Below are 57,671 nucleotides of genomic sequence, written 5' to 3'. Positions count from 1 at the left end.
ATATTTTCATTCTTTGTACTGAAGGTTTTATTCCATTTTTCTTTAAATAGTCGCCAACGTTTTCTATATGCATATTCCCTCCTAAATTATTTATATCATTTTTTATTTAATTAATTATATTTACCTTTCCTTTGTATCCATTATAATTTTATACTCTTTTCTATATTTTGTCAATACATTTATTTATTTTTATTCTCAAAGTTATTTTTTACAGTATTTCAAGATACTTAAAACTTTTTTATAATTAAAATAAAATAACAATAATTTTAAAAATCTCAGTTACTGCAAGTCATTTAGTGGAATTAAAAATGTGAATACGGTTTTAATATTAGGCACACTTTTTACAAAAATTTCAATATTATGCCGTAAAGCTATTTCTTTTGCAATTGCAAGTCCCAATCCCATTCCATTTTTATTTTCCTCAGTATTTGACTTATGATAACGGTTAAAAATTTCTCCAATATTTTCAGGATCAATACCTCTTCCACTGTCACATATTTTAAGCTCGTACTTTTTATTCTCTTTTTTTAACAAAATATCAACTTTCTGATTTTCATTAGAAAATTTTATTGCGTTATCCAGAACAATTATTATCATTTGCCGAATCCGCTGATAATCCCCAACAAAAAGATACCTGTCTTCTTCAATTGCATTTTCAGCAGAAAAATTTATTTTCACACCTTTTTTAGTTGAAATCTGTTTCATGCTTCTCACAGCGTCATTTATAATTTCAAATAAATTTATTGTACTTTTATCAATGGAAAAATCTGTATTTTGAAGTTTCGTCAAATCTATCAAATCATTAACCAGCCTTTGCAGATGAATACTATCTGATAAAATTTGTTCATTATAATCCTTTAGCTGCTCAGGATTACTTATAACTCCATCGCAAATGGCTTCTATTGAACCACGAATCACTGTAATCGGCGTTCGCAGTTCGTGAGAAATATTTGCAATAAAATTTTGCCGCATTTTTTGAAAACGTTCACTTTCTTTTGAGCTTTTATCTAGTTGAAGTGCCAGTTTATCAATACTTTTTGCAAGTTCCCCAATTTCATCGCTCTGTTTTATCTGTGTTGTTACTTCATAATTTCCCTTTGCCAATTCTGTTGTTGTATCACGAATTTTATTAAGTGGCTTTGTAAAGCTTATGGAAAGCCAGACTGCACTGATACTTGCAAGGATTAGAGCCGCCAAGATACTGAAAATAAGAGTATAAATACCGCTTTTTAATGCTGAAGACATATATTTTACTGGAGAATGAAGGAGCACGACTCCTTCAATTGTTTCACCGTTTTTTATTGGAACTGCTACTGTTATTGAATTTTCATTTAAGTAATCATTAAAATTTTCTGTCGTAGTTGTTTCTCCAGAAATAGCTTTTTTAATAGTTTCTTCTGCATTTGGAGGTAATTTCAGATATGAAAACGGTTGTCCCTTCTCATTTCTTCCCTGCACAATATTTCCTGTTTTTGCATCCACTATCCAGACTTCTCCCATCGCAATGTCCTCAATCATTCGCATACTTCTAAATATTTTGACATTATTGTCCTTCTCATCCACGATTCTATGTCTATGAAAATGTCTTTCATCTAATAATTTTTTAGAATTTTTTTCTTCTGGCCTTTTTTCAGTTTCATTTTTCCGTATATTTTCAATAACATTGTTTTCAAATGCTTTTCCATTTATATTTCCTACAATTTTAGGTTTTTCTCTCCTAACTGGCTTTTCAGAAGAAGTGTCCTTTGATGGGGGTTTCCTGTCTTTATTCTCAAGATTCTCATTTCCGTCTTCAAACCACATTTTTGAAAGAGTTGTTGAAATCTTATAAGCTCTTTCAACCAAATCTTTCTTATGTAAACTAACAGTATTTTGAATATAAATATATCCAAAAATGCTCCCAATCACAATAGAAAATAGCAAAAGCGACAATCCAAAATATGAAAGTAATTTTATAAATATTTTATTTTTAAATTTTATGCCTTTTATTTTCACACTATCTTCCTTCTGCTACAACCTTATCTATCCAGCTAAACAACTCATCTAAATCATAATCTCCAGAATGTGGAGTTGCCCAAGGTGATGCGAAATCAACCTTTTTCCCAAGATTTTGAAGTTTTATAGCAAGTATTGCAGGTATTGCAAGCGAGGTATCCTTATCAATTGCACCGTGTCTTATTCTCCAGTATTTTACTTTCGAATTTGCAATGTAGTTCATTGGATTCATCATTTTTATGATTTTTTTATCAGCCATAGTTCCATTTACTGTCGAGTGTTCCAACATGTATTCCGTAAAATGCTTATTGTTCGTAGTTTCGTCTCCAAACTCATTGTTTTCTCCAGTTGATAAATCCACATTGTCAAACGCTCCAGGTGTTTTTTGTCTACCCATATAAGCCACATATTTATCATAATCTAAATCTACAACTTTCCCATTTTTTATTGTCAAAAATTCAAATTCCGATAAATCAGTCCCTTTCTTCAAAGCGACATTTGCAGAATCAATGTAATATTGCTTAATCTGCTCCTTAAAACTTCCATTTCCATTTTCATCCAATGTTAAAAGTTTCCCATTTTTACCTTTTAATTTTAGACTGTTTAAATAGGTAGGAAACATTTTCTTCAAATCATTTGAACGTAAAATTTCATCATCAGTCAACGTACCCTCAGTATATGTTCTTTCCACATTGTAGTCTAACATTGAAATCTCTATCTTTTTATATGTTTTTACATCGTTAAACATCCATTCGTAAGCTGTATTCGCATTATCCAAGTTAGTTATTGGACAATAAGCTGACACAGCGTAAATATCATCTCTTACATTCAATGCACCAATTTCCTTTAGATACGGTTCATAATCTCTACTATTCCCAGCTGCACCAAGTAAAGCCGAAACAGCTCCTCCAGCACTTGTCCCATTGGAAATAATTCTATCAGCTCTTCCTGGCATTCTAGTATCATTATATCGCAAATATCTTACAGCCGCTTTCAAATCTACAATTACAGCAGGTGCCTTTCCAGTATACTTCCCATCTTTTTCCAAAGTTCTACCTCTAGCTCCAGGACTTGCCACAACATACCCATTTGACAGTGCAACTAATGAAGCATCAGGATTTCCGTCTTTCCCGTTTCCAGGCACTCCAGCCGCTCCAGGCATATATCCTCCAACGGTATTTGGGAAAAATATTGGTGCAGTTTTTGCATTATATTTTCCAACTGATTTATTTTTAAAATATTCTTCTGGAATATAGATATTTATAGTCTGATACGCAATATCAACTGGTTTTGCAACATAAACTATATTTTCATAAGCCCGATAAGTTATCGCCTTGCCATTAACAGTAACTGTTTTTGTTGTATAATTTTTATTTACATCAAAATTCAAGTCATATCCATCAGTTATTTTGTTAGTTATCATATCTTCTGTTATTACTGGTTTTTTCATAGGTGCTCCCATTTGTAGCTTTCTATTTTCATTTTTTTCTATATTTTTTTGAGTTTTACTAAAATCTAAACTTTTTATATTACATATCTCAGTAGCCATAACTGCTACTGAAATTAGTAAACCCATTACAATCAATTTTTTCTTCATAATTTATCCTTTTCTTTTTGTAAAATATTAATACTAATAAGGTTTTATAGATTCAATTAATCCAGTATTTTAGATTTTTTCTATATTTTTTAAAAAGGGAGCAAAAATTTTTTTTTATTAAACAAATAAGATTTTATTTACTTTCTAAATAAGGATTAATATAAATAAAAAAGGACATAAGTATAAAACCTATGCCTTTTAACTATTATAATCATTATACTAATTCAATAATTGCCAATTCAGCTGAATCTCCACGTCTAACAGCAGTTTTGATGATTCTTGTATAACCACCATTTCTTTCAGCATATTTAGGTGCAATTTCATTAAAAATTTTTGCAACTGCTCCTTCATTTCTTAAAAACGCAAAAGCTTGTCTTCTCAAATGTACTCTTCTTGCTGTATCAGTCGAATTATTATATTTTTTCCCTAAAGTAATTGCTTTTTCAGCAAACTTTCTTAATTCTTTAGCACGAGTTACTGTTGTTTCAAGTTGCTCATGCTCTACTAAAGAAATTGTCATATTTTTAAGCATAGCTAATCTATGGTCAGTTCTTCTACCTAGTTTTCTATATGATTTATTATGATTCATTTTCCCTCCTCGTTTAAGATTTTATTCTAAATTCTAGTTTAATTTATATGATTACTCATCATTACTTTGATTATCACCTAAATCATAACCAAGTTCTTTCATTTTATCGATAATTTCATTTAGTGATTTTTTCCCTAAATTCTTAATTTTCAATAATTCATTATATGTCATTGAAGTTAAGTCTGAAATTGTATTTACTCCTGCTTTCTTCAAGCAGTTATAAGAACGTACCGTAAAGTCAAGCTCTTCAATTTTCATATCTTCAATATTATTTTCATTTTCAGCATCAGCTTCTGCCAATTCATCTTCACTATCTCTATATTTGCTCATACTGTTTCCAATATTTGTAAACGGCTCCAAATGCCAAGTTAGTAACTCTACTGCATAAGATAAAGCGTCTTTAATTTCGATACTTCCATCTGTAGCAATTTCCAAAATTAACTTGTCATAATTTGTAACACGTCCAACCATCGTATCTTCAACACTATAATTTACTCTCTTAATAGGTGTATAAATCGCATCAACTGCCAAATATCCTATTGGCCATCCATCAGTATTAATTTCATCAGAAACTACAAATCCTTCTCCAGAATCAACAAGAAATTCTATGTCAATTTGTCTATCAGTTGTAACAGTCATAATAACTTGTTCAGGATTTATAATTCTTAATCCAGGTTCTACATGGATATCTGCTGCTGTAATTACAGCTGGTCCTTTTACTGAAAGTGTCATTTTCTTTTCACCAGGCTCATCAGCTTCAACCACTATTTCTTTCACATTTAAAATAATATCTGTAACTGCTTCTTTTACACCTTCTATTGTAGAAAATTCATTTAACACACCTTCAATTTTAATTCCTTTTATTGCAGTTCCTGGAATTGAGGATAACAATATTCTTCTAAGTGCATTTCCAATAGTATTTCCATACCCTCTGTATAAAGGCTCTAGTGTGTACTTTGCTGTATAATTATCTTCTTTTTCTTCAGTTAATCTTACATTTTTAGCTATTTTTTCAATATTTAACAAGCTAATTCATCTCCTCCGATTAAAATATTATTATCTAGAGTAGAACTCGATAATCATCGCTTCGTCAACTTCAAAGTCAACTGCATCTCTTCCTGGATTTTCTAACACTTTAGCTGTCAAAGCTCCTTCTTCAAGTGATAACCATCCTGGAACTGTTTTTTGTCCAACAGACTCTTTAATTAAAGCTAATTCTTTAGAATCTTCTTTAACAGTAATTACATCACCTTGTTTTACTCTATATGATGCAATATTTACTCTTTTTCCATTAATTAAAATATGTCCGTGACTTACGACTTGTCTTGCTTGTCTTCTTGTAGCACCAAATCCTAATCTGTAAATTACATTATCTAATCTTCTTTCAAGATATTGAAGTAAAAGTTCCCCTGTTACTCCTTCTTTTCTTGTTGCTTCTTCATATAATTTATAAAATTGTTTTTCCATTACTCCATAAACAAATTTTACTTTTTGTTTTTCTCTTTGTTGTGTTCCGTATTCAGTTAATTTTCTATTTGCATTTGGTCTAATATTTCTATTTGATTTTTTGTTTACCCCTAAAACAATAGGATCTAAACCAAGATTTCTACATCTTTTTAACACAGGCTGTCTATCTCTTGCCATTTATCTTTTTCCTCCTTAGTTTATAAAATTACGGTCTTCTCTTTTTAGGTGGTCTTGCACCATTATGAGGTACTGGAGTTATATCAACTATTCTTGTTACTTCTAATCCAGTAGCCTGTATTGATCTTATAGAAGCTTCTCTTCCAGATCCAGGTCCTTTTATTTTAATTTCGATTTGTTTCATTCCATTTTCAATTGCAACTTGAGCTGCTTGTTCAGCTGCTATTTGAGCTGCAAATGGAGTTCCTTTTTTAGTTCCCTTGAACCCTGAAGTTCCTCCTGATTTCCAAATTACTACTTTACCTTCTGAATCTGTTATAGTAACAACAGTATTATTAAAAGTAGAATGTATATATGCGATTCCATTAGGAATATTTTTTAATTTTTTCTTTTTTGAAGTTGCTGGTCTTTTTGCCACTTATGGTTTCCTCCTTTAACTTAATAGTTTATTATTTTTTCTTAGCAATTGCCATTCTAACTGGCCCTTTTCTAGTTCTTGCATTTGTTTTAGTTTTTTGTCCTCTTACAGGTAATCCATTTCTATGTCTTAATCCTCTGTAACTCTTAATATCAAGCAGACGTTTGATGTTAAGTCTAATTTCTTTTCTTAACTCACCTTCAATTTTGTACTCTTCTACAGCGTTTCTCAATTGTGCTACTTGTTCTTCTGTCAAATCTTTTACTTTTGTATCTCTGTCGATACCAGTTGCTCCTAAAATTTTGTTTGAAGTGCTTCTACCAATTCCAAAAATGTAAGTCAAAGAAACTTCTACTCTTTTATTTCTTGGAATATCTACTCCTGCTATTCTAGCCAAATTTTTTCCTCCTCGTTTTGATATTTTTAATCTTCTTCAATATGCCCTCACATACACAATATAAGGAATAAGCTCTACAGCTAAACATACCTTTACAATCTTTATTTCAATATCCATAGTATCTTGTATCTTAAATTTCATCTATATATATTTTAATAAAAATGTTTTTAGGTTTATTAATCTGTTCTTTGTTATCCTTGTATTTGTTTATGTTTAGGGTTTTCGCATATTACTCTTACTTTTCCGTGACGTTTAACAATTTTACATTTGTCACAAATAGGTTTTACTGAAGCTTTTACTTTCACTAAAAACCCTCCTTCCAACTGTTATTTTTTTCTATATACAATTCTGCCTCTTGACAAGTCATACGGAGAAACTTCCACCGTCACCTTATCTCCTGGCAAAATTTTTATATAGTTCATTCTCATTTTCCCTGAGATATGTCCTAAAACTTCGTGTCCATTTTCAAGCCTTACTTGAAACATCGCATTTGGTAATGCTTCGATTATTTCACCTTCCAGCTCAAGAACATCCTGTTTTGCCATAAATAATCACCTCGGATCCTTTCTATTATAACAAAAAAATAAATAAATGTCCAGTTTTTTTCCATTTATTTTTCAATATTTAATTTACATAAAATCAAAAAACAACCAACACTTTTTTATTTACCCTATCATAATACAGTATTTGCCTCATTTTGTCAATTATTTTTATTTTACAACTTTTATTATGCCTTTTTTCCAAAATTTATCATTCTATACTTCCAAACTAATACTATTTCCTATTTAAGTAAATTTTTAATAAATTTTGAACTACATACTATTCAACAAAAATTAAAACCTCTTCTCCTAGTAATATAGTTTCTATTTTCTAAAATGTGATTTAGTATCAGATTATTTTATTAATAGCAGTTTTTATTATTTTTTTCTTTATTTATTTTCTAACACTTCTAAAAATTCTATATCCCGCATTAATTTCCAGCGTTTCACAATTTCCAAAAACTTCTTCCAGTTTTTTTTGCGTACTTTTTGCCCCGTGCTTTGTCTGAATCACACAGTAAAATTCTCCATTTTCATTCAAATGCTCAAAACTTTTTTCATAAATCTGAAAAATAGTCTGCTTTCCAGCTCGAATAGGCGGATTGGACAAAATCACATCAAACTTTTCAGAAATATTATCAAATGCAAACGACTTTCTCACTTCAAAATCATCATTTTCCAACTCATTATCTTTAGCTTTTACAACTTCATTTTTTAAAAGATTTTCCCTTGTAAGTTCCAAAGCCCGCTCATTTACATCTGATGAAACGGTTTTAATTTTTTGAAAAAACGACTTCATTACAACCGATACAACCCCATATCCACAGCCAATATCCAGCACATCAAACTTCTGATTTTTTCTATCTACATTTTCCCGCAAAAACACCTTCAGCATAACATCTGTCCCAAAATCCACCTTTGTCTTTGAAAACACCCCATTATCCGTCACAAATTCAAACTTTTTATTTTCTATTTCATATTTTATTATTTTTCTATCTGACTTTACTTCCTGTTTTTCCGAAAAGTAATGATTCATTTTATTTCACCTCTTAAATTTTCTATTTTTCACATTATTATATCATATTTTCTTATTCACATTATACATTTATTTTATTCATTGCATATACAAAAATGTATAGATGTCAAACATTTGTTACAAAAATATATTAAAAAAAATATTTCTTTCCTAATGTATCTTTAACCTACTGATTTTCCTTGTACTCTTTTAATACTTCATTTGTACTCTTAAAGCCTAGTACTTTTCTTGATATGTTGTTGTATCTTGTATTGTATTTCTTTATTGACCTTAACAGTTCTTCCTTGCTTTTAAATTTCTTGTCTCCATAGTACTTGCTGTCAAGCCTGTGGCTTCTTTCCACTTTTCCATTCTCCCATGGCGAATATGGACGGGTTGTCCCATACTCTATCGCCTTCTCCTCCAGTTTCACCTCAAACAGTGTTTTCTTATCACTTTCAGAATTTGTGAACTCTTTCCCGTTGTCTGTCTGAACTTTCTTTATCTCCTTTTCCAAGTTCTCTAGAAACTTTGCGGTCTGATAGGTGCTTTTTTCATCCGCTATTCTTAACACTCTTTTTCTTGTATATTCATCTAATGCCGTTATTTGATAATACTTCTGGTCACGTGTACCAAATTGTATGCATTCTTCCGGAACATATTTTATGTCTATCTGTACTCTTTCCCCAGGGTACTTAGCCTGTTCAACCTTCTTTTTTCTTTTATGCGGCTTTTTAGGCTTTTCTTTGGCATTGCCCTTCATTTTCCTTATTATCCTGCACATTGAATCGTATGTACGGCTGTAGCCTTCCTTTCTTGCTTTGACATAAACTTCTGCCAGCCCTTCATAGCCAAATTTCCTGTATTTTTTCATAACCAGTTCTATTTCTTCTTGCGTGTGCTGGTTTGGATGGCTTTTAGGTCTTCTGCTTTTTGGTAGAAGAGATTGGACTGTGCCGTCGTATCTGTCTCTCCAACGTTTTATCTGCTGACGCGATGTCTTATACTTCACTGCTGCCTTTGAATTATTATTATGTTTTATTGCATACTCAATTGCCCGTTGACGGACACGGTATATTTCTGATATACTACTCATATGAAAGGTTTCTCCTTAATGTAGTTTTGGTAGGCTTACATTATATCAGAAACCTTTCTTTTTTTTGTATATTCTTGTCACATATGTATTATCTCACAACATATTTTATTCATTGCATATACAAAAATACTTGCATTCTCTCTAATTTTTTTATATAATAAATTTGACACAAATATTGTGCCTTAATAAAAATAAAATTTTATGGAGGTTTTTAAAATGATTAAAAAACTTGTTGAAATAGAAGGACTGCACTGTGAAAACTGTGCCAAAAAAGTAGAAGACGCTTTATACGGACTGCCAGAAGTGGAAAATGTGGAAGTAAACCTTTCTGATAAAAATGCAAAAGTTACTTTAAACGAAGAAGTTGACGATTTGCTGATAGCGGATGTAATTAATAGTGCCGGGCATTATAAAGTGAAAGATGTCACAGAAATTTCTTAATCTTTTTATTAACTATTTGTTTATAAAAAATTAAAAAAATTATTTTAAATTGAGTTGATTTTTTTATTATAAAATGTTATAATAACGATGTAAAAGAATAAAAATTCTCATTGTAGTGTTACAAATCAAAAGAGAGCCAACCCCCAAAGTAAGCTCTCTTTTTTAGTTATTTCCAAAATTCTTGAATTAAAATTATTACTATCTGTAATAAAATTACAACTAAGATTTTTATTAATAACGTTCTCATTTAGTGTTACCTCCTTTCTCAAGGATTGCTAAAATTATATCATTTTTTGGTATATTTGTATATCTATTTTTTAAATTTTTTAATAAATTTTAAATTTTTATAAAATAAAAAAGATGATATTAAACAATTTTATTGCTTTTTATCATCTCTTTTAAAAATAACTTTTTATTATAAATACCTTAACATTTAATCTATATTTTTTAACTTAATTTATTGTACTCTGTATGCTGGATAATCTCTCATTGCAATTTGTTTAGCTTCTTGAGAATTTTTTGCTTCAATCCAAACAACTTTTTTCTCATTAGTTTGTCTATCTCTTAGTGTAACTTGAAATCTAGCCATAATTTATTTTCTCCCCCTTTCCATATTGTTAATAATAATATACTTAATAATTGTAAAAATGTAAAACCAAACAAAATTAATATTTCAAAAACTTCTAATTAAGGTATAATTATAATAAAATATTTATTAATTTTATTTTACTAAAATTTTACAATTATTTGTTACATCCAAAATTTTGATTACTTGTTCAGTATAACAAAGAATATTATAATTCAACCTTAAAATTTTCCTTATTTAGTCTTTTTTTTTTGAATTAAAGTTAATATTTATTGCGATATAGTCTCTATTTAAAACAAAAAAAGCCCAATAGATTTCTCTCTATCAGACTTTTTTTCATAACTTCATATTAACTTTCTTACTATTCCCTTATTTGCCCTTCTCCCCTAATCACATACTTCGTCGTAGTCAGCTCTCTTATTCCCATAGGCCCACGAGCGTGCAGTTTTTGTGTGGAAATTCCAATTTCTCCACCAAAGCCGAATTCTCCTCCGTCGGAAAATCTTGTTGAGGCATTTAAATAAACGTTGGCTGAATCTACTTCGTTTAGAAATTTTTCAGCATTTTCGATGGATTTTGTCAGGATTGAATCAGAATGGTGTGTTCCGTGATTGTTTATATATTCAATTGCTTCATCTACGTTTTTTACCAGTTTTAATGACATAATCAAATCAAGGTATTCTGCTCCAAAATCTTCTTCTGTTACTAATTTTACATCACTTCTGTTTCCAACAATTTCCAATGCTTCTTTGCTGTATCTTAACTCTACACCATCTTTTAAAAGCATTTCTGTTAATTCTGGCAAGATTGCTTTTGCAATATTTTCGTGGATAAGTGTTGTTTCGATTGCGTTACATACGCTTGGACGTTGGACTTTGGCATTTTCTATGATTGGTAATGCCTGTTTTATGTCAGCTGTTTCGTCCACAAAGATGTGACAGATTCCTGCACCTGTTTCTATCATTGGAATTGTTGCGTTTTCTATGATAAATCTTTTTAACCCTTTTCCCCCTCTTGGGATAATTACATCAATATACTTGTCTGTACGGATTAAGTCCTTCACAAGTTCCCTTTCTGGCTTTTCTACAAGCTGAACTGTATTTTTTGGCAATCCGTGGGCATCTGCAACTCTATTTAATAAATTATTCAAATAAATATTCGAATTCAGGGCATCTTCTGACCCACGTAAAATTATTGCATTTGAAGATTTTATTGCAAGTCCTGCCGCATCTACTGTAACGTTTGGGCGGGATTCATAAATCATTCCGATTACTCCAAGCGGAACTCTCTTTTTAGCAATATTCATTCCATTTTTATGATTCCATCCTGTAATAACTTCTCCAATTGGATCTGGAAACATAGCCATTTCACGTAAACTTTGAGCCATCCCTTCTATTCTGCTGTCTGTAAGTTCCATTCTATCCAGCAAGGAAAATGCCATTCCATTTTTCTTACCATTTTCCATATCTATTTTATTCGCAGCCTTTATTTCTTCTTTTTTATTTACCAATTCATCTGCAATTGCAAACAATACATCATTTTTTGTTTTTGTTCCAATTTTCAAAAGTTCCCTTGAAGCAGCTTTTGCTTTTTTCCCAAGTTCTTCTATATAATTCATACTTCCCTCATTTCTTAATTTATCTAATTTCTAAAAAAGATCTCCAGCTTTTCTATTCCTATCCTTCATCTTTTTTATTTTTCTCGTTCTAAATATAGCTATTATAAACATAACCATAGAAATAGTTAAAAAAATCCAGTAAATTATTAAATATCGCCTAGCCCAGTCAATATTAAAAATATTTGTCATAACTTCCATTAAAATATCAAAAAATTTTGTATCTGGATATTGCTTTTTAAAAATTAATGTTAAGTTTAACACTTCTGACAAATATATTGCCAAATATGAAAAAATATATATAATAACTACACTAAAAATAGTTATTTCTAATTCATCATACAGATTGTTAAATTTACTCTTTTTCACTTTTCCAATTTTTTCTGATTCATTCCAGCTATTAATTTCTCTAATTTTTTCTTTCTTTTTCTTTCCAAAAAAATTTCCAAATATAACTCCAATATCTATAATTCCCACACCTAAAAACATAACTATAATATGTCTTATATTATTTTGAGCCGCAAAAAAATAAAGTACAGTTGCAATTATAAAGCCTAAAAATCCACCAAGAAATGTGTATAATTTATTTTCATTTTTATTAAAAATATTTTCACTCTTCACTTACTTCTCCCTTTCATTTTTTCACTCATTCGCTCCGAAAGTATTAATTATTGTTTCTAATAAATTTGTATTATGAATCAACGCTTTGTCTGACAAATGCAATATTTTATTTCCAGCTTTATCTGTTATATTTATTCTTCCAGCGATTGTGCTTATATTGTAGTCATTCCAATTATAAACTTCGTTATCCAAAGTCAAGGCTTCTCTTGTAACCTTTATTTTCAATGCTTGTTCCAATTTTTTAGCTATATACTTTTTAGGAACCAACGCCATTACAGATTTTTTTGGATTGTTAAATAAAAATTCAACTGGTTCACCATTTTCAATTTTTCTCATAGCTTTTGGATAGTTAATTTTCACAAAATCTTGCTGAAACAAGTCAAAGGCATTAGATGGATAACCTGCCGCCGCTATATTTTTCCAAGTTCCATTATTATCTTTATACCATATTCCCAAAAATGTATTTGGTCTCATTACATTCGGAATAAAAAAATATTCCAAATTTTCATAAAGAATTTTTTCATTTTTTCCAATAGCAAAACCATCTTCATAAAAAGATATTTTTTCATATTTCCTTATTATAAAATACGGCAAAACATAAGCAAATATTATTAAAAATAAACCTATTAATGTTATTGCTATTATAGCACCTAGAAGTTTCCCTCTTTCAGCAGCATCAGACAAATTTTTCACAAAAAGTTTTATAAATATTATCAAAAAAAAGTTAAACAGTAAAAAATTTGCCAATGTAAGCATTTTAAGATAAAGTTTCATTCCTACTATTTTTTTAGGTTGTTCGTAATTCATAAAATCTCTCTCTTTCTATAATTTTATTATTTTTTAATAACCACATTATCAATATGAATCACAGCGTCATCATATTTGTAGCCCAGCATTTCTTCTATATTTTCACTTTTTATGCCTTTTATAAGGTTTATTTCCTCTGATGAATAATTTGAAATTCCAGTTGCGATAACTTTTCCTTCTAAATCTTCTATTTCGATAACTGTCCCCTTGTCAAAATTCCCCTCAACAGACTTTATCCCAACAGACAATAAACTATTTCCATTCTTTAATGCTACTTTTGCACCATTGTCAATTGTTAACGAACCTTCCTTATTAGGTCCGTATGCCAGCCAGTATTTTCTTAGACTAATTTTTTTATTTTTTTTCACAAAAAGTGTTCCTATATTTTCTTTTTCAACTATTCTAGTTATATTTTTAGGATCATCTCCACTAGCAATTACAAGGCTTGTTCCAATTTTTGTTACCATTTCCGCAGCGATGATTTTTGTTATCATTCCTCCAGTTCCAAATTTTGAACCTTCTGCACCTGCCATCTGCTTTATGTCTTCATTAATATCTCCAACCATATGAATCAGGTTCGCATCCTCATATTTTCTAGGATTTTTATTATAAAGCCCGTCAATATCCGACAAAATTATAAGTAAATCAGCATCAATTAATCCCGAAACAAGCGCTGACATTGTATCATTGTCCCCAACCTTTATTTTCAATGCATTAGACACAATTGCATCATTTTCATTTATAATTGGTATAATTTTCCTTTTCAAAAAAGCATTACAAACATTTCTCATATTCAAGTATCTTTTTCTATTGGAAAATTCCTCTTTTGTCAACAATAATTGTCCGATTATCTTATTATGCTCTTTAAAAAGAGTTTGATAAATTTGCATAAGTGAAACTTGCCCAACTGCTGACAGCATCTGCTTTTCTGCCAAAGTTTTAGGCTTTTCGCTTATATTAAGAAGTCCCATTCCAGCCCCAACTGCACCAGAAGTTACAAGTATTACATCATATCCTTTATCCTGTAAATTACTTAGTTCTAGTACAATTTTCTTTATCTTTTCAATATCTAGATGACCATCCTCTGTTGTAAGTGTAGAAGTTCCAACCTTCACAACTATCCTCTGTATATTGTCTAAAATTCCTTCTCTTGTATTACTATTTCTCATTTTTTCTTATTCTCCTGTTTAAACATTTCTATGTAGCTCATTTTTTAACGTAAGGGCATTAACCATGCCCTTACAACCTAAATTATTTTTTCAATTTATTACAAAGATTTGTATTCAAGCAAGTATATCCTCCAGCAACTGCTCCTGCTCCCAATGCTACTGCTGTACAAGAACTCAAACTCATCATTAACGCAATTATTGCTCCTATAATTTTAATTTTTCTCATTTTCTTTACCTCTCAATCTGGTTTTATTTAAATTAACCTAAAAAGATTTAATATATTTTAACTTTTTAAATTTATTTATTTCTTTGACAATAATAAATAATTTTAGTATTTTAGTCTTAACTTTTCTGTATCCAAACAGAAATTTTTTCACTTTCAACTTTAAAGTTAGCATTTCCTTCCTCATCTATTACAATGTCTTCATATCCACTACCTGTAACTTCCTGCCAAACTTGTCCAGCTCGCTCTTTTCCAAGCTCAATTTGTATTTCTTCTTCCTCTTCAGAATTTGAAAGTACGGCTACACATCCAGTCCATTCATCTCTTCCTGTTCTTTGAATTGCAATTACATTTGGATTATCCAGATGATTTATTTGTTCTCCATAAGCATTTATTCTCCGTACTTCCAGAAGTTTGTCAATTATCCATTGGTGCGGACTTTTTTCTCCTCCCACTCCGTAGTAATCGCCATAAAACAGGCATGGATAGCCATCTTTTGATAATAATATTATAGCATACGAATGAGGAATAAACCAGCTGTCAACTTGTGATTCTAAAGCACTTCCCTTTTGTGAATCATGATTATCTACAAATGTTACAGCTGCCATCGGATTTGTTGCCACTATCGTATGTTCAAAAATTTCTCTTAAATCATAATCCTTTTTCTTTTTAGATGCATCATACATATTAAAATGAAGCCCAACATCGAATAAATCAGTTTTATAACCAACATTATCCAGATATTCCTTCAACTTTTCCAAATCATTTCGCCAGTATTCTCCAACAGAATAAAATTCTTCGCCATAAGCTGCTCTTACTTGTGTCAAAAATTCAGCTATAAACTCATCTTTTATATGTTTTACGGCATCCATTCTAAATCCATCAATTTTTAACTCATTTACAACCCATTTACCCCATCGGATTACTTCCTCACGTACTTCAGGATGTGAAAAGTCAATATCGGCATTCATCAAATAGTCATAATTTCCAAGTTCAGAGTCAACTCCCTCATCCCAGTCCTTATTTTCACCAATAATTTTATAAATTGCTGTTTTACCAGTTTTGTTATCAAAATCCACACCATCAAAAAGATTGTAATTCCACTTGAATGCAGAGTATTTATCATTTCTTCCAGGAAAAGTAAACTTTGTCCAGCCTTCTATTTCAAAAGGCTCGGTTATTTCCACAGTTCTGTCTTCAGGGTCAACTTCTATCGCCAAAAAATTCTCTGTTTCATCAGCTCCTCCCTTATGATTTAAAACAGCGTCCAAATATACATTTATATTGTATTTATGAAGTTCTTCTATTGCTTCAATCAGTTCCTGCTTTGTCCCGTATTTCGTTCTGACAGTTCCTTTTTGGTCAAATTCCCCTAAGTCCCACAAATCATAGGCACCATATCCCACATCAAATTGTGAAGTTCCTTTATATGCTGGCGGAATCCACACTCCACTTACACCAATTTCACTTAGATGTTTTGCATCATCCTTTAATCTTTGCCAATGTTTCCCATCATTCGGCAAATTCCACTCAAAGTACTGTATCATTACTCCGTTTTCCATAATTTCCTCCTTTTTACAATATTTTATTTATTTTAATGTTATTCCATTTTCAGTTATAAATTTAACAGCTTCTTTCAAATCCTCTTGCGTATCCACTCCTATTACCTGCGACTTAGTTTCTAAAACTTTTATTTTATATCCATTTTCAATAAATCTAAGCTGTTCAAGCGATTCTATTTTTTCCAAAACACCTTCTTTTAAATTTTTCAGTTCATTTAAAAATTTCGCTGTATATCCATAAATTCCAACATGTTTAAAATATTTAATATTTTGGCTATTATTCTTATCACGTTCATAAGGAATTACTGAACGGCTAAAATAAATGGCGTTATCATTAAAGTCTGTAATAACTTTTACATGATTTGGATTTTCAATTTCATTTTGAGATTTCATTTCCTGCTTTAATGTAACAATTTCTGATTTTTCATTTCTGTAATTATTTGCTAAAATATTTATTGACTCAATGTCAATTAACGGCTCATCTCCCTGAATATTTATAATAAAATCATAATTTTTATACTCACTTTTGTTTATAACTTCTATTATTCTGGAAGTTCCATTCTGATGATTTTCTGATGTCATAACAACATTTCCTCCAAACTTTTCTACAGCCTTAAAAATTCTCTCATCATCTGTAGCCACAACAATCTCGTCAATATCCGCATTTTTTGCCCTTTTGTAAACCCATTCAATCATAGCGTGTCCACAAATATCCTTAAGCGGTTTCCCCTCAAACCTGCTGGACGCATATCTTGCTGGTATCACTCCCAATATTTTCATAAATATATTTCTCCTTTTTTCAATAATTTTATAAAATCGTAGTAATACTCTTTTAAAACTAAACTTAAAACTATACTTTTTTAGTATTAAATTTATTCAATTTTTATTAGTTCAATTTTAAATAAGTTTAAATATATTTTACCATATTTTTATTTAAATTACATTATATTTATCAGATAAACAAAAAATGAGCCATTTAATTTTCTAAACAGCTCAACTTTTATTTTTAAAATTTTTATGCTAATCCAAAAGTTATAAATCTCAATATTTTTCCAAATAATGATAATTGTTTATAATCATTTTGTGCTACAATATCAACTGTTCCCACAACTTTATCATCATTTGATAACACTTCAAGCTTCCCAATTACATCGCCTTTGACAATTCCTTCTTTTTCAGCGGTAACTTCTAAATCTTTTATTTTAAATTTATAATTTGTATTATCAAGTTGATACACATTACTCGATAAAATACCTTTTATTTCTTTTTTTTCTGCATTTTTAATTTTAAATTTGTTTCCGATTTCTTGTCCTTCTTTGTAAACTGGTATCATACGTTCTTCTAGCTTTGTAAATTCTTGCTTTTGATCTTCGGTTCTTGCATCATCAGTTTTGTTTCCAAGTGTAACTGATATAATTTCCAAATTACCAATTTTACTCGAAACAATCATATTATACCCAGCTTGTGCATGAAATCCTGTTTTCAATCCATAAATTCCAAATTTATCAAGTAAATGATTTCTATTGTTATAGACTACATCTTCTCCTTCTGAATTTTGCAATACAAGTTCAGATTCTTTCATCCATGCTCTTAATCTTTCATCTCTTACAGCTCTTCTTCCAAGCAAATACATGTCATAAGCTGTTGAAATATCCATATTTTTATTAGTCATCGAAGTCGGCAATCCTGCTGGAGTATAATAACGTGTATCATTCATTCCAAGCTCTCTTGCTTTATCATTCATTAATTTTACGAAATTATCAAGATTCCCTTTTGAAATATGATGTGCCACCAAATATGCAGCATTATTTGCTGAATAGATAATTTCTGCACGAAGCAAGTCTTTTAATGTATAACAATCTCCAGCTTTAGCATTTAACCAGCTTCCTCCCATATTTACTATTTGTGGTGTAAAACATACTTTATCATCTAATTTTGCGTTACCTCTATCAACTTGATCAAGTGCTACAAGAATATTCATAACTTTTGTAAGTGACGCAATGGGATGTTTTTGTCGTGACATTTTTTCCTTCAAAACATTTCCATCTGTTGTTGCAATAAATTTTATAACTTCACCATAATAGTGCGAAACTCCTTCATGCTCATGTTCTATTGCCTGCACAAGTTTTTTCTTTGGTACTGTTTTATCATTTTTTTTAGCTGTCTTATTTTTATCATTTTCTTTTTCTTTATTATTTTTTGAACCTGTTTGATTCTCAAAATTTTCACCAATTTCTTCAGACTGTAATGTATGGTTTTTCTTTTTACTATGTCTAGAATGCTTTTCATTTCCCCGTTTTGTTGCCTGCTCAATTTCATTAGATCCTGTATTTTCTTTTGCAGTTGAGCTTGTTGAACTTTTAGACTTTTCTTCTCTAACAGTAACATTACTTTCTTTTGGAGACACTATACCTGTTTCTTGCTCTCCTTCCGCATAAACTAAAGCTGCAAATAACGCTAATACTCCCAAAACCAAAACTCTTTTTACTTTCTTATACATTCTTTTCCTTTCTATCTATATTTCTTTTTAAAAATTATTCAATTATCTAACAATCTAAAAATTTTTTCTATGATTAATTTCTTAATTACCAACTTTGCTATTTTTCAAATTATCTAAATTATATTTACAATAATCTCGAATTTCACATATATCACACTTAGGTCTTCTAGCAACGCATTTATCCCGTCCATGTAAAATCATATAATGTGAATATACAAACCAATGCTTTTTAGGAAGTAGCTTCATTAATTCCCGCTCAATAATTTCAGGATTGTCACTTTTTACAAATCCTATGAGATTTGACAATCTTTTAACATGAGTATCTACAACAATTCCTTCTCGAATATTCCACAGTTCCCCTAAAACTACATTTGCTGTTTTTCTCCCTACACCTGGTAACTCTATTAATTTTTCCAGTTCTTTTGGAATCACATCGTTATATTTTTCCAACATCATTTCAGCATTTAATTTTATATTTTTTGCCTTATTTTTATAAAATCCAGTCGATTTTATATATTTTTCCAGCGTTCCCAAATTCATTTCTCTTATGTCTTTTGGATCTCTTACAACTTTAAATAGTTCCTTTGTAACAATGTTTACTCGTGCATCAGTACACTGAGCTGACAAAATTACTGCAACCATTAGTTGATAAGGAGTTTCAAATTCCAAAGCAGCTTTTGGAACACCAAATTTTTTTTCTAATATTGGGAATACTTTTTTCAATCTTTCCTTTTTTGTCATTTTACCTCTCCAAAAACTTATAAAATTATTTTTTCTAAAAAAACTTTATTATCCCTAAAATAAAAAAATGTATTGGATAAAACAAATAAAAAAAGTATTTTATGTTTCTTCCTTTTTCCCCATTATACAAAAAAATAAAAATTAATGAAATTAATGAAAAAATCTGTGTATGAACAATTTGAAAAACATTTGGAAAAACCAGATTAAAAATATTTAAAGTGAGAAAACTGATTAATATTTTAAGATTATTATTCCTAAAAATATTAAAAATCATTATTAATAGAATTCCATACGCACCATAATCAAGATTAATTTTCTGAGAAAAATACAATATAAATATGATTAAAATAGCTTTTATAATTTTCATAAATGGTTCTTTTATCCAGCTCTTTTTTAAATTTAAAATACAAATTGTAAAAAGTCCCAAAAATAATGTAAAAAATATATTTATATCCCTACCATCTGCACATAAAATAAAAAGACCCTGAATAACTACCGCAAAGCAAAATAATCGCAGCAAATACTTTTTCAAATTCCGAGTATGTACATACCCTTCATTCAACGTAAAAGCAAATATCGGAAAGGAAAGCCTTCCAATAACTCTCAGAATCTCACTTCCACCAATCATAACCTGATAATGATCTATAAACATCGTGATTAATCCAATTATTTTTAATATAAATAAACTCAAATCATCTCCTAAATCCAATTATTTACATTTTAAAAATTTTTATTCTTTAACTTTTAAAAGCAATAAATTTAATTTTATTTTAAAAAACTATGCTTTTATTATTTCTGAAAGCCTTTATTTTAACAAATTTTATAAAATTCATTATATTTAATCATATCATTTTTTCAATCTAATTTCAAGAATTTTTTTGTCAAAAAAAAGAGACTGTTTCATAAAATTAGTATTATGAGACAGCCACTTTTTATACAAGTTTAATTTTTTCTCCCAAATTTTTAGATAAATCAAGTTTCTTTATTTTGTTTTTATATTTTGTATAATTATGCGTTAGTAACAAGCGTTATTAATTCTTCAATAGTTTTTGCACCAACTGATTTTTGCTCTCCATTTATAAATACAACTGGTACCGCCTGAATATCTTTTTCTTTTGCTTCTTCAAAAAATACTGCACTGTCTACCATTGTTGTTGTAATATTTTTATTATTTGTTGAAATTAGATTTAATGCTTGAACTACATCTGGACAATGTGTACATGATAATGAAATAAATGTTTCAATGTTTACAGGCTTATTAACTGATTCAACTTTTGAAAGCTGCTCTCCTTCCAGTTTTTTTCCAAGTCCTGCAAGTCCCAAAACTGCTAGAATAAAGCTGTTAAATTCATGTCCTCCAGGAATACCTGAAAAATTAATTCCAGTATTTTCCCCATCTTTTAAAATTGTAAAAGATGTTGGACGAGTAAGGTTTGCTTTTTCTAAGTCAGCCTTATCATTGTCAAATGATTTTTTTACATAGTTTACTTTTCCAGAAATTGCATCAACTTCTTGTAAGAAGCTATCTAATTCAGCTGATTTTTCACTATCATTCAAAAATGCAACTAATTCAATGTTTCCATTAATTTTATCAAAATAACCTTTTAACTGTTCTACAATATTACTATCTAATAAAGCCATTTTACCTCCTTTTAATTTATTAAGTTTAAAATTATTAAATTTTACCTACTAAATCTAATCCTGGTTTTAAAGTAGCTTCTCCTTCTTTCCATTTTGCCGGACAAACTAATCCTGGGTTATCGGCTACGAATTTTGCAGCTTTTGCTCTTCTTACTAATTCTGATGCATCTCTTCCAATTCCTTCATCGTTTACTTCGTAAGCAACAATTTTTCCTTCAGGATTTACGATAAATGTTCCTCTGAATGCAAGTCCACTTTCTTCGTTTAATACTTCAAATTCTCTTGAAATAGCTTTTGTAGGATCTCCGATCATTGCATATTTAACTTTTCTGATTGCTTCTGAGTGATCGTGCCATGCTTTGTGAGTAAAGTGAGTATCAGTACTTACTGAATAAACATTAAATCCTAATTTTTCCAATTCTTCTCTATGGTCTTCTAAATCTTCCAATTCAGTTGGACACACAAATGTAAAGTCAGCTGGGTAAAATACGAAAACATTCCATTTTCCTAACATATCCTTTTCAAAGCTCACTTCTTTAAATTCTTCGTTTTGATAAGCTTGAGCTGTAAAATTTTCAATTTTTTTTCCTATTAACGACATAACTTCCTCCTAATTTAATAATATTATTGTTTTTAATTTGAAATGATTACAAATATTTCTTGATTACATTATACCATAAAAAATTATTTTGTCAAATAAAATTTAATGTTTGTATTTCAAAGAAATTATGATAAAATTTTATAAGAATAAAAATAAAAAGTGAGGATAAATATGTATAAAGTATTAATCGCAGACGATAATAAACAAATTGTTTCTATACTGTCAGAATACTGTAAAAAAAATAATTTTACTGTAAATACTGTTTTTGATGGGGAAACGGCATTAAAGGAAATTGAAGAAAATGAGTTTGATATAATACTTTTGGATGTAATGATGCCTAAAAAGGATGGTTTTGATGTATGCAGAGAGGTGCGTACTTTTTCAAATGTTCCGATTATAATGATTACAGCACGTGGGGAAGATTATGAGAAAATAATGGGACTGGAAATAGGGGCAGATGATTATATAGTAAAACCTTTCTCGCCAGGAGAAATAATTGCAAGAATAAATGCAATTTTACGGAGAATAACACCTAAAAATGATGAAAGTTCAAAAATTTTCATATATGACAATCTTGAGATTGATTTGAATAATTTTACGGTAAAGATAAATGATGAAATAATTTCATTAACTAAGAAAGAAATAGAGATTTTATGGACTTTGGCAACAAATCAGAACAAAGTTTTTACAAGAGAAAATTTATTGGACTTAATATGGGGATTTGATTATTTTGGAGAAAGCCGTACTGTCGATACGCATATAAAAAGGCTTCGTGCAAAACTTGACAATTATAAGCATGAGAAATGGAATATTAAGACAATTTGGGGAGTTGGCTATAAATTTGATATTTTGGAAAAATAACTTTGTTAATGAATATTAAAAATTAAATCATTGGATAAAAAATACGAAGTTCAAAAAAATAAAAAGGAGTGAAGTTTTTAAAAATGGGTAAAAGAATAAAAAAGATTTTTTTTAACGGAGAGGAGTATCCGCCAGAGACATTTAGATTAGGAATGATGCTGTGCATGGTTGGGGGATTTATGGATGCATATACGTTTGTAACGCGTGGAAAAGTCCTTGCTAATGCACAGACTGGGAATATTGTCTACCTTGCCATAAATTTACAAAAGGGAGATTTTGGAAAATCCTTTAATTATCTTATGCCAATCCTTGTCTTTACATTTGGAATACTATTTACAGAATTTATTAGAGTGAAATTTGAAAAACATAGAATTTTTAGATGGCAGCAAATTGTTATATTTTTCCAAGTTATAATAATGTTTTTTATTTCATTCATTCCAAGCGGAAATTGGAATATTGTTGTAAATATGATTATGTCGTTTATTGCCGCAATTCAATACCAAGGATTTAGAAAAATTAGGGGACTGGCAGGAGCGACAACAATGTGTACTGGGAATTTACGAAGTGGAATGGAGAATTTATTTAAATATATAAATACAGAAAACAAATCGTATTTACAGAATTTCTGGATATATTTGGGATTAGATGGATTTTTCTTTGTCGGAGCAATGCTTTGTGTAGTTTTAGTAAAAATATATGGTATAGGAGCGTTGCTTGCTTGCTGTATTTTATTGGTTGCGGTGTTTATTATAATGTTTAAGGAAACTATTTAAATCCTGCCTTAGAGGCAAAATTGATTGAAAGGACAATTCCCGACAAACCTAACAGTAAAAATCAGAAATACAGGAAATCGGAAAAATTATTAAAAGATAAAATGGATTGGAAAGGCGGTAAAAATAATGAATCTTATAGATAAAAATACCAAAGTTTACTATATAAGCACCTTTTTACTATTTTTAGCTTCCACAATGCCACATTCCATTCTGACTGTACTTTTTCTGAAAAAAGGCTTGTTAATGTCTCAGATTGTCCTAATGCAGTCTTTTTTTAATCTTTCAATGATTATTTTTGAGATTCCAAGTGGAGTAATGTCGGATTTATATTCAAGGAAAAAAGTTTATATTTTATCATTAGTTACCTTGGTTATAACGTTTTTTCTAATTATTTTTTCCAAAAGCCTGTTTTGGTTGTCAGTGGCGTATATAATATACGGGTTGGCAAATGCACTGGAAACAGGGACAATTGATGTGACTTTAATAAATGATTTAAAAAATGATGAAGCTGGATTGCAAAAATTTTTAAAATATCAAAAGCAAATTTCGACTTTTTCTTCTATTTTAGGTTCAGGAATAGGATTTTTACTTTATTTTAAGATAGGTGTAAATATTTATTTTATTTCTATTACTTTGATACTTCTCAATATATTGCTAACAACTTTATTTTTTTCCGATGAGAATAAAAAAGCAAATGAAAATATAAACTTTCAAATTTTTAAAATGCATATAGCCGAGTGCATTTCTGAATTGAAAGAAAAAAGAGTAATGAAATATTATTTTATATTTTTTGGAATTATACAAATTTTTATTCAAAGCCATTTTCAGTTATGGCAAAAACTTTTTTTAGATAAAGGAATTGGAGAAAAGAATTTTTTTGTAATGTATGTGCTATTTCAAATAATTGTGATTATTGCATACAATACAAATATTCTGCTTATAAATACGAAGAAATTGTATTTATTGTTAATTTTAATATTTTTAATGGCAATAACTGTACTAATATTAAAAAATAATCTGATATTTATAGGAATATACCTAATATTATGTACAATTTTTTTTATAATTAACTATTATTTTGAATTTCACTTTAATAAAATCCTATCAAAAGAAAAAATAAGTGCAATAACTTCAATGAAATCATTTTTTTCAAGGATTTTTTCATTCGGAACGTTATTTGTTTCTAGTTTATTATTAAGAAAAATTAGCGTTGTTAATTTATTTGTGATAAATGTTACGATTGTTATTTTTGTGGTTATGTATTTAATTTTTAGAATTAATAAATCTGTTCAACAATCTTCAATCAAAGAATAATATCAGGGTATAAAAATAATATTGGTTATGGAAATGATAAATAATGTTGAAAGAATAAAAAAATTTAAAGAAGAAAAGATGTTTAGGGTATTTTTATATAAAAAAATACAATACTGATTATTCAATTCAATGTTTCTGAGGAAGAGATAAAGAAAAAATTTGATAAAAACATTTGATAGACTAAATGAAGCTAAAAATGAAAATCCAGAAATTAAAGTAATATATGAATTTCCAAAGGAAGAGGCAAAGACCAAATTTACTGACTGGCTGGATAGAAATCCAGGATATCAAAATATAATAGATGAAATCAGAGTTAGACCAGAAAAATGAAATTGAAAGGATATTTAAATTTATGCAAAATAAAGAAAGAACAATTCATTTATACAGAAAAGTAGATGTAAATGAATCAATGGAAGAAAGACATGAGAAAGTTATGGAAGGACTGTCAAAACTGGAAGCACCTTTAGGATTGAAAGATAGTGAAATTCCAGAAATACCTGACTTTGGGACAGAACTGGTATGTTTTTATGATGCTAAAAATATTAAAACTAAAGGTGTTTCAATAGAAGGTGTATATAGGTGGAGGGGACTTAAGTATGTAATCTGGGATGAGTTACGTTATGAATTTAAGATAACATATAAGCTGATAGACTATAAAAAAATAATATATGATAATCTTCCAAAAGTAATAAATATTTTTGATCCTTATATTGCTGATGTTTTTGTTTCTCCAAGTTACTCGATTGCTTATAAAGAAAGCTATAAATCAGAAATTTTAAAATTAAAGGAAAAAGGGTTAAAGATAGGAGAACTTCAAGATGTATTATTTACACTATCTCCAGTGATGTACTTCAATGAAGAGAGTTACAGTAAGCTAATAAAAATACCTAAGGAAGAGCTTTTGATAAAACTTAAGGATATAGCGAAGGGAGTCCTGTTACTTGAAAAGGGTATATACATTATTTTTAATGACAAGGCAGATATTACTTATGAAGAATTTGTAGAAATGAATAATATATTTAAGCCATTAATGGGATTAATTTAAAATATAATTACATATAATTTGAATTTTTAAAACAACTTTTTACCCCAATAAATTTCAAAAAATATTTATTTAATTTCTTAAATTAATTTTTTTAAAAAACAGCAAAAATAGTTTCAATTTTTCAAATTCTCCAGTTGTTCCAGTTCACTCTACTCTCTATCTAAAAAGGGAGAAAATAAACAAATTCTGAATATTTCTCCCTAATTTATTCTTATTATTAATTTTCAAAAACAAATTTCTTGATTAAAAATCACTTTTTAAAATTTCCCCTTTTCTTAAATCACTTCTCATTTTTTGAATAATATCATCCATTTCATCCAGTTTTTTCAAAATTTTCTTTTCTTCAGTGCTTGTCGTAATAATTTTACTGATTCCTCCATTTTTTATTATAATTCGTTTGTCTGCTATTAGTGCCAATGTTGGGTCGTGTGTTGCCATTAATACGATTTTGTCTGATGAAACAAGCAATTCCAAGGCTTTTTTCCTGTCAATTCCTGCATTTTCAATTTCGTCAATTAGGACAATTGGAGATGAGCTTAAAATGGCTGTGTCGGCAATCATTAAAGCACGAGATTGTCCACCACTTAGTGCTGTGATTGCAGTAGTTAAGTCAAATTGTTCTCCAGCCAGATTGTTTGCAGCGGTAATGATTTTTTCCACAGTTTCATCAATGTTTTCAATCATTCGGCTTTGAGCGTGCAATTCTAGAAATTCCTTTACTGATAAATCCATAACGAAATTCATGTTTTGTGATAATTGTGCGACTAATTTGTTGTTTGAGGAATAACGCCATTTTTTGTCTGGAAGTTCACCGTTTATAAGGATTTGACGCTGTGTTGGAGTGTCTTTCTGGGCAGTCCATTCGATGTCGGCAAGAAGTCTTGATTTTCCAGAGCCTGTAGGCCCAACAATAGAAATAATTTCTGATTTATGAATATCCAACCGCTCAAATCCCTCTTTATTCCCAGATTTATCTTGCCCAGCGACAATTGTAAGCATATCAATCGAATTTTCCTCTTCCATTCCCAAAAAAAGTTTCATCTGCTCAATGTAGTCAACAAGACTTTCCTCAATTTTTTCCACATCCAGTGCAAAGTCCTCGATTTTATCTTCTGCAAAAGTTACGATGAACTCGTGAAATGTCTTATCTTGAAAAGTTTCCACAGGCAAGTGGTTTTCAGTAAAAAAGTTTTCTGCAAAGGGATATTTATTGCTAAGTTCACTAATAGTCAATTTATTTATTAAATCATTGTTTTTCATATTTTTTCCTTTTTTATTATTTTATCTATTTTTTTATTGCTGTAAATTCATTTTTCGGACATTACCCATCTGGTATTTTTCACCGATTCTCTTCTCTCCTAAGCAGTAAGAGCAAAGTGCCGATGGCATTGGAAATCTAAGTTCCATTCCTTGAACGCTGTCTATTTCCAGCTCTTTCTCATAAAGAAGTGTACTTAATTCGTACGCTCCCTGTCCAGTAAGCCCGTTAACATGCATTGTCACAGCCTTTGGATTTACAGAATTCACACGCGAGGCAAAAACTTCACGTTCAGCTTGTGAAACAATGTCCCCTTTTGTAATAATCACAATATCAGCGGCTTTTAGTAATGGTCCAATCTTTTTAGGCGTATTAATTCCTGATAAATTGTCAATTACACAGACTCCCTTGATGTCCTTGATATATGGCGAACATCTGTTGCAAAGTCCTGCCGATTCTGTAATTAATATTGAAAGCCCAAGGCTGTTTCCCCATTGCACGACTTCCTCGATATTTGATACGAAGAAATGGTCTGGACATAATGCTCCTGAAATTCCTTTTTTTACTGGGATTCCTGCTTTTGCATATAATTTGTCATCATCTGTGTAAAGACAGTCGAATTTCACTACTCCAACTGACATTCCTTGTGATTTTAAGGCTTCTACTGTTTTTAGAATAACGCTTGTTTTTCCTGATGATGGTGGACCTGAAAATATTATCAAATTCATAGTTATCTCTCCTTTTTTTGTTTAAAATTATTCTGTAAAACTTTTTTGTACATCATTATTAAATTCTTCTTCACATTCACGAATAATTTTCCCAATATCATGGCTATAAATAAAATCCCAGCCAATCCATTTGAAATTCTGATGCTCTTCTAAATGGTTATCCACATTTGGATTTGTTGATGGAAATTTTCCGTTTGCAGAAAAAATTGTTCCAATTTCATTTGACATAAATAAGTCCATAAATGGCTTGATTTTATCTGCCTTAGATTTTTTTGTAATCATAAATATCGGGCTTAGCAAAGCTCCATCTTTTGGCCATACAGCCTCCAAATCTCCTGATCCATCAATCATTTGTGAAAAGAAGTATGGAATAATGCTGACAGCAGGGGCTTCTGGTGTTCGAGTTCTAGCTTTTACCATTTGAGCAGGGTGCAAGCTCTTTTTGTATGAACGTGCCAATTTGTGTATTCCATCCATTCCGAAATCCTTGTAAAGATTTGCAAGAAGAGCGTTAAATAAGTCCAAATCAGCCATTGGTAATGCAACTGAGTCTTCAAATTCTTCATTTAACAAGTCTGCCCAAGTTTCTGGTGCTTTTCTATCTCCTAAAGAAGTCTTGTTTACTAAAAATATTGCTGGCACGACTCCCATTATTGCGTAACGCTTTTTAGGATCCCGCAAGTCAATAGTTTCGTTGCAGAAATCTTTATTCATATTTTCATGGTATGTTTCAAAAATACCATTTTCCATATATTGCCCCATCAAATTTTTATCAAAAAACAGCTCAAATCCAGCCGAAAGCAATATATCCGAAACTTTGTCAGGATTACCTGTCTTAACTTTTTCTACAACCCAGTCAAGCCCTAAATTTGCTGATTTTAAGGTATACGAAATAGTATAATCATTTTTCTCGTTTTGCTCGTTTACCCAGTCTTTTATACCTTCTAAAAGTGGTATTCTGATAGGGCAAGGCAGAACTCCTTCAATTATCAAGTCACTATTTTCATCAGCTTTGCTTTCATCCAGTGAAACATCAACATCTGCATCTTTTTGCAAAAATGTTTCCAGTTTTTCAACAAACAGTTCCTGATTAAGTTTTTTTGACATAAGAGCCATTTTCAAAGTAATATTTTTCCCCATAACCTCAAGCATCTGCTTATTTTTTAACTGCTCAAATCCATTTGCAATAAAAAAATCCAAAGCTTCAGGATATTTATTTATAATTTCATAAAGTGTATCATCTAAACTAAACATATTAATTTTCTCCTTAAATTAAATAAAATTTAAAATATTAAAAAGAGTCTTATGTGAAAATTAAAATATTTTCTGACTCTTTTTAATAAGTTTTGTAAAATTGTCCAGTATGAAAAATTATAACATAAAATAACAAAGAAAAAGTGTAATGTTTGTTACATGAATTAAATAAATTTTATAAAAAAAGACTATCTCAAATTTATAAGACAGTCCTTTATTTTTAAGTTATTATTGTTTTAATTAGAATCCTAAAATTTTTGCTACTCTTTCTTTTTCATTTTCCCATTCTTTTCCGTAGTAAGCCTTCAAGTAAATTTCTCTTAATTCTTCCATTAGCGGATATCTTGGGTTAGCTGGAGTACATTGGTCATCGAAAGCATCTAGTGACATTTCATCTACAGCTTCCAAGAAGTCTTTTTCAGGCACTCCCCATTCTTTAATACTTGCTGGAATTCCTATTTTTCTATTTAATTCATTAATTCCTTTAATTAAATTTTCTACTTTTTCTTCTTTAGTATTTCCGCCAAATCCTAGATAATCGTTCATTTCAGCGTATCTTTGCATTGCGTCAGGATATCTGTATTGAGGGAATAATCCCATCTTTGTTGGAGCCTCAACTGCATTGAAACGGATAACTTCTTCAAGAAGCATAGCATTTGCGATACCGTGTGGAACGTGGAATTTTCCTCCAAGCTTGTGTGCAAGCGAGTGGTTTATTCCTAAGAATGCATTTGCGAAAGCCATTCCTGCAAGACATGAAGCATTTGCCATTTTTTCTTTTGCTTTAATTGCTTTTGCACCTAATTCTACTGATTCTGGCAAGTATTTGAATACAAGCCTAGCTGCTTCTTTTGAATAAGGTTTTGTGTATTCTGTCGCCATAACTGAAACATAAGATTCAAGAGCATGTGTAAATACGTCAATTCCAGAAGCTACTGTAAGCCCTTTTGGCATTGTAAGCATAAGTTCAGGGTCATTAATTGCCACGTGTGGTGTCAATGCATAATCTGCAAGAGGATATTTAATTCCAGTTTCATCGTCTGTAATTACAGAAAATGGAGTTACTTCCGAACCAGTTCCAGCCGATGTTGCTACTGCAACAAATTTAGCTTTTTTACCCATTTCAGGAAATTCAACAATTCTCTTTCTAATATCCATAAATCTCATTGCCAAATCTCTAAATCGAAGTTCTGGATGTTCGTACAATACCCACATAATTTTAGCGGCATCCATTGCAGATCCTCCACCAAGAGCAATAACAACATCAGGATTGTATTCAAGCATTGCTTTTGCTCCAGCCTGAGCTGAACTTAATGTTGGATCCTCTTTTACTTCTGAGAATATTCTATAATCGATATGTATGCTGTCAAGCACTTTTGTAATATGTTCTGTATATCCTAATTCAGCCAATACTTTATCCGTTACGATAAATGCTTTTTTGTGACTTCCTTTCAATTCTTCTAAAGCTGTCGGAAGTGATCCGTATTTGAAATAAATTTTTTCAGGAACTTTGAACCATAACATATTTTCTCTTCTTTCTGCAATTGTTTTTACATTTAATAAATGTTTTACTCCTACGTTTTCTGACACAGAATTTCCTCCCCATGAACCACATCCAAGTGTTAATGATGGCTCTAATTTAAAGTTAAATACATCTCCGATTGCTCCAAGTGATGCTGGCATATTGATTAGTGTACGCCCTGTTTTCATCAATCTTCCAAATTTATCTATTTTTTCTTTTTCAGATAAATTAATATATAATGAAGATGTATGTCCTAATCCTCCAAGTCTTACTAATTCATCAGCTTTTTTAAGTCCATCTTCAAAATCTTCTGCTTTATACATTGCAAGCACTGGAGATAATTTTTCGTGTGCAAAAGGTTCTTCTGTTGCAGTAGATTCTACTTCTCCAATTAAGACTTTTGAACTTTTTGGAATTTCAAATCCTGCCATACCTGCGATAACGTATGCACTTTTTCCAACTACATCAGCATTCAAGTTTCCATTTATAAATAATATTTCTCTTACTTTGTTTAATTCTTCTTCATTAAGAATATAAGCTCCTCTGTTTAAAAACTCGCTTCTAACTTTATCATAAATTTCTTTATCTATAATTACAGACTGCTCTGTGGCACAAATTACCCCATTATCAAATGTTTTAGACATCAAAATATAATTTGCAGTCATTTTTATATCTGCTGATTTATCAATTACAACTGGTGTATTTCCAGCTCCAACTCCAATCGCAGGAGTTCCTGATGAATATGCAGATTTAACCATTCCTGGTCCACCTGTCGCAAGTATCAAGTCAGCACTTGCCATAAGTTCTCTTGATAATTCCACACTTGGTTCATCAATCCATCCAATTATATCCTTTGGTGCTCCATATTTTACTGCTGTTTCCAATGCAATTTTAGCTGTTTCAATTGTTGCCTGTTTTGCTCTTGGGTGTGGTGAAAATATGATTGCATTTCTTGTTTTTAATGATATTAATGTTTTGAACATCGCTGTTGAAGTCGGGTTTGTTGTTGGTACAATACCTGCGATAATTCCTATTGGAGTTGCAATTTTTTTAACTCCATAAGATCTGTCGTCTTCCAACACTCCACAAGTTTTTTCGTCTTTGTATTTATTGTAAATATATTCAGAAGCAAAGTGATTTTTTATAACTTTATCTTCCACAATTCCCATTCCAGTTTCTGCCACTGCCAAATTTGCCAGCGTAATTCTTTCATCATTCATTTTTTGAGCCACTTTTCTAAAAATCTTGTCGACTCTTTCCTGATCAAATGTCGCAAATTCTTCCTGAGCTTTTCTAACTCTTTGAATAAGTGCCTTCAAACTTTCCAAATCTTTAACTACTGCCATTTTTCCTCCTATAAATAAAGCATATATTTTGTTACATTCCTTATAAATTATATAATACTCTATTTTATCAAAAAACTCAAGTGTTTTTTTTCACTTTCTCATTATAATTTATATTTGTATAACAAAGTAAGGTAATTTTTGGTGAATAAAAACGATTAAATACATTTATGTATTTCTTTCGTCAAAACCTTTATAACAAATATATTTTATAAATTTTTTCTAAAGTAAGTGTTAGTGAGTTAGTTTTCATAGTAATCAAGGTTTATCAAAATAAATTAAAAGTCCTACAAGAATCAAATAATGATTTATAGGGGACTTGGTATGTTTAATTATACTTTCTTTTTTATATTTGTTAAGCAAAAAATAAAAAACAAAAAAGGAAGCAGAATCCCAAAAATCCTACTTCCACACACATTAATAACGTTGTTTTGTTTTTTGATTATGATTTTCATTATATCATACCTTATTTTAATTTCCATGCTGTTGGAGAAAATAATATTAACATTGGGAAAATTTCCAGTCTTCCTGCCAACATTCCAAAACTTAGGATTACTTTTGAAAAATTGTTTAGTTCGGCAAAGCTGAATGCTGGACCCACTTTTCCTAATCCAGGACCGATATTGTTGAATGTGGCTGCAACGGCACTGAATGCTGTCATAAAATCATCCGCTGAATAGGAAATTATTAGTAAAATTCCTCCAAAAACAAGAGCATATACTAGAAAATATACTGCGATGCTTTTTTGCATTTTCACATTTACTGCCTTATCATCATATTTTACTGAAACTACACGATTTGGACTTATCATTTGAACTATTTCTGCAAAGTAGATTTTTACCATTAACACTACTCTTGATATTTTCAGTCCCCCAGCCGTAGAGCCTGCACATGCACCAAAAAACATTAGGATCAGCAAGATAACTTGTGAAAATAACGGCCATTTTCCGAAGTCGGCTGTGGAATATCCTGTCGTTGTAATAACCGAGGAAACAGAGAAGAATACATCTCTTATACACTTCCAGATTGAGCCGTATGTTTGATATATATTAAAAACTATTAGTGCGATTGCTCCAAAAACTATTAACAAATAATATTTTAATTCTTCATTTTTAAAGACATCTTTTACTTTTCCAATTAAAATAAAATAATAAATATTAAAGTTTACTCCAAAAACTAGCATTCCAATTCCTAAAACAATTTCAACATAAGGGTTGTTATATGGTAAGATACTCCCATTTCTTACCCCAAAACCACCTGTTCCAGCCGTACCAAATGCAAGAAGCGAAGATTCAAACAAGTCCAGCCCTCCAAACATTAATAAAATTATTACAGCAATTGTCATTACAATATAAATTTTATAAAGCATTCTGGCTGTTGTTGATAATTTGGACACCAGCTTTCCAAATGTCGGACCTGGAACTTCTGCCTTCATTACGTGAACTGAAGTCGCAGAACTGGGAAAAATTGCAAGTGCCAGAACTAGTACTCCCATTCCTCCGACAAAGTGAGTAAAACTTCGCCAGAATAAATTGGAATGGCTAATTTTACTAAGATCAGTTATTATACTTGAACCAGTCGTCGTAAAACCACTTACAATTTCAAAAAAGGCATCTATAAACGACGGTATTTCCTTTGTTAATACAAACGGCAATGCTCCAAACATAGACATTAAAATCCACGAAAGTGAAACAATTATATAGCCTTCTCTTCCCTGAATCCGCTGATCTTTAGGAAGTTTTGCTGAAAGCAGAAAGCCAGTTGCCAGAAGAAGAAGTATTACAGAGCCGTAAGCAATTTTATATTTTGCACTTTCATTGTACAAAAAACTTATAATTAGAGGTAAAACCATTAATCCGGCTTCAAGTATAAGTATTTTTCCGATTATGTAACCTATCATTTTTTTATTCATTTTTACTCCTTAAACTCGCTCAAGTATGTCATCAAAATCTTCTATTGAAGGAATTGTCGAAACTATCATCACACTATCGTTACTTTTTATCATATCATTTCCACCTGGAAAAATCATTTTCCCATTTCTCAATATGCTTGCAACCAATGTTCCTTTTTTTATTTTCAATTCTTTTAAAGGAATGTCAATAGCAGCACTGGTTTCATTAATTTCAAAAGTAATAAGTTCCACTTTATTTTCAAGTCTATATAGTAAACTCATTGTGGAGCTTCGCATATCTGTTCTTGATCTTACGACACTTATTATCATATCAGAGATAACTTTTTTAGGTACAACTGTTGAAGTCCCTGTGCTGTTTTCCAATATTGGAAGCAATAAAGTCCTGTTCATCTTTGTAATCAGCTTGGCATCTGTTATAGAATTTGCAAACATTGAAATAACTGCATTTTCCTCATCGCTATCAGTAATAATTACAACAGCATCATAATTTTTTATACCTTCCTGAATCAAAAATTCCTGATCTGCTTCATCTCCCCGTATTACAATAGCTTTTGAATATGCTTCACTCAATTTTTCAGCACGTTCTCTGTCGTTTTCAATAACCTTAACTTTATTTTTATTTTCCAGCAGCTTTCTAACCAAATAGTGAGAAATTGTTCCGCCTCCAATAACTATTGTTGACTTTATTTTTAAATTGCTTTGTTCAATTTTATCATAAAATTTACGTACTGCATCAGTAGATCCAGCAATATAAATAATATCGCCTTCAAGAATTGTAAAATCTCCACTTGGTATAAATATTTCGTTACCTCTCTTAACAGTACAGATTATTATCTTGTCTTGTGAATCAAATTCCAGATATTTTAACTGCGTTCCGTTCAAAAAGCTATGTTTTTCGACTCTTATTGAAATAAAATTTGCTTTCTGTCCAAAAAAATTCTCCACACTTAATGCTACTGGAAACATCAGTTTATTGGCAATATTTTTTGCTGATTCAAATTCAGGGTTTAACATAAGTGAAATTCCCAAATTTTCTCTTACAAACTGCATATTTGAACTGTACTCAGGATTTCTTACCCTTGCTATCGTAAATTTTGCTCCTATTTTTTTTGCAATAATTGAGGAAATTATATTTAACTCATCGGACTCTGTCGCCGCAATAAAAATATCGGCACTGTCTGCACCAGCTTCTAGCAGCGTTTCGTATGAAGCTCCATTTCCAACCATTCCTGTTATATCATAATTTTCCATAAGTTTATTTAATACTTTTTCCTCTTTTTCAATTAAGATTACGTCGTTTCCCACCTCTGACAGTTCGCTGCAAAGTGATTCCCCAACGACACCAGCTCCTGCTATAACTATTTTCATACTTTATACTCTCTCTTTTTTATTTTTTATTTTTCCAAATATTTTGCAATTTCCTTTGCGTAATATGTAATAATGGCATTTGCTCCAGCTCTTTTCATCGCATACATCTGCTCCATTACTATTTTCATTTCGTCAATCCATCCATTTTGAGTCGCCGCCTTTACCATCGAATACTCTCCAGAAACACTATAAGCCACAATCGGCACTTCAAAAGAGTCACTTACTTTTTTTATTATATCAAGATATGCCATTGCTGGCTTTACGATTATAATATCTGCTCCCTGTCGCAAGTCTTCACTGACTTCATCTATTGAATCCTTTGAATACTGAAAGTTCATTTGATAAGACTTTCTATCTCCAAACTGAGGTGCTGAATCTGCAGCATCTCTAAAAGGTCCATAAAATGCTGATGAATATTTTACTGAATATGCCATTATCGGAATATTTTTAAAATTATTTTTAGCCAAAACTTCAGAAATTTTTTCCACACGTCCATCCATCATGTCTGAAGGTGCCATAATATCTGCTCCTGCTTTTGCATACGAAAGTGCTGTTTTTGCAAGAACTTCCAAAGTTTCATCATTTTTTACGTAGCCATTTTCGTCAAGTATTCCACAATGTCCATGGCTTGTGTACTCACAGCAGCAAATATCACAGATTACAAGAAAATTATGATAATTTTCCTTTATAAATCTGACTGCATTCTGAACAACTCCATTCTCATTATATGCTTCTGTAGCACAAGCATCCTTATTTTTCGGAATTCCAAATAGCAAAATCGAATTTATCCCCAATTTTACTAATTCATCCAGTTCTTCCGAAAGTCTGTCAATTGAATATCTAAAGATTCCTGGCATTGAAGGAATTTCACTTTTGATATTTTCTCCTTCTTCAATAAAAATCGGGTAAATTAAATCCTCCTTTGCAACATACACATCTTTTACAAGATTTCTTATTATTTCATTTTTCCGTAACTTTCTATGTCTTTTAAACATTTTTGCTTCACCTTTTTTCATTTTATTATTTCTAAAATTTAAAATATTTATTTTTCTATTTTATCAAGAACTTTTTGAATCTCACTTTTCATGGCACGTGAACGCTTGCAGTTTTTCCCGCTTGTAGAAATTGCAATTTGAAACTCACTATTTTTCACAATTCCTCCAAACATTGCATTCATATTGACTTTTGAAGATACATTGTTAATAAGCATTCCATTGGAATCACAAACATTTGCTATATTTTCATTTAATCCCTCGTTGTCTGTAGCTGCGATTACCAAAAAATATCCTTTTACAAGCTTTTCAATCTTAGCTTTATCATTTTCAATTTTTTGATTATTTTCAATCTTAACATTTTCCAGCTTCAACAATTTCTCTTCCACAACATTTTCAGTCACGACTGTAATATCCGCTCCATATTCTAAAATTTTCTCAATTTTCTTAGCGGCAACTTTCCCTCCTCCAATTACTAGAACTTTCTTATTTTCCAAATTTATAAACAATGGAAACCACATTTTAATACTCCTTTCACTTTTTATTTTCTGACAATAGAATACCACATAATAAATATAAAAACAAGGTATTTACAGAATAATATTTTTTTCATTATAAAGTATCAAAATAACGTGATTTTTTTCAACAAAAATGATAAAATATAAAAAATCTAAAAAACAAAAATGGAGAAAACTTATGAAATACATAAAAAATTTTTTTGAACAATTTATTATTTTAATCCAATTTATGACTCGTATTCCTATTCCGATAAAAGTAGATTATAGCGAAAAAAAGCTAGGAAAGTCCATCAAATTTTTCCCTCTAGTTGGATTAATTATCGGATTAATTCTATATTGTACAAACTTTTTAATTGCAACGTATTTAAAAAACATTCTTTATAGCAAGACAATAATCTCTGTAATTTTAATAATTGTGGAAATTATGACTGTTGGAATAATTCACATTGATGGACTTGGCGATACTTTTGACGGTCTTTTCAGTTATGCTAAGAAAGAAAGAATGCTGGAAATTATGAAAGATTCAAGAATTGGAACAAATGGAGCTGTAGTTTTAATTTTATATTTCATTACAAAAATAGCCCTTATCTCTGAAATTATAGCAATAAATCCTAAATATTTAATAATTTTCCCAATTATTGCAAGATTCTCAACTTCTACAAACACTGGACTTGCTGATTATGCCAGAAAATCTGGAATGAGCAATGCCATAATTTCTGAAAATGGAATTTTTGAAGTAATTTTTTCACTTGTTTTAACCAATATCCTAGTATTTTTTATAATTGGCTCGAAAGGTACTGTTACTGTATTTGTTGCACTTTTATTTATAATTCTGTTTATGCTGAACGTACGGAAAAAAATTGGAGGGATAACGGGTGACACAATGGGGGCTTCTCTTGAGCTTACTTCAATTTTAGTTTTATTTTTAGGAATTATTTTACGATAAATAAAATAGGATAAGCAATATTTAGTAAAAAAGAAAGGATAAATGAAATGACAGAAATTTTATTTATAAGGCATGGGGAAACAGATTGCAACAAAAAACATCTATATTATGGACATTTGAATCCTAGTTTAAATGAAACAGGAATAAACCAGTTAAAAAATACGAAAAAGAAACTTGAAAAAATGAATGAAAAAATTAATATAATATTTTCAAGCGACTTAAAACGATGCCGAGAAAGTCTCGAACTTTTGGAAATTGACAAAAATATAAAACAGCATTTTTCTGAAAACCTGAGAGAACTGAATTTTGGGATACTTGAAGGAAAAACTTACAAAGAAATTGAAAACCAGTTTCCGCATTATGTAAATGAAATGAAAAATAACTGGAGAAATTTTAAGGCAGAAGGTGGAGAAAGCCTTTCTGATTTGCAAAAACGAAGTGCAAAAGAAATTAATAAAATAAAGAATGAATATAAAAATAAAAAAATCCTTGTTGTAGCTCATGCTGGTGTTATTCAATCCTTAATCAGTTATTATTTATTCAATAATCTTGACGGTTATTGGAAATTTAGGCTAGATAACGGAAGCATTACAAAGATGACTGTTATGAATGATGGATTTATTTATTTTAATTATATTAATAAATAAAATATTAATTTTTTATGTCTTTATTTTTAATGTTTATCTTAATTTATTAAAAAATAATTTTAATCAATTAAATTTATGTTATAATATATTAACTCCGAATGTTAAAAGGTGAATAAAGATGAGAGTAAAAGAAACTATCAAAATTCTTTTACTAATTTTACTGGAAGTATTGAGATACTTAATTAAAAAATTTCTGTAAAAAGAAAAGAGAGTGTTGCACCACTCTCTTTTTTTATCTCCAAATGTTAGTTAGTTTTATGGAATAATCATATCACATAAGTTATTTTAAATCTCAACTAAATTTTTTTATTAAAAAGTATGTTTAAATCCTATTGTTCCTCTAAATCCAGAACGTCTTGAATTACCAAACGACTGTTCATATCTTGTGTCGATGTATAAATTGCTTTTTTGTCCTAATGGTGCTTGTGCTCCTAACCCTATTTCTCCCCAAGTTGTACCAAGTTTTTCGGTTACTTTGTCAGAACCTATGTTTGTATATTTATTTTCATATTTTGTAAAATCATGCCAAATATTTGCTACAACATAATATGTATTTGTTCGCCCCTCATCTGAATTTCCATTATAAGAAAGTTTGATTCCTGTTCTTCCACGTAATCCATTTCTATTATCCTGACTGACTTTTCTCAATCCATCATTAAATGACTTTGTGTTCAAATATTGATATATTAACTGTGCTTGTGGTTCAATTGCCCATGTCCCAGCTTTTCCAATTCCAAATGATTTTCCAGCTTCTCCTGAAAATAACAATCCGTAGCCTCTTTGTTTTACATTAAAGTCATCTCTTGATTTATATTTATTTTGTAAATATGAAATTTGTCCCACTAAATCATAATATGAGCCATTTTCTGTATATTTTGTTTTTGTAATACCTAATGAAATACTTTCTGCTTTTCCTTTACCTGTATATCTATCATCAGAAATTCTTCCATTTTCAGCACGGTATCTGTCAAAAAAATCTGCACTTGCCCTATTATATGAAATATAACCACCTAATAAATGGTTATTCCCATTTTTATCCTTATTTATTTTAAAGTCATGCCCTAGCTGCACTCCATAAAGATTACTTTCGTATTCAAATCTTTCCTTACCTTTTTCGCTCATACCACTACCGTAAATTCTTGTCCATAACTGTCCTTTATCAGCTGACAGCTTTTCTAAATCTAATATTTGGTTTTCTCCTCTTCTTTCATTTAAAGTTCCAACAGAAGAATAACCCATTTCCATATTTATTTTTGGCATTAATACATAAGCCGACACTGGCTGTGCCATAATATAGATTGGACGACTCGAACCTGAACTACCAGTACCAGCTCCACCAATCACTCCAGCAGTAGCTCCAGAACTTCCAAGAGGTGCAATAGTCCAGTAGTATTCCCAAATACCATTAACTTGTCTGCTCGCAAGTTGAGCCTCCGCAGCTCCAGCCGTTCTCGCTGTTCCAGTAAATGTAGTTGGTGTAGAATTTCCAGCTACTTTTACAACTGGTACACTGTTTATACGTTGTGATAATTGTTGTACATTTCCTGGAATGTAATTATCAAATTGATTTTCTTCTGGAGTGTCATCAATATAAACTGGTACTACCTTTGTTGTCCCTGTAGCATTTCCAGTAATGTAGACTAAATCTGATTCTGAATTTGTTCCATTTTCATCTCCTGGAGCATTCCAAATAGTATTCATTTCAATTGTACCGTTATTTCCGTGATAATTTCCTTCTATAATAAGTTTATCTTTACTGGAATCACTTTTTAGTTGAATAAGTCCACTGTTATTAAGAGTTCCATCATTATTAATTCCATCAGATGTTAATTTTATATAATAAATTGAAGTTACTCCATCACTTTCTGTAACATTATCTTCATCAAATGATATAAAGGACTTATTACCTATATTTAACGAATTAAGTGTTGCTCTTTGTTCAGAAAGTGAATGATTTTTACTTAATCCCCAGTATGCTCCATCTATTAAATTTACATTTAAAACAGATTTTCCATGTTTTGTCATTAAACCTAATATTTGCGTTCCTCCATCACCTTCAGTGCCATCATCTATTCCATTAACTGTTAATTCTGAATAAACTCCATTTGTTTCATCAGCTTCAACTTCAACTACCCAGCCACTATTATTTGAATGAATTTGTGATTTAAAACCATTACTTCCAATTAAATTAAGTTCTGCATTTTTTATGCTCTTTCCATTTTTTGCTTCAACTTTCACAGTAGATTCTGTAGAATTTCTTGGTGCCCATATAAACACATCTTTTAAAGTTACTTTTTGATTTATAGCACTAGAACTTACACCAGTAATTGGATCTGTTACTGTATATAAAATTGCTTCTTTTGACGGAAGAATGGATATTTCAACAGAATCCCCGCCTACACCTGTACCTGTTGCCTCAAATTGTGTATTTGAATTTGTGACTGTTATTGCAGTTCTAGATGTAAATAAAGGTGCTTGCGTTGTCGCATCAATATCTCCGTATCCTTTCAAAGTAAATTTTTTACCCTCACTAATTCTAAATGCTCCATGTGAATTGTATGAATTAGAAAAATTTAAAATTTCTCCATCTCCTGTACCTGAATTTACAATGTATTCTCCATTCGCATTTGGTGTTATTGGTGCTGCCATTCCCAATCCACCTGTCATTAAAAATGTTATTAACAACATTTTTGTATATTTGTATTTTTTCTTTAATATTCTTTTTAAAAATCTTTCTGTTTCTTTAAATAGCATGCTCTCTCCTTGTTCAATTTTTAAATATTAACTATATGTATAAAATTCGTAGTATTTTAACATTTTTTATTTTTTCTGTCAATTTTTATTTTAATAATATATTAAAAATCAAAATTAAACTAAACAAGGATAAAATCACTTTCTAAAACTTTAAACTTCATTTTATATGTTACTATGGGAAAAATTATAGTTGAAAAATAATCTAAAAATAGTGTATAATTTATAAAAAGAACGAAATAGGAGGCGTTATGGTTGCAACAATACAAGTTAACAAGCAAAGCATAAAGCAGTTACTAGAAAGTGGTAAAGATCAGACATTTTTGATACCTGAATATCAAAGACCATATTCTTGGACTGAAAATGAAACTAAAACGTTATTTTATGATTTATTAGAATTTACAGAAAATGAAGCTAAGAGAGCTAATGAAATAGAAGGTACATATTTTTTGGGAAGCATTGTTTCTTATGAAAATGAAGATGGTGAACAGGAAATTATCGACGGACAGCAAAGAATAACTTCCTTATTTTTACTTTTACGAGCAATTTACACAAAATTAACTTCTTATGAAAACAAAACTGTAGAACAGGAAAATTTTATAAGACAAATTGAGCCAGCTTTGTGGAAGCAGGCAAAACTTACTGGAGAAGTTGATTATACTAGTGTTTTGATTACTTCCAGAGTTATTGACAATGAAGGAAATAAAATTTTACAAAATATTTTGGAAAGCGGGATTGCTGATCCTAAAGCAACTGATAATTATTCTAAAAACTACATTTTATTTCAAAAACTATTTAATAAACTTTGTGAATTAAGTCCGACATTAATGCTGGAATTTATTTATTACACGTTAAACAGAGCTGTTGTTTTCCCAATAAAAACAGATTCACAAGACGATGCTTTAAGTGTATTTTCTACTTTGAATGATAGAGGATTACCTCTTTCTGAAGCAGATATTTTTAAGGCAAAAATGTATAATAAAATAAAAAAAGAATACAAAAAATTATTTATTAAACAATGGAAAAACTTGAGTGAGCGGGCAATTTATGCTAAAGAAAATGTAAAACAATTGTTTTATTATTATATGTTTTACCTAAGAGCTTCTGAAAAAGATATGGCAACAACTACACTTGGACTTAGACGTTTTTATTCAAAAGGCGGATTTACACGGCTTTATAAATCAAACTTATTGAAACATTTGGATCAAATTTTGGATTTATGGGTAGTTATGAACAGACGTGAATCAATTGATGAAAAACCTTGGACAGAAAATATACAAATTATAAAGATTTTGGATACTTTGTCTGCCTATCCAAATGAATCTTGGAAATATCCTGTTGTTGTGTATTATTTGGCTCACGGTGATAAGGAAAACTTCGAAACATATTTCTTGAAATTTTTACGAAAACTGTTTTTAGAATTGACTGCAAATTACCTTGTAACACCAAGCGTTTCAGCTGTAAAATCTGATATTCTAAAATTAAATGTAGATATAATCGACAATGTTTCTCCAAAGATTGCATTTAAAAATATTCCAATTTCTGTACTTCAAGAAAAAGTAAAAACACCAAACAAAAATCTAGTACGTATGATTTTAAAAATGGTTGTGTATAACAATCAGGATGAATTACTGCCTGAAAAATGGGAAGTTGAGTATATTTTACCACAAAAATGGAGCAACCGTTTTTCAGAAAGCATTGAAAATAAACAAGTTAAAGAATATATAAACTACATAGGGAACAAGATTCCTTTCGAGAAAAAATTATCAATTAAAGCTTCAGAAAACTTTTTTGACAAGAAAAAAGCAAGTTATGAAAAATCTAAAATTAAATATGTACGTGAACTAATCCCAGCAGATAAGACTGACTGGACTTTTGAAGACATTAATATAAGAAACAAGAAAGTAGCAGAAGAGCTTGTTAAATTGTTTATTACTTGGAATGGAGAATATGAATTTTAAATTTAATAATTTTTTAGGATAAGGGTGTTAGAAATGCACTTATTTTTTGATAAAATTGTTTTAAAGTCTGTTTTATTTTATTTTATTTAATTAAATTCTTGAAATTTAAAATAAAAAGGTGTATAATAATTTATGAAAATATTTAAGGAGTTGGTTATGTTACAAAATTTTTATGGCGTTATTCAAGTAAAACATTACCAGAATGGACGTTTGAGACTTCAAACAGATGTATTAAAGGAAAATGAAGAATTAGAACAGGAATTTTTAAATAATATACGTCAATTATCAGGAATACACTCAGTAAGCGTTAATTCCATTATTGGAAGCATCTTAATTTATTTTGATGAAAAAATTATTGAAAGTTCGTTTTTATATTTAATCGTACTAAAACTGCTCCATCTGGAAGAAGAAGCCTTGAAAAATAAGCCTGGAAAAGTAAAAAAAGTGTTAAAACAGGCATTTGAATCTGTTGATATGGCTATTTACAATAAAAGTAGAGGTTATCTGGACTTAAAGACATTAGTTGCAGGAATTTTTGCTTTTTATGGTATTAAAAAATTAAGAGAAATTCCAAAATTGCCTACAGGTACTACTTTATTATGGTGGGCTTTTATTTTTTTATCAGAAGGGAAAAGAAAATAATGTTAGAAAATTTATTTAAGGCTACATATCTGATGTTTAACCAGATAAAGGTTGTACACAGTATTCCTGGCAGATTAAGACTTTCTGTCCCAAATTTGTCAAAAATTCCAGAAGAATTAAAAAAATATGATTATAGAGTTACAGAACTTATTTTATCAAAAAAAGGCATAAAAAGTATTGAGTATTCGTATGTGACAAATAAAATTCTGCTTTATTATGATGTAAAATTAATTTCAGAAAAACGAATACTGGACTGGCTGAACAAAGTTTGGAAAACTATGATTAATCATTCTGAATTATATGAAAATAAATCCTTAAAGGAAATAGAAGATAATTTGGATACTTTTTATAACATAATTAAAGAACTTTAATTATTGTCAAAATGAAAAAAGAAAGGGATTTTTATGTTAAATAAAGATTATTTGCTGGACTGTAAGATTTTACACGAAATTCGTGGAAGAATCAGAATAAAATCAAGAGCTTTAAAATATCTTGGAATTCATAAGGAAGAGATAACAAAGCAGCTCATGCAGGTTCATTATATCCAAAGTGTTGAAATTTCAAGTATTACAGGAACTATTCTTGTTTATTTTGATAATTTCTCATTAACTGGTGAAAACTTAATATCTTTACTTCAAAATACATTAAATACATATCTAGTAGATATATACAAAAACGAAAAAAAACAAATATCAAATAAATATGTGATTGAAAGACGTCTGCAGGAAGAATCTCCACAGGAAATTATTAAAAATATTGGTGCTGCTGTACTTTTACTGCTACTGCCAAATCCAAAGACAAAATTAACAGGAATCAGGCGGCTATTTAACTACAAAACTTTATCAACAGTTTCTTTAGCCCTGCCTGTTTTAAAAAATGGAATTTATTCTCTTATTCAAAATAAGCGTCCCAACGCAGATACGCTAAGTTCTACAGCTATCGTCAGCAGCATTATTTTAGGAAGTGAACGAACAGCTTTGACAATTATGATTTTAGAAAAATTTGCAGAGCTTCTGACTGTTTATACAATGAAAAAGACACGTGGCGTAATTAAAGACATGTTAAGTGTTGGAGAAAACTATGTCTGGAAGCAGTCTGATGATGAAAATACAGCCAAAAAAGTTCCAATTGAAGAAATTAGCAAGGGAGATTTTATACTTGTTAAAACTGGGGAAAAAATAAGTGTGGATGGAACGATTGAAAAAGGTGAGGCGATAATTGACCAGTCGGCAATTACTGGGGAATATATGCCTGTTACGAAAAAGGCTGGAGAAGAAGTTTTTGCAGGAACACTTTTAAAAAGTGGAAATATTACCGTAAAAGCTGAGAAGGTTGGAGATGACAGGACAGCTTCCAGAATTATAAAATTAGTGGAAGATGCCGCTTTTAACAAGGCTGATATTCAATCTTACGCCGATACATTTTCTGCACAGTTAATCCCGCTTAACTTTCTGCTCGCTGGAATTGTCTATGTTTCAACGAGAAACTTGCAAAAAGCTCTTAGTATGCTTGTAATTGACTATTCATGCGGAATAAGGCTGTCAACAGCAACAGCATTTTCAGCTTCAATTAATACAGCAGCTAAAAATGGAATTTTGATTAAAGGAAGCAACTATCTGGAAGAACTTTCAAAATCTGACACAGTAATATTTGACAAAACAGGTACAATTACCGAAGGAAAACCTAAAATTCAAACGCTGAAGACTTTTGGAAAAAATATGAAAGACAACCGAATGCTTGCACTAGCTGGCGCGGCTGAAGAAACTTCATCACATCCTTTAGCAAGTGCAATTTTGAATGAAATTAAAAATAGAGGATTAAAAATTCCAAAACATAAGGAATCCGTTATTAAAGTTGCAAGAGGGATAGAAACTTTTGTAAATAAGGATATTATCCGTGTTGGAAGTCTGAAATACATGGAAGAAAATGATATTTCGCTTGAAGTGACAAGTGATATAGTAAAGGGAATGCAAAACCGTGGAGAAATTGTAATTTATGTGGCTAAAAATAATGATTTAATAGGTGTTATCGGTGTTTCGGATCCGCCTAGGGAAAATATAAAAAAGGCAATGAATCGGCTAAGAAATCAAGGAATAGATGATATTGTACTCTTAACGGGAGATCTGAGACAGCAAGCCGAAACCATTGCTTCAAGAATGTCAATGGACAGATATGAGTCTGAACTGCTACCTGAGGACAAGGCTAAAGATATTTTAAAATTCCGTTCAATTGGTTCAAAAGTTATTATGATAGGTGACGGAATAAACGACGCTCCTGCCCTTTCCTACGCAAATGTAGGAATAGCTCTAGGAAGTTCACGTACCGACATTGCAATGGAAGCTGCTGATGTTACAATAACTTCAGACGACCCATTACTAATACCAGGTGTAATTGGTTTAGCAAAAAACACTGTAAAAATAATAAAGCAGAATTTTGCAATGGCAATTGGAATAAACAGTTTTGCCCTTGTATTAGGTGCGACAGGACTTCTGCCTGCAATATACAGTTCAATTTTGCATAACTCTATCACAATCTTAGTAGTTGGAAATTCATTGCGACTATTAAAATACGATGTTAATAAATAAAAATTTTTGTGTTTTTGAAGGAGTTTGAATAAGATATGAAAAAACTAACCTTAATAATACTGCATAAATTACCGAATCGTGTCAGATTCAAAATTTCACACGATATTGCCAATACAAAAAAATTTTTTGAAACAATAAAAGTTGAAACTAAAAATACAGCTTTACGGTATAATCAAACTATAAATACTTTGCTCGTTACATTTGAGCCTGAAGAAATTTCAATAGATGAAGTAATTTACCGAACTGCAACTGCCTTATCAGTTGAACATGGTATGACTTCAGTAAAACTTGTTGAAGATTTTGAAGAAAAATCAATAGATTTACTGTCAGTTTATTCTGGAGCCGCAATATTACTTTCTTTCCTGTATGGGCTTGGCAAAAGTAAAGTTGAAAAATTACAAATAGGCATAAATAACTTTACAGCAGGGCTGACAACCGCAGCAATTATCGAGCATGCTTACAGGGAAACACAACGTAAAGGTTTTTTTGACATTGAAATATTACCTGCATTATATTTGCTCAAATCGTATCTGGCAAACAGATCGGTTACAGCGATAGCACTTATGTGGTTTACAACTTTTGGACGGCATCTTGTATTAAATAACTTTTCCAACAAGGAAGTAAGAATTTATCGTTTAAAAGCTGATAATGGAAAATCTCATTATGTTGTAGATGTAAGAAATGATAATTCTATTGAAAATCTGAGTGATTTGATAGATCACATATTTTTCAATAACAGGGCAGGCAATGAGCCAGATGACAAATACATTGCTTTGCAATAAAAATTAATAAATGATAAAATAATAACAAATAAAAATTTGGAGGTATAAAAATGATAAAATTTGGAAACATTAAAAAGGAACATTTAGTAGGAGCGGCAATCGCAGTAGGAACTGTAGCAGTAGGTTATTACCTGTACAAAAAAAATCAAAATAAAGTTGACAGTTTTTTAAGAAAGCAAGGAATAAATATAAAAACATCTTCAGAAGCAACTTATGATAATATGAACCTTGAAGAATTAATGACAACAAAGGAACATCTTGAAGATTTAATTGCTGAAAAAGAATTATCTACAAACACAGCTACTGCAGAAGCAGTTGTAGAAACTGAAACAAAATAGTAAAATAAAGTCGCTTTTTTATTAGTTCAAATATAAAACGACTTTATCAAAAGGAGGAAAACAATGAAACTAGTATTAATTCGACACGGTGAAAGCCAATGGAATTTGGAAAATAAATTTACTGGATGGAAGGATGTTGACTTGAGTCCAAAAGGAGTGGAAGAGGCAAAGGCTGGCGGTAAAGCCTTAAAGGAAATGGGATTAGTTTTTGACATTGCTTACACATCTTATTTGAAAAGAGCTATTAAAACTCTTAATTACGTTTTGGAAGAACTGGATGAATTATACATTCCAGTTTACAAATCTTGGAGATTGAATGAACGTCATTACGGAGCATTACAAGGATTAAACAAAGCTGAAACTGCTAAAAAATATGGAGACGAGCAAGTCCTTATCTGGAGAAGAAGCTTTGATGTTGCCCCGCCTGCAATAGACAAATCAAGCGAATATTATCCAAAATCAGATAGAAGATATGCAGATTTATCTGATTCTGAAGCACCACTTGGAGAAAGCCTTAAAGATACCATCGAAAGAGTTCTGCCTTACTGGCACTCACATATCTCAAAAAGTTTGCAGGAAGGAAAAAATGCTATTGTAGCAGCTCACGGAAACAGTTTGCGTGCTTTAATAAAATATTTACTAAATATTTCAGATGATGATATTTTAAAACTGAATTTAACAACAGGAAAACCTTTAATATTTGAAATAGATAAAGATTTAAAAGTATTGTCATCACCAGATTCATTCTAATCTTAGTAAAAATAAAATCTTTTAAGCAAGGGCAAACTAAAGTCCTTGCGTTTTATTTTATGTTTTTAAAAAATTTCAATTACAACAAAAAAATAAAAATAATTCTTAACTAAAATATATAATGAAAAAAGTTTGCTTATTTATGAAATATAGTATATAATATATTGAAATAACTTCAAAATTGAGATTAGAAATTAAATCCAATTTTTTAGCTAAAAACAAAATTTTTGAGGTGATTATAAAAATGAGAAAATTAACATTAATTTTTATGACATTGATTTTATTTAATCTGTCATTTGCAAAAGAAAAGATTGACACAACTTTTACATTTCAAGGGTTTTCACCAACATCTCCAAGTGTTGTAAAAACTACCAAAAAAATAAAAGTCATAGGAAAATCAAGAATTTCTTATCCATCATTTTTAGGGAGAAATTCTGACGTTATAAAAAATATGAATGCAATTATGCATAAGTTTATTTCAGCTTATAAATCTACAAAACATATTAGCTATAATACTACTTATGAGATTACAGCTGACAATAGCTCATATTTAAGTGTTTTATTTACAATTAATATAACAGATACTGACACAGGACAAAAAACAAAAGTTTATAATGCCATTTCGTACAACTTAAAAAACGGAAGATCATTACAACTTAAAGACTTATTCACAAATGGATTTAATGAAGAATTAAAAGGAGTTATTAACAACAGATTCAAACAATTTGGATTACCACAAATAGATAGCTTTGATGCTATTGCTAAAAATCAAAACTTCTATTTACAAAATGATTCTTTAGTAATATTCTATAATAAAGGTGAAGCTACAAACTTTGCTGATGGTGAAGTATTTATTCCATTCTTATTAACTGATTTAATTGGAATCTTAAAATAATTTAGATAAAAAAGAGTAATTAAAAATACACTAGAAAATAAATTTTACTTTATTAAATAGTGTATTTTTTATTTGCTTTATTTTGTTGCTTTTTCTATCATAATTTCACGTTTGTAGGTATCCATTGTAGCTTTTGCTCCAATTGGAACGGTTATAAATGGTCTTACATGTCCAGATTTAAAGTTTTTTACAATCGGAATATTTAATTGTCCAAAATTATCATAAAAAACTTCATCAATTGTCATATCCGTTGGATCTGACTGTTTTGGATTTTTAAAATCTCCAAGTATAATTCCTTGCAATTTATCAAATTTTCCAGCTAGTTTTAATTGTTTTAACATTCTATCCACTCTGTAGCTAGCCTCATTTGTTTCTTCTAAAAATAATATTTTTCCATCTGTATTAATCTCATGATCTGTTCCAAGCGTTGCAACTACAAGAGACAAATTTCCTCCTGTGATTTTACCAGTTCCACGTCCACTTTTCATAATTGTGTAGGTATCGTCAAACCCTAGTAAATTATACGATTCATTACTTGTAAATGCTTTGTTAAAGGCATTTTCAGTAACTGATGGAATGTTTTTTAAATTATCTGACATAGGCCCATGAAAAGTTACAAGCCCTGTTTTTTCATTGATTGCTAATAATAATGTCGTATTGTCACTAAATCCTGAAATAATTTTTGGATTTTTTTTGATTACATCATAATTTAATTTATCTACAATTCTTATTCCGCCATATCCTCCACGCACAGCAAAAATTGCATTAATATTAGGATTCGCAAACATATCATTTATATCCTTTGCCCTAACACTGTCAGTCCCTCCGAATCCATACCATCTCGAATAAAATGACTGTCCGTAAACCACATTGAAGCCACGGCTTTGCAAATATTCAATTTCTGCATTACTATTTTCATTAGTATAGTTTGCAGGTGCAATTAATCCAATTGTATCTCCTGGTTTTAACCCTTTTGGAATAATAACCTCATTTGTTGTGTTATTTTTTGAATTTCGAGTATTCGATGATTTTGTAGGAGTGTTTGCTCTTACAGCTTCTCTTACTGTTTTATAGCTTGTCGCATTTAATGCTAGACTACTTATTATTAAGCCTATTAATATTATTTTTTTATTTATTGTTCTCACTTCCTTTTTTTATAAATTTAAAACTTTTTCATAAAAATTCCAAAAAAATAGGCAATTTATCCTAACATTTAAAGTTAAGATGCCTTGCCTAATTATATCAGATAATTTTGTAGTTTACAATTTTTATTTTATTTATTTCATTGCTTGAACTTGTTTCAAGACTTCTGCTGCTCCATTTACTTTATTGTTTACAGCTTCTTGTAAAATTTTAACTGCTTCAGCTTTTTTACCTTGTCCTGCATAAACTTGTCCTAAAATAAGTTTTGCACTGTTATCTTTATCTTCAGTTATTGCTTTTTGTAAATATTTTTCAGATAATGCTGCTGCTCCTACACTTCCAAAATAAGTTCCAATTTGTTTGTTAGTAACTTTTGGTGTTGATGATTTTAATTGGTTATAAGTAGAAGTTATTTTTGCTGTGTTATTTTGTACTTCATAAATTCCTAATAATAAGATTTTTGCACTTACATTTTTAGGTTCTGCAGCCACTGTTTTTGCTAAATATTCTTCTGCTTTTGTTGGATTATTTTGTTGCAAGTAATAAGTTCCTAACATTCCTAAAATTTGTCCATTTTTACCTTTTGCAGCTGTGTTCATATCTAATAAATATTTTTCAGCTTCTGCTGGTTTTTTCTCATTTATAGCAATTTCAGCTAGTAAAATTCCAGCTCCATTTACACGGTCACTTGCTCCAGTATATGCTTTTTGTAAATATGATTTAGCTTGAGCTAGATTATTTTTTGTTAAGTAGTATTGTCCAATATTGTAATTTACTTCTGCTACAAAGTCTTTATTTGCAGATTGTACAGCTTTATTGTATCTTGCAGTACCTTTTGATTGTTCATTGTTATCAAAATAGAAAATAATTAGACTTGATGTAATGTCTGCATTTTTTCCATCTGTTTTTTCATCTGTCCAAAGAATATATTTTTCAGCTTCAGATTTATTTTTTTGTTGAATTCCTACTAAATATAATAATCTTGCAGCTTCCACAGCTTCAGCACTTGTACTTTGGCCATTTCCCCATGCCGCTTGTAAATAAGGTTTAGCTTTAGTTACATTATTTTCTTGCAAATAATATGCTCCCAATTCTAAGTTTGCTTTTTGTGCGTATCCTGCGTCACTACTTTTTGCCACACCTTCCAATACTTTTACAGCTTCAGCAACTTTTTTTTGCCCTGCTAATTTTACTGCATTTTCATAATCTGATTTTGCATCAGCAAATGAAATTGCTCCTGTTACTAAGATTGCTCCTATTAGTAATAATTTTTTCATTTTTCCTCCTAATTATTTTTTTATAAGCTATATTCAAAACTATAGATATTTATTATTTATAAATTATTTTACCATTTTCAAATTTGATTTCACTTATAAAATAGTATAAATATATTTAATAAAACCTTTTTTATTTTTATTTTTCTAAAAAAATACTAAATATTTCTCAATGCGTCAACTAATTCTGTTTTGGATGCTGTCTTTGCATCTACCCCTTTTATAATTCTAGCTGGCGTTCCAGCTACAACTACACCTTCAGGAACATTTTCCGTAACAATCGCTCCAGCTGCAACAACTGAACCTTTTCCTACTCTTACACCTTCCAGCACAACTGCATTTGCTCCAACAACAACATCATCTTCGATAACTACTGGATCTGCTGAAGGTGGCTCAATAACTCCTGCAATTACTGCTCCTGCTCCAATATGACAATTTTTACCAACTTTTGCACGTCCACCAAGCACAGCATTCATATCAATCATTGTTCCTTCACCAATTTCAGCTCCGATATTTATTACAGCTCCCATCATAATAACAGCTCTGTCCCCGATATTCACTTTATCACGTATAAATACTCCTGGTTCAATTCTAGCATTAATATTTTTAATATCAAGCATAGGTACACCAGAATTTCTTCTATCGTTTTTCAAGTAATAGTTTGTCAAATTATTTTCATTAATAATTTTTTCAATTTCTTCCCAATCACCAAATACAACTTTTAATCCTTCATTTCCAATTACTTTACACGAATAAGAATTTTTTATTTCTTCATCTGTATAAAGTTCCACAGGTGTTGTTTTTTTGGCATCGGCAATATATTGAATAATCGCCTTTGATTTTTCCAATTCTGTCATTTTAATCCTCCATTTTTATTTTAGTTTTGTAATAAATTTATCTATGTAGTTACAATTATTAATTCATTTTTATATTTACCAAAATTATAACTTCTAATTAACACACTTCCCGTATTTTATCATTTTTTTATAATTTTTACAACTATAACTTTAGTTTTTGCGTGAAAAAAAAGAACTTTTATTACAAAAGTTCACTAACAAAAAAACTTTTTTCCAAATTCAAATAAAAAAATCTTCTTTCTTAATAATTCTCTGATTACTGCTCCCCCTAAATTTTAAATTCGGATCATACAATTCTTTCACAAATCGTCCATCCACCAAAACATCCACATACTCAAGACATCTTCTCCGAAGTTCATCTTCTCGCACTTGCTCCAGCGTATAGCCAGTATAAAGCCAAATATTCTTTTTCGTTTTTTCCTTTAAAAATTTTAACACTTTTAATATATCCACTGGATTAAAAAGAGGATCTCCACCACTTATTGTTATTCCATCAAGCAACGTATTTTCATTTATTTCTTTGGCAATTTCTTCTAATTTTTCATAAGTTAGGAGATTCCCGTGCTTTGGATTCCACGAATATTCGTTGTGGCAACCAGGACAAGCGTGGGAACAGCCAGCAAAATAAAGTGAATAACGAAGTCCAACACCGTCAACAATCGTCTCTTTATAAGTCATTAAGAGTCTTAATGTAAAATCATTTTTCAAATTTTTTTCTGATGCCTTAACTTTGACTTTGCCCACTTTATTTTACCTCTTTCTCACAAATCTCAAAATTATCCTATCTTACTCCGTGTTTTACCCTGTCGTGCTCTTCAGCTTGCTTTGCACTGTTCCAGCTATCTAAATCTCCTGTGAGATAGCCTGTTATTCTTCTAATTCTAGAAATATTATGGCTTTTGCAAATTGGACATTCATCATAAATTATCGCTTCGGTTCCGCAATCTCTACATCTGTCAACAGGGTGGTTTATCGATCCGTAGCCAATTCCTGTATCTTTCATTACTTTTACAATTTTTAGCATAACGCCCATATTTTTACGAGCTTCCCCGTCCAGTTCCACATAAGTAATATGCCCACCTTTTGTTAATTTATGAAATGGCGCCTCTTTTCTTATTTTGTCAAAAAGACTGATTTCCTTTTTTACGTCAATATGAAATGAATTTACGTAATAATCCCTGTCTGTGACATTTTTGATTACTCCAAAATCATTTTTATCAATACGTAAAAATCTTCCCGCCAGACTTTCTGCTGGAGTTGCCAAAATCGAATAGTTCAAATGATATTTGTCCCTAAACTCATCTGCAACTGTCCCCATCTTTTCAATCGTATCATAAAGCACTTTATAGGCAATTTCGCTTGTTCCGTGTTCTGCATCAAATAAAGCATACATTGCGTTTGCTCCACCTACAAATCCTATCGAAAGTGAACCTGAGTTTATCGCTTCTGCCACTTCCTCGTTTCCGTCTTTTAGACCAAGTCCCTTCCACAGATTGTTGCTTCTCATAAATGGAAATTGTTTTGCCAAAGCTGTTTTTTGGAAATTATAACGCTCGTAAAGCTGTTCTCCTGCAAGATAAGTTAGTTCCAATACTCTTTTTTGGAATTCCTTTGTCAGTAATTCTATTTTTTTATTATTTTTTTCTTCTTCATTTGCAAATTTTTTAGCTTTTTCCATTTCTGCAATTTTATTTTCCACATTTTTTCTTGTTAAAATTGCAACTCTAGGAAAATTTATGCTCGTAAACGATAAATTTCCACGTCCAAGACTGCTCTTTTCACCATTTATGTTTTCAAAAACACGTGTACGGCAACCCATTGTTGCAATTTCATACTTATATTTTTTAGGATCGTCCATTCTCCATTTTTCATGTTTGTTAAATTCTGAATCTAAAAATACAAAGTTCGGAAATAGTCTTCTGCTGGAAGTTTCACAGGACAACAGCAATAAATCAAAATTTGGCGCTTCAAACTTTATTTTTTTATCTTCCAAGTCATTCCCATAAGAAATTTTTTGATTTTTTACACTTTTCAGTGCCTCATCAAAATCACTTTGAGCTAAATTATAATCATTTTCAGTGTAATTAAGTCCTTCCTTCACTTTAAAAATTTGTATTGGGAAAATTGGAGTTTCATTTTTTCCAAGCCCGCTAGATGTCGCCTTTAACAGTTCACGAATTACCATTCGCCCTTCTTCTGAAGTGTCTGTTCCATAATTTATAGAAGAAAATACGACTTGATTCCCTCCACGTGAGTGCATTGTATTTAAATTGTGTAAAAATCCTTCCATTGCTTGATAAGTTTCATTTTTAGTATCTTCATAGGCTTCCACCATCAATTTTATCAAATCATTTTTATTTATTTTAAAATATTCTTCAAGTGATTTTATTTCATTTTCATTGCATTTAATTGATGAAATATTTTTTAACAAAAATTCTTTTGCATTATTTTCAAATTCTTTTGTAATTTCTACTCCATTTCTAATTTCAGCAAAACTCAAGATTCTTCTTTTTAAGTGTCGTCTAAATGATTTTAACACACCTTTTGCCATGTAAAAATCAAATGAGGGTATTGCCTGTCCGCCATGCTGTTCATTCTGGTTTGTCTGAAAAATAATCGTAGCAAGAGTCGCATAAGTAGAAATGCTCTGTGCTTCCCGAATATATCCATGCTTAGTATAAAACCCCTTTTCAAACATATCTGCCAAGTCATACTGCAAACAAGTCGTAGTCTTACTGGAATAAAAATCCAAATCGTGAATATGAATAAAGCCTTTTTCATGAGCTTCCTTGAATTTTGGAGATACCAAATTTTCCAAAGCATAAATCTTTGACACTTCACTTGCAAACTTCATCATTTGTCCAGCTGGAGTCATTGAAGACATATTGGCATTCTCATTACATGTGTCATTGCTCTCAACATTCACTATCCCTGCTATTATATTTTTCAAATTTTCTGTCAATTGTGGTTGCATTTCTATTCCTCCCTCATTCTCTGTACCCAGTTTCCTATCTCTAAAAATTTACAAACTATCAATTCCCAGTCCCCTTTTCATTATCAATAATCCAAACGTATTTTTAACAAAAAACACTATATATAGTTAATATAACATAATGATAACACAATATTTTGTGTTTTTCAAGTTTTATAAAAAATATATATACTTCCATAAAAAGCCAATTTTACAAAATTTTTTCATTTTTTATCCTATTGTTTTTGATAAAAAAAATTTATTTATTTTCCTTTAATCATATATTTTATAAATTTTTTAACTCAAATTTTCTACATTTTCAGATACAATCTAATTTTTCTTCAATCTAAAATTTTTCATCAAAAGTTACTGGGATGATCTAAATGAGATAGAGATAATGATGAAATAGGTATAGAATGCTATAAAACAGCTAATGGTTATTATTGCTGCAAGAACAAATATGGGAACATAGTTTATTAATGTGCAATTTTGCAAGAATAATTTAATCTGTATGAAAGTGAATTTTAGAATTCTGTTTCTTTTTTATTTATGTCGTTTAATTTTTCTTTTCATAATCTCATTTTGATAAAGTTTTTTCAGATAAAAAATTGTCAAAATTCCAGCTACAATTTCTGCCATTGGAAAAGCAATCCAAACTCCGTTAATTCCCATTATTCCAGCAAGTAAATAGGAAAGTGGAAGAATAACAATTAATTGGCGAATTAATGAAACAATAAGGCTAAATATACCTTTACCCAAAGCTTGAAATGTCCCACTTGAAACAATCGAAAACGGTGCTATCAAAAACGCAAAACTAATTATTCTAAGTGCAGGAATCCCAATTGAAAGCATATTATCTGAAGCATCAAACAATTTAAGAATTGGAACAGGCAAAGTTTGACAAAGAACAAATCCAGCAAACATAATACCAAATGCATAAATATTTGCCAATTTCACAGCTTTCAAAAGCCTTTTTATTTTCCCAGCACCATAATTGTACGAAACAATTGAAATAACCGAATTGTTTAGCCCAAAAACTGGTAAAACAACAAAACTTTGCAACTTAAAGTAAACTCCAAGTACAGCCGTTGCTGTCGTTGAAAATGAAGCCAAAAGATTATTTAACTGAAATATCATAAATGACGCTGCAGACTGCATAAATATTGATGGAAAACCAATTTCATAAATATTCGCAATCGTCTTAAAATGCACCGCAAACTTTTTGATAGCAAAACGAACTTCGTGATTTTTCTTAATATTAAAATACAAAGCCATTAGCATTGCAACAGTCTGTCCAACAATCGTAGCCACAGCCGCACCAATAATCCCCATTTTTGGAAATCCTAAAAGTCCAAAAATAAAAATCGGATCAAATATAATATTTATAATCGCTCCTGTACTTTGCGTAATCATTGTATAAATCGTTTTCCCCGACGCAATCAGCATTCTCTCAAAAGTAATTTCCAAAATAATCGAAAAGGCAAAAATCGAACAAATACTCAAATACTGAATTCCATAAGTTTCAATAAGTCCTGAAGCCTTTTGAAACTCAAAATAAAATTTCGCAAAAAATAGCCCAAAAATAGCAAACAAAATAGAATTCAAAATTCCTAAAAATATCCCATTATGCACAACCCGTGTTACACCTTTTTCATCTTTTGCTCCCAAATATCTCGCAATCAAAGCCGTTATCCCTACACCAACTCCAGTCCCTGCCGAAATCATCAGATTCTGAGCAGGAAACGACATTGAAACTGCAGTAAGTGCCTCTTCATTAATTCTAGCCACAAAAAGACTGTCCACAATATTATAAAATGCCTGTACAAACATCGAAGTAATAAGTGGCAACGACATATTAATTATAAGTTTATTAATTGGCATTGTCCCCATCTTATTCTCTAATTTCACTTTTTTTGCAATATCCATCAAAAATGTTCCTTTCTAAAATTTTTCATTATCATTAAATTTTTTTTAAGTTTTCTCTTAATTATAAAAGTCTAATTTTTTTATTTCAAAAGTTTTTACATTTATTATATCTTATAAATTCACAAAATTCAATATTTTCATTTTTAAACGAGATTTAGTATTAAATTAGTTTATTTAATAACAGTTTTTACTATTTTTATTGTATTTTTTCCTTATTTTTTACAGGATTGCTAATTGCCACAAATCATTATCTTGCAATAAATGTTTATCCTGATAATTAAAATTGTAGCAATCTTGCTACGCAATACCTATGGCTAGACTCCGACTTTTATTTGCCCAACTCCGAAACTCCTCCTTGCAGTCCTCAAACACTCGTAGTTAAACAAATAAAATCTCCGTCAGTTTATTAAACTACAAAGATATTTATTATAAATTTCCGAGATTTTAATTTTTCAGTAAAAAACAACTTTTCTAAGCTTTTCTATTTTATTTAACCTAATTTAATAATTGAGAATTAA

Annotated in this window: 57 protein-coding genes (1 of these 57 cut by a window edge); 17 read left to right on the top strand and 40 right to left on the bottom strand. The window is 30.2% G+C overall.

Annotated features, from left to right (window positions below):
• From QU666_RS02260 to QU666_RS02205, 12 genes are all read right to left on the bottom strand, one after another.
• Positions 1-73 carry the 5' portion of a Fur family transcriptional regulator gene (locus QU666_RS02260; protein ID WP_021768409.1) on the bottom strand. Its footprint begins 344 nt before the window's first position, so 73 of the gene's 417 nt are visible here — the first part of the coding sequence; the start codon lies at positions 71-73; its stop codon lies beyond the left edge, outside the window.
• A 206-nt stretch (positions 74-279) separates the two neighbouring features.
• Positions 280-1,995 (bottom strand): cell wall metabolism sensor histidine kinase WalK, encoded by a 1,716-nt coding sequence (locus QU666_RS02255; protein WP_021768410.1) that lies wholly within the window; start codon positions 1,993-1,995, stop codon positions 280-282.
• Position 1,996: 1 nt separating this feature from the next.
• Entirely contained in the window at positions 1,997-3,592 is a 1,596-nt protein-coding gene (locus tag QU666_RS02250; RefSeq protein ID WP_021768411.1) for a subtype B tannase, read from the bottom strand.
• A gap of 214 nt (positions 3,593-3,806) precedes the next feature.
• Entirely contained in the window at positions 3,807-4,181 is a 375-nt protein-coding gene (gene rplQ, locus QU666_RS02245) for a 50S ribosomal protein L17 (protein ID WP_021768412.1), read from the bottom strand.
• Between the two features lie 51 nt (positions 4,182-4,232).
• Positions 4,233-5,207, bottom strand: coding sequence for a DNA-directed RNA polymerase subunit alpha (locus QU666_RS02240; protein ID WP_006805847.1), 975 nt, complete (start codon positions 5,205-5,207; stop codon positions 4,233-4,235).
• Between the two features lie 30 nt (positions 5,208-5,237).
• Positions 5,238-5,825, bottom strand: coding sequence for a 30S ribosomal protein S4 (gene rpsD / locus QU666_RS02235; RefSeq protein ID WP_021768413.1), 588 nt, complete (start codon positions 5,823-5,825; stop codon positions 5,238-5,240).
• Positions 5,826-5,853: 28 nt separating this feature from the next.
• Positions 5,854-6,243 (bottom strand): 30S ribosomal protein S11, encoded by a 390-nt coding sequence (gene rpsK / locus QU666_RS02230; RefSeq protein WP_015770205.1) that lies wholly within the window; start codon positions 6,241-6,243, stop codon positions 5,854-5,856.
• A 31-nt stretch (positions 6,244-6,274) separates the two neighbouring features.
• Positions 6,275-6,640 (bottom strand): 30S ribosomal protein S13, encoded by a 366-nt coding sequence (gene rpsM, locus QU666_RS02225; RefSeq protein ID WP_021768414.1) that lies wholly within the window; start codon positions 6,638-6,640, stop codon positions 6,275-6,277.
• 191 nt (positions 6,641-6,831) lie between these two features.
• Entirely contained in the window at positions 6,832-6,945 is a 114-nt protein-coding gene (rpmJ, locus tag QU666_RS02220) for a 50S ribosomal protein L36 (protein ID WP_015770204.1), read from the bottom strand.
• Between the two features lie 21 nt (positions 6,946-6,966).
• Entirely contained in the window at positions 6,967-7,185 is a 219-nt protein-coding gene (gene infA / locus QU666_RS02215; protein WP_006805851.1) for a translation initiation factor IF-1, read from the bottom strand.
• A gap of 388 nt (positions 7,186-7,573) precedes the next feature.
• Positions 7,574-8,215 (bottom strand): class I SAM-dependent methyltransferase, encoded by a 642-nt coding sequence (locus QU666_RS02210; RefSeq protein WP_021768415.1) that lies wholly within the window; start codon positions 8,213-8,215, stop codon positions 7,574-7,576.
• A gap of 166 nt (positions 8,216-8,381) precedes the next feature.
• Positions 8,382-9,290: a DDE-type integrase/transposase/recombinase gene (locus QU666_RS02205; protein ID WP_304984857.1), complete on the bottom strand. Its 909-nt coding sequence runs from the start codon at positions 9,288-9,290 to the stop codon at positions 8,382-8,384.
• 216 nt (positions 9,291-9,506) lie between these two features.
• Between QU666_RS02205 and QU666_RS02200 the strand changes: the two genes are divergently transcribed.
• Positions 9,507-9,731 (top strand): heavy-metal-associated domain-containing protein, encoded by a 225-nt coding sequence (locus QU666_RS02200; RefSeq protein WP_036069922.1) that lies wholly within the window; start codon positions 9,507-9,509, stop codon positions 9,729-9,731.
• A gap of 457 nt (positions 9,732-10,188) precedes the next feature.
• Here the strand turns inward: QU666_RS02200 and QU666_RS02195 are convergent, their stop codons facing one another.
• The 13 genes from QU666_RS02195 to ahpC form a co-directional block, all read right to left on the bottom strand.
• Complete coding sequence (locus QU666_RS02195) at positions 10,189-10,320, bottom strand: hypothetical protein (protein WP_021768340.1); 132 nt, start codon at positions 10,318-10,320, stop codon at positions 10,189-10,191.
• Positions 10,321-10,678: 358 nt separating this feature from the next.
• Positions 10,679-11,935: a glutamate-5-semialdehyde dehydrogenase gene (locus QU666_RS02190; protein WP_021769553.1), complete on the bottom strand. Its 1,257-nt coding sequence runs from the start codon at positions 11,933-11,935 to the stop codon at positions 10,679-10,681.
• Between the two features lie 30 nt (positions 11,936-11,965).
• Positions 11,966-12,553, bottom strand: a complete 588-nt coding sequence (locus tag QU666_RS02185) for a hypothetical protein (RefSeq protein ID WP_021769552.1) — start codon at positions 12,551-12,553, stop codon at positions 11,966-11,968.
• A 21-nt stretch (positions 12,554-12,574) separates the two neighbouring features.
• Positions 12,575-13,360, bottom strand: coding sequence for a hypothetical protein (locus QU666_RS02180; protein ID WP_021769551.1), 786 nt, complete (start codon positions 13,358-13,360; stop codon positions 12,575-12,577).
• A gap of 26 nt (positions 13,361-13,386) precedes the next feature.
• Positions 13,387-14,529 (bottom strand): glutamate 5-kinase, encoded by a 1,143-nt coding sequence (gene proB, locus QU666_RS02175; RefSeq protein WP_021769550.1) that lies wholly within the window; start codon positions 14,527-14,529, stop codon positions 13,387-13,389.
• 82 nt (positions 14,530-14,611) lie between these two features.
• The gene (locus tag QU666_RS02170) at positions 14,612-14,755 is read right to left on the bottom strand and encodes a hypothetical protein (protein ID WP_021769549.1); all 144 of its coding nucleotides are present in this window, start codon (positions 14,753-14,755) and stop codon (positions 14,612-14,614) included.
• 116 nt (positions 14,756-14,871) lie between these two features.
• On the bottom strand, positions 14,872-16,314 hold the full coding sequence (locus tag QU666_RS02165; protein WP_021769548.1) for an alpha-amylase: 1,443 nt from the start codon (positions 16,312-16,314) through the stop codon (positions 14,872-14,874).
• A gap of 27 nt (positions 16,315-16,341) precedes the next feature.
• Positions 16,342-17,094 carry a 3-deoxy-manno-octulosonate cytidylyltransferase gene (gene kdsB, locus QU666_RS02160; protein WP_021769547.1) on the bottom strand — a complete coding sequence of 251 codons (753 nt, stop codon included), beginning with the start codon at positions 17,092-17,094 and terminating at the stop codon, positions 16,342-16,344.
• A 235-nt stretch (positions 17,095-17,329) separates the two neighbouring features.
• Positions 17,330-18,814, bottom strand: coding sequence for a D-alanyl-D-alanine carboxypeptidase family protein (locus QU666_RS02155; protein ID WP_021769546.1), 1,485 nt, complete (start codon positions 18,812-18,814; stop codon positions 17,330-17,332).
• 81 nt (positions 18,815-18,895) lie between these two features.
• Complete coding sequence (gene nth, locus QU666_RS02150) at positions 18,896-19,555, bottom strand: endonuclease III (RefSeq protein ID WP_021769545.1); 660 nt, start codon at positions 19,553-19,555, stop codon at positions 18,896-18,898.
• 34 nt (positions 19,556-19,589) lie between these two features.
• On the bottom strand, positions 19,590-20,246 hold the full coding sequence (locus QU666_RS02145; protein ID WP_036071219.1) for a TraX family protein: 657 nt from the start codon (positions 20,244-20,246) through the stop codon (positions 19,590-19,592).
• A gap of 317 nt (positions 20,247-20,563) precedes the next feature.
• A complete protein-coding gene (locus tag QU666_RS02140; RefSeq protein WP_021769543.1) occupies positions 20,564-21,196 on the bottom strand; it encodes a thioredoxin family protein in 633 nt (210 codons plus the stop codon).
• A 34-nt stretch (positions 21,197-21,230) separates the two neighbouring features.
• Entirely contained in the window at positions 21,231-21,797 is a 567-nt protein-coding gene (gene ahpC / locus QU666_RS02135; RefSeq protein WP_021769542.1) for an alkyl hydroperoxide reductase subunit C, read from the bottom strand.
• Between the two features lie 171 nt (positions 21,798-21,968).
• Between ahpC and QU666_RS02130 the strand changes: the two genes are divergently transcribed.
• The 6 genes from QU666_RS02130 to QU666_RS02105 all read left to right on the top strand — a co-directional run bounded on the left by QU666_RS02130 (position 21,969) and on the right by QU666_RS02105 (position 25,790).
• Complete coding sequence (locus tag QU666_RS02130; RefSeq protein WP_021769541.1) at positions 21,969-22,658, top strand: response regulator transcription factor; 690 nt, start codon at positions 21,969-21,971, stop codon at positions 22,656-22,658.
• Positions 22,659-22,741: 83 nt separating this feature from the next.
• The gene (locus QU666_RS02125; RefSeq protein ID WP_021769540.1) at positions 22,742-23,431 is read left to right on the top strand and encodes a YoaK family protein; all 690 of its coding nucleotides are present in this window, start codon (positions 22,742-22,744) and stop codon (positions 23,429-23,431) included.
• A 20-nt stretch (positions 23,432-23,451) separates the two neighbouring features.
• Entirely contained in the window at positions 23,452-23,574 is a 123-nt protein-coding gene (locus QU666_RS02120) for a Fic family protein (RefSeq protein ID WP_021769539.1), read from the top strand.
• Positions 23,558-24,745 carry an MFS transporter gene (locus tag QU666_RS02115; RefSeq protein ID WP_021769538.1) on the top strand — a complete coding sequence of 396 codons (1,188 nt, stop codon included), beginning with the start codon at positions 23,558-23,560 and terminating at the stop codon, positions 24,743-24,745. The genes QU666_RS02120 and QU666_RS02115 overlap by 17 nt, the downstream gene beginning before the upstream one ends.
• 159 nt (positions 24,746-24,904) lie before the next feature.
• A complete protein-coding gene (locus QU666_RS02110) occupies positions 24,905-25,075 on the top strand; it encodes a hypothetical protein (protein ID WP_021769537.1) in 171 nt (56 codons plus the stop codon).
• Positions 25,076-25,097: 22 nt separating this feature from the next.
• Positions 25,098-25,790: a hypothetical protein gene (locus tag QU666_RS02105; protein WP_036071224.1), complete on the top strand. Its 693-nt coding sequence runs from the start codon at positions 25,098-25,100 to the stop codon at positions 25,788-25,790.
• A 243-nt stretch (positions 25,791-26,033) separates the two neighbouring features.
• Here the strand turns inward: QU666_RS02105 and QU666_RS02100 are convergent, their stop codons facing one another.
• The 8 genes from QU666_RS02100 to QU666_RS02065 all read right to left on the bottom strand — a co-directional run bounded on the left by QU666_RS02100 (position 26,034) and on the right by QU666_RS02065 (position 36,688).
• The gene (locus tag QU666_RS02100) at positions 26,034-27,050 is read right to left on the bottom strand and encodes an ATP-binding cassette domain-containing protein (RefSeq protein ID WP_021768615.1); all 1,017 of its coding nucleotides are present in this window, start codon (positions 27,048-27,050) and stop codon (positions 26,034-26,036) included.
• Positions 27,051-27,083: 33 nt separating this feature from the next.
• Entirely contained in the window at positions 27,084-27,776 is a 693-nt protein-coding gene (locus QU666_RS02095) for a GTP-binding protein (protein ID WP_006805894.1), read from the bottom strand.
• A gap of 27 nt (positions 27,777-27,803) precedes the next feature.
• Positions 27,804-29,030, bottom strand: coding sequence for an ABC transporter substrate-binding protein (locus QU666_RS02090; protein ID WP_021768616.1), 1,227 nt, complete (start codon positions 29,028-29,030; stop codon positions 27,804-27,806).
• 240 nt (positions 29,031-29,270) lie between these two features.
• Positions 29,271-31,898 (bottom strand): bifunctional acetaldehyde-CoA/alcohol dehydrogenase, encoded by a 2,628-nt coding sequence (adhE, locus tag QU666_RS02085; protein WP_021768617.1) that lies wholly within the window; start codon positions 31,896-31,898, stop codon positions 29,271-29,273.
• 463 nt (positions 31,899-32,361) lie between these two features.
• Positions 32,362-33,807 carry a TrkH family potassium uptake protein gene (locus QU666_RS02080; RefSeq protein ID WP_021768619.1) on the bottom strand — a complete coding sequence of 482 codons (1,446 nt, stop codon included), beginning with the start codon at positions 33,805-33,807 and terminating at the stop codon, positions 32,362-32,364.
• Positions 33,808-33,816: 9 nt separating this feature from the next.
• The gene (gene trkA, locus QU666_RS02075; RefSeq protein WP_021768620.1) at positions 33,817-35,175 is read right to left on the bottom strand and encodes a Trk system potassium transporter TrkA; all 1,359 of its coding nucleotides are present in this window, start codon (positions 35,173-35,175) and stop codon (positions 33,817-33,819) included.
• 26 nt (positions 35,176-35,201) lie between these two features.
• A complete protein-coding gene (gene hemB / locus QU666_RS02070; RefSeq protein WP_036070141.1) occupies positions 35,202-36,170 on the bottom strand; it encodes a porphobilinogen synthase in 969 nt (322 codons plus the stop codon).
• Between the two features lie 47 nt (positions 36,171-36,217).
• On the bottom strand, positions 36,218-36,688 hold the full coding sequence (locus QU666_RS02065; protein ID WP_036070125.1) for a bifunctional precorrin-2 dehydrogenase/sirohydrochlorin ferrochelatase: 471 nt from the start codon (positions 36,686-36,688) through the stop codon (positions 36,218-36,220).
• Positions 36,689-36,863: 175 nt separating this feature from the next.
• Between QU666_RS02065 and cobS the strand changes: the two genes are divergently transcribed.
• Both cobS and QU666_RS02055 read left to right on the top strand, forming a co-directional pair.
• On the top strand, positions 36,864-37,631 hold the full coding sequence (gene cobS, locus QU666_RS02060; protein WP_036070128.1) for an adenosylcobinamide-GDP ribazoletransferase: 768 nt from the start codon (positions 36,864-36,866) through the stop codon (positions 37,629-37,631).
• A gap of 47 nt (positions 37,632-37,678) precedes the next feature.
• Positions 37,679-38,278, top strand: a complete 600-nt coding sequence (locus QU666_RS02055; protein WP_021768624.1) for a histidine phosphatase family protein — start codon at positions 37,679-37,681, stop codon at positions 38,276-38,278.
• Positions 38,279-38,587: 309 nt separating this feature from the next.
• Here QU666_RS02055 and QU666_RS02050 read toward each other — a convergent pair whose 3' ends face one another.
• Positions 38,588-41,032 (bottom strand): autotransporter outer membrane beta-barrel domain-containing protein, encoded by a 2,445-nt coding sequence (locus QU666_RS02050; protein ID WP_021768626.1) that lies wholly within the window; start codon positions 41,030-41,032, stop codon positions 38,588-38,590.
• Between the two features lie 248 nt (positions 41,033-41,280).
• Between QU666_RS02050 and QU666_RS02045 the strand changes: the two genes are divergently transcribed.
• From QU666_RS02045 to QU666_RS02010, 8 genes are all read left to right on the top strand, one after another.
• Positions 41,281-42,990: a DUF262 domain-containing protein gene (locus QU666_RS02045; protein WP_021768627.1), complete on the top strand. Its 1,710-nt coding sequence runs from the start codon at positions 41,281-41,283 to the stop codon at positions 42,988-42,990.
• A 156-nt stretch (positions 42,991-43,146) separates the two neighbouring features.
• Positions 43,147-43,632, top strand: coding sequence for an HMA2 domain-containing protein (locus QU666_RS02040; RefSeq protein WP_036070131.1), 486 nt, complete (start codon positions 43,147-43,149; stop codon positions 43,630-43,632).
• Positions 43,632-44,003 (top strand): HMA2 domain-containing protein, encoded by a 372-nt coding sequence (locus QU666_RS02035; protein WP_021768629.1) that lies wholly within the window; start codon positions 43,632-43,634, stop codon positions 44,001-44,003. The genes QU666_RS02040 and QU666_RS02035 overlap by 1 nt, the downstream gene beginning before the upstream one ends.
• 33 nt (positions 44,004-44,036) lie before the next feature.
• Positions 44,037-46,217, top strand: a complete 2,181-nt coding sequence (locus QU666_RS02030) for a heavy metal translocating P-type ATPase (RefSeq protein WP_021768630.1) — start codon at positions 44,037-44,039, stop codon at positions 46,215-46,217.
• A 35-nt stretch (positions 46,218-46,252) separates the two neighbouring features.
• Complete coding sequence (locus QU666_RS02025; RefSeq protein WP_021768631.1) at positions 46,253-46,999, top strand: hypothetical protein; 747 nt, start codon at positions 46,253-46,255, stop codon at positions 46,997-46,999.
• Between the two features lie 50 nt (positions 47,000-47,049).
• Positions 47,050-47,337, top strand: a complete 288-nt coding sequence (locus QU666_RS02020) for a hypothetical protein (RefSeq protein WP_021768632.1) — start codon at positions 47,050-47,052, stop codon at positions 47,335-47,337.
• 63 nt (positions 47,338-47,400) lie between these two features.
• A complete protein-coding gene (gpmA, locus tag QU666_RS02015) occupies positions 47,401-48,087 on the top strand; it encodes a 2,3-diphosphoglycerate-dependent phosphoglycerate mutase (protein ID WP_021768633.1) in 687 nt (228 codons plus the stop codon).
• 244 nt (positions 48,088-48,331) lie between these two features.
• A complete protein-coding gene (locus QU666_RS02010; protein ID WP_036070134.1) occupies positions 48,332-48,982 on the top strand; it encodes an RsiV family protein in 651 nt (216 codons plus the stop codon).
• Positions 48,983-49,059: 77 nt separating this feature from the next.
• Here the strand turns inward: QU666_RS02010 and QU666_RS02005 are convergent, their stop codons facing one another.
• The 6 genes from QU666_RS02005 to QU666_RS01980 form a co-directional block, all read right to left on the bottom strand.
• Positions 49,060-50,127: an LD-carboxypeptidase gene (locus QU666_RS02005; RefSeq protein ID WP_021768635.1), complete on the bottom strand. Its 1,068-nt coding sequence runs from the start codon at positions 50,125-50,127 to the stop codon at positions 49,060-49,062.
• A gap of 132 nt (positions 50,128-50,259) precedes the next feature.
• Entirely contained in the window at positions 50,260-51,402 is a 1,143-nt protein-coding gene (locus QU666_RS02000; protein WP_021768636.1) for a lipopolysaccharide assembly protein LapB, read from the bottom strand.
• Between the two features lie 155 nt (positions 51,403-51,557).
• A complete protein-coding gene (gene dapD / locus QU666_RS01995) occupies positions 51,558-52,256 on the bottom strand; it encodes a 2,3,4,5-tetrahydropyridine-2,6-dicarboxylate N-acetyltransferase (protein ID WP_021768637.1) in 699 nt (232 codons plus the stop codon).
• Between the two features lie 219 nt (positions 52,257-52,475).
• Positions 52,476-53,000 (bottom strand): anaerobic ribonucleoside-triphosphate reductase activating protein, encoded by a 525-nt coding sequence (gene nrdG, locus QU666_RS01990; protein WP_021768638.1) that lies wholly within the window; start codon positions 52,998-53,000, stop codon positions 52,476-52,478.
• A 37-nt stretch (positions 53,001-53,037) separates the two neighbouring features.
• Positions 53,038-55,230: an anaerobic ribonucleoside triphosphate reductase gene (locus tag QU666_RS01985; RefSeq protein ID WP_021768639.1), complete on the bottom strand. Its 2,193-nt coding sequence runs from the start codon at positions 55,228-55,230 to the stop codon at positions 53,038-53,040.
• Between the two features lie 540 nt (positions 55,231-55,770).
• Positions 55,771-57,153 (bottom strand): MATE family efflux transporter, encoded by a 1,383-nt coding sequence (locus tag QU666_RS01980; protein ID WP_021768640.1) that lies wholly within the window; start codon positions 57,151-57,153, stop codon positions 55,771-55,773.
• Positions 57,154-57,671 lie beyond the last annotated feature (518 nt).

It is taken from the genome of Leptotrichia sp. HMT-225, assembly GCF_030644325.1.
GTDB classification, from domain to species: domain Bacteria; phylum Fusobacteriota; class Fusobacteriia; order Fusobacteriales; family Leptotrichiaceae; genus Leptotrichia; species Leptotrichia massiliensis.
This window is presented reverse-complemented; position numbering and strand designations above follow the sequence as displayed.

What these genes read in the sequence shown, in the direction of transcription:
- QU666_RS02105 (WP_036071224.1), top strand. Translation starts at nt 25,098, where the DNA reads ATGCAAAATAAAGAAAGAACAATTCATTTATACAGAAAAGTAGATGTA.
- QU666_RS02190 (WP_021769553.1), bottom strand. Translation starts at nt 11,935, where the DNA reads ATGAATTATATAGAAGAACTTGGGAAAAAAGCAAAAGCTGCTTCAAGG.
- QU666_RS02025 (WP_021768631.1), top strand. Translation starts at nt 46,253, where the DNA reads ATGAAAAAACTAACCTTAATAATACTGCATAAATTACCGAATCGTGTC.
- trkA (WP_021768620.1), bottom strand. Translation starts at nt 35,175, where the DNA reads ATGAAAATAGTTATAGCAGGAGCTGGTGTCGTTGGGGAATCACTTTGC.
- rpsD (WP_021768413.1), bottom strand. Translation starts at nt 5,825, where the DNA reads ATGGCAAGAGATAGACAGCCTGTGTTAAAAAGATGTAGAAATCTTGGT.
- nth (WP_021769545.1), bottom strand. Translation starts at nt 19,555, where the DNA reads ATGACAAAAAAGGAAAGATTGAAAAAAGTATTCCCAATATTAGAAAAA.
- QU666_RS02040 (WP_036070131.1), top strand. Translation starts at nt 43,147, where the DNA reads ATGTTACAAAATTTTTATGGCGTTATTCAAGTAAAACATTACCAGAAT.
- QU666_RS02010 (WP_036070134.1), top strand. Translation starts at nt 48,332, where the DNA reads ATGAGAAAATTAACATTAATTTTTATGACATTGATTTTATTTAATCTG.
- QU666_RS02130 (WP_021769541.1), top strand. Translation starts at nt 21,969, where the DNA reads ATGTATAAAGTATTAATCGCAGACGATAATAAACAAATTGTTTCTATA.
- gpmA (WP_021768633.1), top strand. Translation starts at nt 47,401, where the DNA reads ATGAAACTAGTATTAATTCGACACGGTGAAAGCCAATGGAATTTGGAA.
- QU666_RS01985 (WP_021768639.1), bottom strand. Translation starts at nt 55,230, where the DNA reads ATGCAACCACAATTGACAGAAAATTTGAAAAATATAATAGCAGGGATA.
- QU666_RS02045 (WP_021768627.1), top strand. Translation starts at nt 41,281, where the DNA reads ATGGTTGCAACAATACAAGTTAACAAGCAAAGCATAAAGCAGTTACTA.
- kdsB (WP_021769547.1), bottom strand. Translation starts at nt 17,094, where the DNA reads ATGAAAATATTGGGAGTGATACCAGCAAGATATGCGTCCAGCAGGTTT.
- QU666_RS02165 (WP_021769548.1), bottom strand. Translation starts at nt 16,314, where the DNA reads ATGGAAAACGGAGTAATGATACAGTACTTTGAGTGGAATTTGCCGAAT.
- QU666_RS02180 (WP_021769551.1), bottom strand. Translation starts at nt 13,360, where the DNA reads ATGAATTACGAACAACCTAAAAAAATAGTAGGAATGAAACTTTATCTT.
- QU666_RS02055 (WP_021768624.1), top strand. Translation starts at nt 37,679, where the DNA reads ATGACAGAAATTTTATTTATAAGGCATGGGGAAACAGATTGCAACAAA.
- ahpC (WP_021769542.1), bottom strand. Translation starts at nt 21,797, where the DNA reads ATGTCGTTAATAGGAAAAAAAATTGAAAATTTTACAGCTCAAGCTTAT.
- infA (WP_006805851.1), bottom strand. Translation starts at nt 7,185, where the DNA reads ATGGCAAAACAGGATGTTCTTGAGCTGGAAGGTGAAATAATCGAAGCA.
- QU666_RS02140 (WP_021769543.1), bottom strand. Translation starts at nt 21,196, where the DNA reads ATGGCTTTATTAGATAGTAATATTGTAGAACAGTTAAAAGGTTATTTT.
- QU666_RS02250 (WP_021768411.1), bottom strand. Translation starts at nt 3,592, where the DNA reads ATGAAGAAAAAATTGATTGTAATGGGTTTACTAATTTCAGTAGCAGTT.
- QU666_RS02125 (WP_021769540.1), top strand. Translation starts at nt 22,742, where the DNA reads ATGGGTAAAAGAATAAAAAAGATTTTTTTTAACGGAGAGGAGTATCCG.
- QU666_RS02020 (WP_021768632.1), top strand. Translation starts at nt 47,050, where the DNA reads ATGATAAAATTTGGAAACATTAAAAAGGAACATTTAGTAGGAGCGGCA.
- QU666_RS02080 (WP_021768619.1), bottom strand. Translation starts at nt 33,807, where the DNA reads ATGAATAAAAAAATGATAGGTTACATAATCGGAAAAATACTTATACTT.
- hemB (WP_036070141.1), bottom strand. Translation starts at nt 36,170, where the DNA reads ATGTTTAAAAGACATAGAAAGTTACGGAAAAATGAAATAATAAGAAAT.
- proB (WP_021769550.1), bottom strand. Translation starts at nt 14,529, where the DNA reads ATGAGAAATAGTAATACAAGAGAAGGAATTTTAGACAATATACAGAGG.
- QU666_RS02170 (WP_021769549.1), bottom strand. Translation starts at nt 14,755, where the DNA reads ATGAGAAAAATTAAAATTATAGGAGCAATAATTGCGTTAATGATGAGT.
- QU666_RS02195 (WP_021768340.1), bottom strand. Translation starts at nt 10,320, where the DNA reads ATGGCTAGATTTCAAGTTACACTAAGAGATAGACAAACTAATGAGAAA.
- rplQ (WP_021768412.1), bottom strand. Translation starts at nt 4,181, where the DNA reads ATGAATCATAATAAATCATATAGAAAACTAGGTAGAAGAACTGACCAT.
- adhE (WP_021768617.1), bottom strand. Translation starts at nt 31,898, where the DNA reads ATGGCAGTAGTTAAAGATTTGGAAAGTTTGAAGGCACTTATTCAAAGA.
- QU666_RS02035 (WP_021768629.1), top strand. Translation starts at nt 43,632, where the DNA reads ATGTTAGAAAATTTATTTAAGGCTACATATCTGATGTTTAACCAGATA.
- QU666_RS02205 (WP_304984857.1), bottom strand. Translation starts at nt 9,290, where the DNA reads ATGAGTAGTATATCAGAAATATACCGTGTCCGTCAACGGGCAATTGAG.
- dapD (WP_021768637.1), bottom strand. Translation starts at nt 52,256, where the DNA reads ATGACAGAATTGGAAAAATCAAAGGCGATTATTCAATATATTGCCGAT.
- QU666_RS02065 (WP_036070125.1), bottom strand. Translation starts at nt 36,688, where the DNA reads ATGTGGTTTCCATTGTTTATAAATTTGGAAAATAAGAAAGTTCTAGTA.
- QU666_RS02095 (WP_006805894.1), bottom strand. Translation starts at nt 27,776, where the DNA reads ATGAATTTGATAATATTTTCAGGTCCACCATCATCAGGAAAAACAAGC.
- QU666_RS02000 (WP_021768636.1), bottom strand. Translation starts at nt 51,402, where the DNA reads ATGAAAAAATTATTACTAATAGGAGCAATCTTAGTAACAGGAGCAATT.
- QU666_RS02210 (WP_021768415.1), bottom strand. Translation starts at nt 8,215, where the DNA reads ATGAATCATTACTTTTCGGAAAAACAGGAAGTAAAGTCAGATAGAAAA.
- cobS (WP_036070128.1), top strand. Translation starts at nt 36,864, where the DNA reads ATGAAATACATAAAAAATTTTTTTGAACAATTTATTATTTTAATCCAA.
- QU666_RS02050 (WP_021768626.1), bottom strand. Translation starts at nt 41,032, where the DNA reads ATGCTATTTAAAGAAACAGAAAGATTTTTAAAAAGAATATTAAAGAAA.
- QU666_RS02090 (WP_021768616.1), bottom strand. Translation starts at nt 29,030, where the DNA reads ATGTTTAGTTTAGATGATACACTTTATGAAATTATAAATAAATATCCT.
- QU666_RS01980 (WP_021768640.1), bottom strand. Translation starts at nt 57,153, where the DNA reads ATGGATATTGCAAAAAAAGTGAAATTAGAGAATAAGATGGGGACAATG.
- QU666_RS02030 (WP_021768630.1), top strand. Translation starts at nt 44,037, where the DNA reads ATGTTAAATAAAGATTATTTGCTGGACTGTAAGATTTTACACGAAATT.
- QU666_RS02200 (WP_036069922.1), top strand. Translation starts at nt 9,507, where the DNA reads ATGATTAAAAAACTTGTTGAAATAGAAGGACTGCACTGTGAAAACTGT.
- QU666_RS02115 (WP_021769538.1), top strand. Translation starts at nt 23,558, where the DNA reads ATGAATCTTATAGATAAAAATACCAAAGTTTACTATATAAGCACCTTT.
- QU666_RS02100 (WP_021768615.1), bottom strand. Translation starts at nt 27,050, where the DNA reads ATGAAAAACAATGATTTAATAAATAAATTGACTATTAGTGAACTTAGC.
- QU666_RS02155 (WP_021769546.1), bottom strand. Translation starts at nt 18,814, where the DNA reads ATGTATAAGAAAGTAAAAAGAGTTTTGGTTTTGGGAGTATTAGCGTTA.